53 protein-coding genes and 1 pseudogene (2 of these 54 running past the window's edge) are annotated in these 56,187 nt (G+C 63.1%); 20 read left to right on the forward strand and 34 right to left on the reverse strand.

What is annotated here, in order from left to right; all coding sequences use genetic code 11:
- Window positions 1–403 carry the beginning of an FAD binding domain-containing protein gene (locus tag ACFE72_RS02250; protein WP_375411409.1) on the reverse strand. Its footprint begins 425 nt before the window's first position, so the window shows 403 of its 828 coding nt (coding positions 1–403); it begins with the start codon at window positions 401–403; its stop codon lies off the left edge, out of view.
- A gap of 150 nt (window positions 404–553) precedes the next feature.
- Here ACFE72_RS02250 and ACFE72_RS02255 point away from each other — a divergent pair, with 150 nt between their 5' ends.
- Window positions 554–1,900 (forward strand): 8-oxoguanine deaminase, encoded by a 1,347-nt coding sequence (locus tag ACFE72_RS02255; protein ID WP_375411410.1) that lies wholly within the window; start codon window positions 554–556, stop codon window positions 1,898–1,900.
- Window positions 1,901–2,068: 168 nt separating this feature from the next.
- Here the strand turns inward: ACFE72_RS02255 and ACFE72_RS02260 are convergent, their stop codons facing one another.
- From ACFE72_RS02260 to ACFE72_RS02275, 4 genes are all read right to left on the reverse strand, one after another.
- Complete coding sequence (locus ACFE72_RS02260; RefSeq protein WP_375411411.1) at window positions 2,069–3,148, reverse strand: BMP family ABC transporter substrate-binding protein; 1,080 nt, start codon at window positions 3,146–3,148, stop codon at window positions 2,069–2,071.
- 75 nt (window positions 3,149–3,223) lie between these two features.
- Window positions 3,224–4,141, reverse strand: a complete 918-nt coding sequence (locus ACFE72_RS02265; RefSeq protein WP_375411412.1) for an ABC transporter permease — start codon at window positions 4,139–4,141, stop codon at window positions 3,224–3,226.
- Window positions 4,128–5,219, reverse strand: coding sequence for an ABC transporter permease (locus ACFE72_RS02270; RefSeq protein WP_375411413.1), 1,092 nt, complete (start codon window positions 5,217–5,219; stop codon window positions 4,128–4,130). The genes ACFE72_RS02265 and ACFE72_RS02270 overlap by 14 nt, the downstream gene beginning before the upstream one ends.
- Window positions 5,203–6,771 carry an ABC transporter ATP-binding protein gene (locus tag ACFE72_RS02275; RefSeq protein WP_375411414.1) on the reverse strand — a complete coding sequence of 523 codons (1,569 nt, stop codon included), beginning with the start codon at window positions 6,769–6,771 and terminating at the stop codon, window positions 5,203–5,205. The genes ACFE72_RS02270 and ACFE72_RS02275 overlap by 17 nt, the downstream gene beginning before the upstream one ends.
- Window positions 6,772–7,330: 559 nt before the next feature.
- Between ACFE72_RS02275 and ACFE72_RS02280 the strand changes: the two genes are divergently transcribed.
- The gene (locus ACFE72_RS02280) at window positions 7,331–8,440 is read left to right on the forward strand and encodes a hypothetical protein (RefSeq protein WP_375411415.1); all 1,110 of its coding nucleotides are present in this window, start codon (window positions 7,331–7,333) and stop codon (window positions 8,438–8,440) included.
- 52 nt (window positions 8,441–8,492) lie between these two features.
- On the opposite strand, the gene ACFE72_RS02285 is transcribed toward ACFE72_RS02280, so the two are convergent.
- From ACFE72_RS02285 to ACFE72_RS02310, 6 genes are read right to left on the reverse strand one after another with little or no spacing between them, the layout of a single operon-like run.
- Window positions 8,493–8,993: a nucleoside deaminase gene (locus tag ACFE72_RS02285; protein ID WP_375411416.1), complete on the reverse strand. Its 501-nt coding sequence runs from the start codon at window positions 8,991–8,993 to the stop codon at window positions 8,493–8,495.
- A complete protein-coding gene (locus tag ACFE72_RS02290) occupies window positions 8,993–10,525 on the reverse strand; it encodes an ABC transporter ATP-binding protein (protein WP_375411417.1) in 1,533 nt (510 codons plus the stop codon). Before ACFE72_RS02290 ends, ACFE72_RS02285 begins: the two co-directional genes overlap by 1 nt.
- Entirely contained in the window at window positions 10,522–11,205 is a 684-nt protein-coding gene (locus ACFE72_RS02295) for a cysteine hydrolase family protein (protein WP_375411418.1), read from the reverse strand. The genes ACFE72_RS02290 and ACFE72_RS02295 overlap by 4 nt, the downstream gene beginning before the upstream one ends.
- Before the next feature lie 4 nt (window positions 11,206–11,209).
- A complete protein-coding gene (locus ACFE72_RS02300) occupies window positions 11,210–12,136 on the reverse strand; it encodes an ABC transporter permease (protein ID WP_375411419.1) in 927 nt (308 codons plus the stop codon).
- Window positions 12,137–12,151: 15 nt separating this feature from the next.
- Entirely contained in the window at window positions 12,152–13,261 is a 1,110-nt protein-coding gene (locus ACFE72_RS02305; protein ID WP_375411420.1) for an ABC transporter permease, read from the reverse strand.
- Window positions 13,258–14,367 (reverse strand): BMP family ABC transporter substrate-binding protein, encoded by a 1,110-nt coding sequence (locus ACFE72_RS02310; RefSeq protein ID WP_375411421.1) that lies wholly within the window; start codon window positions 14,365–14,367, stop codon window positions 13,258–13,260. Before ACFE72_RS02310 ends, ACFE72_RS02305 begins: the two co-directional genes overlap by 4 nt.
- 401 nt (window positions 14,368–14,768) lie before the next feature.
- On the opposite strand from ACFE72_RS02310, the gene ACFE72_RS02315 reads away from it, so the two are divergent.
- The gene (locus ACFE72_RS02315; protein WP_375411422.1) at window positions 14,769–16,097 is read left to right on the forward strand and encodes an allantoate amidohydrolase; all 1,329 of its coding nucleotides are present in this window, start codon (window positions 14,769–14,771) and stop codon (window positions 16,095–16,097) included.
- Here the strand turns inward: ACFE72_RS02315 and ACFE72_RS02320 are convergent.
- From ACFE72_RS02320 to ACFE72_RS02350, 7 genes are all read right to left on the reverse strand, one after another.
- Window positions 16,094–17,413 (reverse strand): dicarboxylate/amino acid:cation symporter, encoded by a 1,320-nt coding sequence (locus ACFE72_RS02320; RefSeq protein WP_375411423.1) that lies wholly within the window; start codon window positions 17,411–17,413, stop codon window positions 16,094–16,096. The two genes, ACFE72_RS02315 and ACFE72_RS02320, sit on opposite strands and share 4 nt — an antisense overlap.
- A gap of 85 nt (window positions 17,414–17,498) precedes the next feature.
- On the reverse strand, window positions 17,499–18,515 hold the full coding sequence (locus ACFE72_RS02325) for a formamidase (RefSeq protein WP_375411424.1): 1,017 nt from the start codon (window positions 18,513–18,515) through the stop codon (window positions 17,499–17,501).
- A gap of 92 nt (window positions 18,516–18,607) precedes the next feature.
- Window positions 18,608–19,375: an ABC transporter permease gene (locus tag ACFE72_RS02330; RefSeq protein WP_375411425.1), complete on the reverse strand. Its 768-nt coding sequence runs from the start codon at window positions 19,373–19,375 to the stop codon at window positions 18,608–18,610.
- Window positions 19,372–20,136 carry an ABC transporter permease gene (locus ACFE72_RS02335; RefSeq protein WP_375411426.1) on the reverse strand — a complete coding sequence of 255 codons (765 nt, stop codon included), beginning with the start codon at window positions 20,134–20,136 and terminating at the stop codon, window positions 19,372–19,374. Before ACFE72_RS02335 ends, ACFE72_RS02330 begins: the two co-directional genes overlap by 4 nt.
- Window positions 20,133–20,873, reverse strand: a complete 741-nt coding sequence (locus tag ACFE72_RS02340; RefSeq protein WP_375411486.1) for an ABC transporter ATP-binding protein — start codon at window positions 20,871–20,873, stop codon at window positions 20,133–20,135. The genes ACFE72_RS02335 and ACFE72_RS02340 overlap by 4 nt, the downstream gene beginning before the upstream one ends.
- A 65-nt stretch (window positions 20,874–20,938) precedes the next feature.
- Complete coding sequence (locus ACFE72_RS02345) at window positions 20,939–21,643, reverse strand: GntR family transcriptional regulator (protein WP_375411427.1); 705 nt, start codon at window positions 21,641–21,643, stop codon at window positions 20,939–20,941.
- A 3-nt stretch (window positions 21,644–21,646) separates the two neighbouring features.
- Window positions 21,647–22,582, reverse strand: a complete 936-nt coding sequence (locus tag ACFE72_RS02350; protein WP_375411428.1) for an ABC transporter substrate-binding protein — start codon at window positions 22,580–22,582, stop codon at window positions 21,647–21,649.
- Between the two features lie 91 nt (window positions 22,583–22,673).
- Between ACFE72_RS02350 and ACFE72_RS02355 the strand changes: the two genes are divergently transcribed.
- Together ACFE72_RS02355 and ACFE72_RS02360 are read left to right on the forward strand one after the other, a co-directional pair.
- The gene (locus tag ACFE72_RS02355) at window positions 22,674–23,672 is read left to right on the forward strand and encodes a fumarylacetoacetate hydrolase family protein (RefSeq protein ID WP_375411429.1); all 999 of its coding nucleotides are present in this window, start codon (window positions 22,674–22,676) and stop codon (window positions 23,670–23,672) included.
- A 133-nt stretch (window positions 23,673–23,805) separates the two neighbouring features.
- Window positions 23,806–24,582, forward strand: coding sequence for a cyclase family protein (locus ACFE72_RS02360; protein ID WP_375411430.1), 777 nt, complete (start codon window positions 23,806–23,808; stop codon window positions 24,580–24,582).
- A gap of 260 nt (window positions 24,583–24,842) precedes the next feature.
- Here ACFE72_RS02360 and ACFE72_RS02365 read toward each other — a convergent pair whose 3' ends face one another.
- From ACFE72_RS02365 to ACFE72_RS02410, 10 genes are all read right to left on the reverse strand, one after another.
- Window positions 24,843–25,547 (reverse strand): ABC transporter ATP-binding protein, encoded by a 705-nt coding sequence (locus tag ACFE72_RS02365; RefSeq protein WP_375411431.1) that lies wholly within the window; start codon window positions 25,545–25,547, stop codon window positions 24,843–24,845.
- Window positions 25,547–26,284: an ABC transporter ATP-binding protein gene (locus ACFE72_RS02370; RefSeq protein WP_375411432.1), complete on the reverse strand. Its 738-nt coding sequence runs from the start codon at window positions 26,282–26,284 to the stop codon at window positions 25,547–25,549. The genes ACFE72_RS02365 and ACFE72_RS02370 overlap by 1 nt, the downstream gene beginning before the upstream one ends.
- 11 nt (window positions 26,285–26,295) lie before the next feature.
- Entirely contained in the window at window positions 26,296–27,282 is a 987-nt protein-coding gene (locus tag ACFE72_RS02375; protein ID WP_375411433.1) for a branched-chain amino acid ABC transporter permease, read from the reverse strand.
- Complete coding sequence (locus ACFE72_RS02380; RefSeq protein ID WP_375411434.1) at window positions 27,282–28,148, reverse strand: branched-chain amino acid ABC transporter permease; 867 nt, start codon at window positions 28,146–28,148, stop codon at window positions 27,282–27,284. Before ACFE72_RS02380 ends, ACFE72_RS02375 begins: the two co-directional genes overlap by 1 nt.
- A gap of 12 nt (window positions 28,149–28,160) precedes the next feature.
- Window positions 28,161–29,396 (reverse strand): ABC transporter substrate-binding protein, encoded by a 1,236-nt coding sequence (locus ACFE72_RS02385; protein ID WP_375411435.1) that lies wholly within the window; start codon window positions 29,394–29,396, stop codon window positions 28,161–28,163.
- A 180-nt stretch (window positions 29,397–29,576) separates the two neighbouring features.
- Window positions 29,577–30,284 carry a molybdate ABC transporter substrate-binding protein gene (locus ACFE72_RS02390; RefSeq protein ID WP_375411436.1) on the reverse strand — a complete coding sequence of 236 codons (708 nt, stop codon included), beginning with the start codon at window positions 30,282–30,284 and terminating at the stop codon, window positions 29,577–29,579.
- Window positions 30,281–32,425 carry a molybdopterin cofactor-binding domain-containing protein gene (locus tag ACFE72_RS02395; RefSeq protein ID WP_375411437.1) on the reverse strand — a complete coding sequence of 715 codons (2,145 nt, stop codon included), beginning with the start codon at window positions 32,423–32,425 and terminating at the stop codon, window positions 30,281–30,283. The genes ACFE72_RS02390 and ACFE72_RS02395 overlap by 4 nt, the downstream gene beginning before the upstream one ends.
- Entirely contained in the window at window positions 32,422–32,892 is a 471-nt protein-coding gene (locus ACFE72_RS02400; RefSeq protein WP_375411438.1) for a (2Fe-2S)-binding protein, read from the reverse strand. Before ACFE72_RS02400 ends, ACFE72_RS02395 begins: the two co-directional genes overlap by 4 nt.
- A 13-nt stretch (window positions 32,893–32,905) precedes the next feature.
- A complete protein-coding gene (locus ACFE72_RS02405) occupies window positions 32,906–33,874 on the reverse strand; it encodes a tripartite tricarboxylate transporter substrate binding protein (protein ID WP_375411439.1) in 969 nt (322 codons plus the stop codon).
- Window positions 33,875–33,886: 12 nt separating this feature from the next.
- A complete protein-coding gene (locus tag ACFE72_RS02410) occupies window positions 33,887–34,867 on the reverse strand; it encodes an NAD(P)-dependent oxidoreductase (protein ID WP_375411440.1) in 981 nt (326 codons plus the stop codon).
- 70 nt (window positions 34,868–34,937) lie between these two features.
- Between ACFE72_RS02410 and ACFE72_RS02415 the strand changes: the two genes are divergently transcribed.
- From ACFE72_RS02415 to ACFE72_RS02430, 4 genes are read left to right on the forward strand one after another with little or no spacing between them, the layout of a single operon-like run.
- Window positions 34,938–35,435 carry a VOC family protein gene (locus ACFE72_RS02415; protein ID WP_375411441.1) on the forward strand — a complete coding sequence of 166 codons (498 nt, stop codon included), beginning with the start codon at window positions 34,938–34,940 and terminating at the stop codon, window positions 35,433–35,435.
- A 15-nt stretch (window positions 35,436–35,450) separates the two neighbouring features.
- Window positions 35,451–36,674: an acyl-CoA dehydrogenase family protein gene (locus tag ACFE72_RS02420; RefSeq protein ID WP_375411442.1), complete on the forward strand. Its 1,224-nt coding sequence runs from the start codon at window positions 35,451–35,453 to the stop codon at window positions 36,672–36,674.
- A gap of 8 nt (window positions 36,675–36,682) precedes the next feature.
- Complete coding sequence (locus ACFE72_RS02425; RefSeq protein ID WP_375411443.1) at window positions 36,683–37,219, forward strand: flavin reductase family protein; 537 nt, start codon at window positions 36,683–36,685, stop codon at window positions 37,217–37,219.
- 24 nt (window positions 37,220–37,243) lie between these two features.
- Entirely contained in the window at window positions 37,244–37,939 is a 696-nt protein-coding gene (locus ACFE72_RS02430; RefSeq protein WP_375411444.1) for a TetR/AcrR family transcriptional regulator, read from the forward strand.
- A gap of 126 nt (window positions 37,940–38,065) precedes the next feature.
- Here ACFE72_RS02430 and ACFE72_RS02435 read toward each other — a convergent pair whose 3' ends face one another.
- From ACFE72_RS02435 to ACFE72_RS02445, 3 genes are read right to left on the reverse strand one after another with little or no spacing between them, the layout of a single operon-like run.
- Window positions 38,066–39,055, reverse strand: coding sequence for a Gfo/Idh/MocA family protein (locus ACFE72_RS02435; RefSeq protein WP_375411445.1), 990 nt, complete (start codon window positions 39,053–39,055; stop codon window positions 38,066–38,068).
- Window positions 39,052–39,945, reverse strand: coding sequence for a polysaccharide deacetylase family protein (locus ACFE72_RS02440; protein ID WP_375411446.1), 894 nt, complete (start codon window positions 39,943–39,945; stop codon window positions 39,052–39,054). Before ACFE72_RS02440 ends, ACFE72_RS02435 begins: the two co-directional genes overlap by 4 nt.
- Before the next feature lie 18 nt (window positions 39,946–39,963).
- Window positions 39,964–41,070: an LLM class flavin-dependent oxidoreductase gene (locus tag ACFE72_RS02445; protein ID WP_375411447.1), complete on the reverse strand. Its 1,107-nt coding sequence runs from the start codon at window positions 41,068–41,070 to the stop codon at window positions 39,964–39,966.
- A 168-nt stretch (window positions 41,071–41,238) separates the two neighbouring features.
- Between ACFE72_RS02445 and ACFE72_RS02450 the strand changes: the two genes are divergently transcribed.
- From ACFE72_RS02450 to ACFE72_RS02500, 11 genes and pseudogenes are all read left to right on the forward strand, one after another.
- Complete coding sequence (locus ACFE72_RS02450) at window positions 41,239–42,120, forward strand: FAD binding domain-containing protein (protein WP_375411448.1); 882 nt, start codon at window positions 41,239–41,241, stop codon at window positions 42,118–42,120.
- Complete coding sequence (locus ACFE72_RS02455; protein ID WP_375411449.1) at window positions 42,117–42,602, forward strand: (2Fe-2S)-binding protein; 486 nt, start codon at window positions 42,117–42,119, stop codon at window positions 42,600–42,602. The genes ACFE72_RS02450 and ACFE72_RS02455 overlap by 4 nt, the downstream gene beginning before the upstream one ends.
- Window positions 42,599–44,989, forward strand: a pseudogene (locus tag ACFE72_RS02460) (xanthine dehydrogenase family protein molybdopterin-binding subunit). The gene ACFE72_RS02455 and the pseudogene ACFE72_RS02460 overlap by 4 nt, the downstream one beginning before the upstream one ends.
- A 46-nt stretch (window positions 44,990–45,035) precedes the next feature.
- Window positions 45,036–46,316 (forward strand): amino acid ABC transporter substrate-binding protein, encoded by a 1,281-nt coding sequence (locus tag ACFE72_RS02465; protein ID WP_375411450.1) that lies wholly within the window; start codon window positions 45,036–45,038, stop codon window positions 46,314–46,316.
- A 271-nt stretch (window positions 46,317–46,587) separates the two neighbouring features.
- Window positions 46,588–47,469, forward strand: a complete 882-nt coding sequence (locus tag ACFE72_RS02470; RefSeq protein ID WP_375411451.1) for a branched-chain amino acid ABC transporter permease — start codon at window positions 46,588–46,590, stop codon at window positions 47,467–47,469.
- 11 nt (window positions 47,470–47,480) lie between these two features.
- The gene (locus tag ACFE72_RS02475) at window positions 47,481–48,419 is read left to right on the forward strand and encodes a branched-chain amino acid ABC transporter permease (RefSeq protein WP_375411452.1); all 939 of its coding nucleotides are present in this window, start codon (window positions 47,481–47,483) and stop codon (window positions 48,417–48,419) included.
- Window positions 48,416–49,156: an ABC transporter ATP-binding protein gene (locus ACFE72_RS02480; RefSeq protein WP_375411453.1), complete on the forward strand. Its 741-nt coding sequence runs from the start codon at window positions 48,416–48,418 to the stop codon at window positions 49,154–49,156. Before ACFE72_RS02475 ends, ACFE72_RS02480 begins: the two co-directional genes overlap by 4 nt.
- On the forward strand, window positions 49,146–49,883 hold the full coding sequence (locus ACFE72_RS02485) for an ABC transporter ATP-binding protein (RefSeq protein WP_375411454.1): 738 nt from the start codon (window positions 49,146–49,148) through the stop codon (window positions 49,881–49,883). The genes ACFE72_RS02480 and ACFE72_RS02485 overlap by 11 nt, the downstream gene beginning before the upstream one ends.
- 141 nt (window positions 49,884–50,024) lie before the next feature.
- Window positions 50,025–50,975, forward strand: a complete 951-nt coding sequence (locus tag ACFE72_RS02490) for a cyclase family protein (RefSeq protein WP_375411455.1) — start codon at window positions 50,025–50,027, stop codon at window positions 50,973–50,975.
- A gap of 16 nt (window positions 50,976–50,991) precedes the next feature.
- Entirely contained in the window at window positions 50,992–52,299 is a 1,308-nt protein-coding gene (gene hisD, locus ACFE72_RS02495; RefSeq protein ID WP_375411456.1) for a histidinol dehydrogenase, read from the forward strand.
- Window positions 52,296–53,066, forward strand: a complete 771-nt coding sequence (locus tag ACFE72_RS02500; protein ID WP_375411457.1) for an SDR family NAD(P)-dependent oxidoreductase — start codon at window positions 52,296–52,298, stop codon at window positions 53,064–53,066. The genes hisD and ACFE72_RS02500 overlap by 4 nt, the downstream gene beginning before the upstream one ends.
- Window positions 53,067–53,103: 37 nt before the next feature.
- Here ACFE72_RS02500 and ACFE72_RS02505 read toward each other — a convergent pair whose 3' ends face one another.
- From ACFE72_RS02505 to ACFE72_RS02515, 3 genes are all read right to left on the reverse strand, one after another.
- Window positions 53,104–54,255: a zinc-binding dehydrogenase gene (locus ACFE72_RS02505; protein ID WP_375411458.1), complete on the reverse strand. Its 1,152-nt coding sequence runs from the start codon at window positions 54,253–54,255 to the stop codon at window positions 53,104–53,106.
- 322 nt (window positions 54,256–54,577) lie between these two features.
- Entirely contained in the window at window positions 54,578–55,366 is a 789-nt protein-coding gene (locus ACFE72_RS02510; protein WP_375411459.1) for an ABC transporter ATP-binding protein, read from the reverse strand.
- Window positions 55,354–56,187, reverse strand: the 3' portion of a protein-coding gene (locus ACFE72_RS02515; RefSeq protein WP_375411460.1) for a dihydrodipicolinate synthase family protein. It continues 222 nt past the right edge of the window; 834 of the gene's 1,056 nt are visible here — the last part of the coding sequence; the start codon falls outside the window, past its right edge; the stop codon is at window positions 55,354–55,356. Before ACFE72_RS02515 ends, ACFE72_RS02510 begins: the two co-directional genes overlap by 13 nt.

The raw sequence follows: 56,187 nt of genomic DNA on the forward strand, positions 1-56,187 counted from the left end.
ACAGCGTGCATACGCCATCCAGCGCGGCCGTCAGCGCGATCATCGGGCCGGCCGGCAACGACATGCATAGATTGCCGCCGACGGTGGCGGTCTTCCAGATCTTGAAGGAGGCCAGAAACGCGCGGCAGCACTGGTCGATCAGCGGCGATGCAATCCATTCGGACGGGCAGGGCAATGCATTGAGCTCGGCGATGGTGCACGTTGCGGCGATGGTCAGGCTGGTTTCGTTGATGGTCAGCGCCGGCCATTTGAAATCGGTGATGTCGATCAGCCGCGTGAGATGGACCTGCGGCTCGGAGAACAGCCAGGTCCCGCCGGCAAGCCAGGCATCGCTTGCCGTCCAAACGGGCAGTTGTTCCCGCGTGCGCGGGCGTGCAACGTCGGTGACGGTGTTCAAATCCATGGATACGCTTGCGCTTTCAATGCGATGGCCGTCTCATTACACAGTCCTGCAAGACCGACGCCAACTATCGCAGGATCGGCCTGGTCCTTGAATTGCAGGATAAGCGCTGACGCGTGCTGGTGACCCTAACTTTCGGAGACGACTTTAGCCATGGACCAAACGCGGGCGATCTGGATCAAGGACCCTTTGGCCATCCTGGCCGATGGCGCGGAACGCGGCATCGTGGTTCGGCAGGGAAGGATCGTCGAACTGGTGCCGAAGGGCGGCCAGCCGGCGACCTCCGCTGCGTGCTTTGAGTCCGGCGGCCATGTGGTGCTGCCGGGGCTGATCAACACCCACCACCATTTCTATCAGACGCTGACGCGCGCGCTGCCGGCCGCACTCGATCGCGAATTGTTTCCCTGGCTGCAGGCGCTGTATCCGGTGTGGGCGAGGCTGACGCCGGAAAATCTCGAACTCGGCGTCACCGTCGCAATGTCGGAGCTGCTGCTGTCCGGCTGCACCATGACGACCGATCATCACTATGTCTTTCCCGCCGGGCTGGAGGACGCCGTCGACATCGAGGCGGCGGTGACGAAACGCCTGGGTATGCGCGCCCTGCTGACCCGCGGCTCCATGAACCGTTCGCAGCGGGACGGCGGTCTGCCGCCGGAAAGCGTGGTGCAGGACGAGGACGCGATCCTCACGGACAGCGAGCGCGTGGTCGCAAAATACCACCAGCGCGGCGAGGAGGCCATGGTGCAGATCGCGCTGGCGCCGTGTTCGCCGTTTTCGGTGACGACATCGCTGATGAAGGCAACAGCTGCGCTAGCCGACCAACTCGACGTCCGCCTGCACACTCATCTTGCGGAAACCGAGGATGAGAACGAATTCTGCCAGCAGATACATGGCTGCCGGCCGCTGGACTATATCGAGCACTGCGGCTGGCTCAATGCCCGGTCCTGGCTGGCTCACGGCATCCATTTCAACGCGGCCGAGATGAAGCGGCTTGGCAGGGCGAAGACCACGATCAGCCATTGCGCGTGCAGCAACCAGATCCTGGCGTCCGGCTGCTGTCCGGTCTGCGACATGGAAGAGGCGGGGGTCGGAATAGGCCTTGGCGTCGACGGCTCGGCGTCCAACGACGGATCCAACCTGATGCAGGAAGTCCGCGCCGCGTTCCTGCTGCAGCGCGCCCGCTACGGCGTCGGCCGCGTCAGCCACAAGGATGCGCTGCGCTGGGCAACCAAAGGCTCCGCCGCCTGCGTCGGGCGTGCCGAACTCGGCGAAATCGCGGTCGGAAAGATCGCCGATCTCGCGCTGTTCAAGCTCGACGAATTGCGCTTTTCCGGCCATGGCGATCCGCTGGCAGCACTGGTGCTGTGCGGCGCGCACCGCGCCGACCGGGTGATGGTCGGCGGCAAATGGGTGGTGCTGGACGGCGCGATTCCAGGGCTGGACGTGTCAGACCTGATCCGGCGTCATAGTGCCGCCGCGAGGGCGATGCAGTACGGATGATCAACTCCGTCGTCATGGCCGGGCTCGTCCCGGCCATCCACGTCTTGTGTCTCGAAGAAAGACGTGGATGCCCGGCACAAGGCCAGAGCATGACGAAGGAGGTACGGCTCTCGCCAACCAAAAGTTCGGGCACTACTGTCCGGAACTTGCCTCCTGGAAGCCCGGCTTTTATTTCCCCGGAATCTTGTCGTCGATGCCCTTGACGTAGAAGTTCATGCCCAGGATCTGGCCGTCGGCGAGCTTGTCGCCGCCCTTGCATTCGACGTCCTTGCCATCCTGGCCGACAACCGGACATTTGAACGGAAACAGCTTGCCGTCCTTGATGGCTGCCTCGGTTTCCTCCGCGGCCTTCTTCACGTCATCGGGCATGTTGGTATAGGGCGCCATCACCACCATCTTTTCTTTCAGGCCATCCCAGATGTCTTCCGACTTCCAGGTGCCGTCGAGTTCCGCCTTGACGCGCGCGATATAGTACGGACCCCAGTTATCCATGATCGAGGTGAGTTGCGCCTTCGGCCCGAACTTGATCATTTCGGAATCCTGGCCGAACGCGAGCTTGCCGCGTTCGGAGGCGACCTGCATCGGTGCCGGACTGTCGGTATGCTGCATGATCACGTCGGCGCCCTGGTCGAGCAGCGCCTTGGCGGCGTCCGCTTCCTTGCCCGGATCGAACCATGAGTTCACCCAGATGATCTTGACCTTGATGTTCGGATTGACGGTCTGGGCGCCGATCATGGTGGCGTTGATGCCCGAGATGACTTCCGGGATCGGGAACGAGCCGATGTAGCCGAGCACCCCGCTCTTCGACATCTTGGCGCCGATCTGGCCCTGGATATAGCGGCCTTCGTAGAACCGGCCGGAATAGGTCGACATGTTCTCGGCGCGCTTGTAGCCGGTGGCATGCTCGAAATGTATCTTGGGGTATTTCTTCGCCACCTTCAGCGTCGGCTCCATGTAGCCGAACGAGGTGGTGAAGATCAGCTTGTTGCCCGCGCGCGCAAGCTGTTCGATCGAGCGCTCGGAGTCCGGCCCCTCGCTGACGTTTTCGAGAAACGTCGTCTCGACCTTGTCGCCGAACTCCTTGAGCATGGCGAGGCGCCCGAGGTCATGCTGGTAGGTCCAGCCGAGATCGCCGACCGGGCCAAGATAGATGAAGCCGACCTTGAGCTTGTCGGCGGCTGACGCGCCGAACAGCCCTGCTCCGGTCGTGAGCATTGCTGCTGTCGCCGCGATGAGGATTTTCCGCATTATGTTCTCCTGACACTGACGGGTGGACTGTCTCTCCTGAAGCGCGGCGCCCCGTCGCGCGCGCATCGGGCACATTCATCGATCGGGCACGAACACCGTTCCCAGCGCCGCAGGGGCGGTCGAGCCGCCGGTGCGCGCCCGCGAAATCAGCACAAGAACGATCACCGTTGCCAGATACGGCATGGCCGACATGAGTTGCGAGGGAACGCCGATACCCCAGCCCTGCGCGTGAAGTTGCAGGATGGTCACCGCGCCGAACAGGTAGGCGCCGATCACCAGCCGGCTCGGCAGCCACGACGAAAACACCACCAGCGCCAGCGCGATCCAGCCGCGCCCCGCGGTCATTCCCGGAATGAAGAACGGGGTATAGGCGAGCGGCAGATACGCCCCGGCGAGCCCTGCGCAGGCGCCGCCGAACATCACCGCGAACATGCGGATTTTCAGCACCGGATAGCCGAGCGCATGCGCCGAGACGTGGTTGTCGCCGGTGGCGCGCAGGATCAGCCCGGCGCGGGTGCGGTAGAGGAACATCGAGACGCCGACGATCAGCAATATCGAGAAATAGACGAAGGCGTCTTCGCCGAACAAGATGCGGCCCACGAACGGGATATCGCTCAGGCCGGGAACATAGAGATGCGGCGCCGGCGTGATTCTCTCGCCGACGAAGCCGGAGCCGATCAGGCCGGACAGGCCAATGCCGAGAATGGTGAGCGCAAGGCCCGTGGCCACCTGATTGACCGCGAGGCCGAGCGTCATCACCGCAAAAATCAGCGCCAGCGCCGCCCCCGCGACGATGCCGCAGATGGCGCCGACAAGGACCGAGCCTGACAGAAAAGCCCCGCCGAATCCGCAGGCGGCGCCGACGATCATCATGCCTTCGACGCCGAGATTGAGCACGCCGGCGCGCTCGGCGACCAGTTCACCGGTGGCTGCGATCAGCAGCGGCGTCGATGCCGCAAGCACTGCAAGAATGATCGCCTCAAGCAGTCCCACGGGACACCTTTCGCGCCGAGGGGATCAGGCGGAAGCGATACAGAATCAGCGAATCGCAGGCGAGAACGAAGAACAGCAGAATGCCCTGGAATACCTTGGTCACGTCCAACGGGATTTTCATCGCGATCTGGGCCTGCTCGCCGCCAATAAAGGTCAGTGCAAGGAAAAGGCCTGCAATAAGTATTCCAATCGGGTTCAGGCGGCCGAGAAACGCAACGATGATGGCAGTGAAGCCATAACCCGGGGAGATGCCGGGTTGCAGATGTCCGACCGGGCCCGCGACTTCGATGATTCCAGCAAGGCCTGCCAGCGCTCCGGAAATCACGAACGTCAGGAGGATCAAGTGGTTGGAATTGAACCCGCCGAAACGCGCGGCGCGTGGCGCCGCCCCGACGACGCGGATCTCGAATCCCTTGATCGTCTTGCCCAGCAGCACCGTGGCCGCGGCGACAACCACGAGGGCGATGACGGCGCCAAGATGCAGGCGGCCGCCTTCGATCAGCACCGGCACCGTTGCGACCGGATCGAACTCCGCCGTGGTCGGGAAATTGAACCCCGCCGGATCGCGCCATGGCCCGCGGACGAGATAGTCGAGCAGCAGGTCCGCGACATACACCAGCATCAGGCTGGTGAGAATTTCGCTGGCGCCGAATCGCACCTTGCAGATGGCGGGGATCAGCGCATACAGCGCGCCTGCAATCGCGCCGAGCAGCAGCATGGCGGGCATTACCCAATAGCCGGCTTCGGTACCCTGGGTTTTCACCGCCAGCCAGCTTCCGGCAACGGCACCGATCAGGAACTGGCCTTCGGCGCCGATATTCCAGACATTGGCGAGATAGCAGAGCGACAGTCCGACGGCGATCATCACCAGCGGCGTCGCCTTCACGGCGATTTCCTGCAGCGAATAGGCATCCGTCAGCGGGGCGATGAAATAGACTCCGAGCGCCGAGACCGGATTCTTGCCGAGAATCACGAACAGAATACTCATGGTCGTAATGGTCAGCCCAATCGCGACCAGGGGCGAGATCAGCGCTATGGTCGCCGATCTCTCCGCGCGCTTTTCAAGCACCAACTGCATGAAGCGGCTCCTTCTGTGCTAAGGTGCTTCCGCCCATCAGCAGGCCGAGCTTTTCGCGGCTGGCGTCGGCAGCAGGTAGCGGTTCTGACAGCCGTCCATGAAACATCACCGCGATGCGGTCCGTGATCTCGGCAAGCTCATCCAGATCCTGGCTGGTCACCAGCACTGCGGTTCCGGCTGCGGCAAGATCAAGCAAAGCCTGGCGGATCACCGCGGCGGCACCGGCATCGACACCCCAGGTCGGCTGGCTCACCACCAGCAGGACAGGATCGCGGAGAATCTCGCGGCCGACGATGAATTTCTGCAGATTGCCGCCGGACAAGCTCGCCGCTTCCGGATCGCGCTTGGCTTTGCGGACGTCGAAAGCCTTGGTGGCGCGATCGACCGTGGCGAGCGTGGCGGCCGTATTGACAAAGCCGTGCTGGACCATCCCGCTTGCGGCATGGCCGGTCAGCAGCGCGTTCTCCGACAATTTCATGCGCGGCGCGGTGCCGTGGCCCAATCGCTCTTCCGGCACGAACGCGGCGCCGAGCTTGCGCCGCTGCGTGATGGAAAGGTGCCCCGCCGCGTGTCCGTCGATCACCACCGTACCGGGGTCCTGCGCCAGCCGTTCGCCAGACAGCGCGGCGAACAGTTCATCCTGACCATTGCCGGCGACGCCGGCGATGCCCAGGATTTCACCACCCTTGAGCTCCAGTGAGATCCGTTCAAGCCGCACGCCATGCGGATCGTCCGGCTCCAGGTTGAGATCGTTGACTACCAGGCGCGGCACTGTGGTCCGGCGTCCCGCAGCGGCCACTTCCTTGATGTCGGCGCCGACCATCATGCGCGCGAGCGATGCAGCGGTTTCGAACTGGGGATTGCAGGTCGACACCTTCTTGCCGCCGCGCAGGATGGTGGCAGTGTCACACAATCGCTTCACCTCTTCCAGCTTGTGACTGATGTAGAGGACGGCCCGGCCTTCCGCCTTCAACCGGCCCAGTACGGCGAAGAGCTGATCGGCCTCCTGCGGCGTCAGCACCGCGGTGGGCTCGTCAAGGATCAGGAATTTGGGGTTTTGCATCAGCGCCCGGACGATCTCGATGCGCTGCCGCTCGCCGACCGAGAGCCGCCACACTTCGCGCTTCGGGTCGAGCGGAAGCCCGTAAACCTTGGATACTTCCTCCAGTCGCGCGGACATGTCCCTGAACGGTTCCTTGCCGTCGAGACCCAGCGCCACATTCTCGGCGACGGTGAGATTGTCGAACAGCGAGAAGTGCTGGAACACCATGCCGATGCCCCGCGCGCGCGCTTCCGATGGGCCGGTGAGGATCATTTTATCACCCTGCCAGCGCATTTCACCTTCGCTAGGCTGAATCAAGCCGTAGATGGTCTTGACCAAGGTCGACTTGCCCGCGCCGTTTTCGCCGAGCAGCGCGTGGATCTGCTCGGGCCAGATGTCGAGGTCGATGGAATCGTTAGCGAGAAAAGTGCCGTAACGCTTGGTAAGCCCAATGGTCTGAAGCAATGGCGTTTGGCCGGGACGCGGGCCGGAAGGCGTCGGATCTGACATTCGCTGTCACAGGTGTGAGGAACGGCTGCCTCAATACTGTGCTAAATTGCGGTGCAAGGTAAGTATCGAAAAAGCGCCAGCGGTTGCTCAGCTCTTCAGCAGAGCCGCCGCGTGATTCCCCGCCGGCGAGACCGCATGCTCCACTGCCGCTTCGGTCGTGAGCGGACTGCAAATCATGTTGCATATTTGTAACGGGTTAAACCAAATCGGAACTGCCGTATCGAGCCTGCCACGAAGTTGAGCAGCGTCATTCCGAATGTGAGAACAGCGGCAAACCCCGATTCGAACCAGTCCGCTGGCGCGATCGGGGCTGTGTCAGATCGTCGCAAAATCCCAATCAAAACGGGCGCAACCCGTATTGCGGGCCCGTTTCGGAGCAAGTGCCGAGAACGGCCGAGGCTGCTGCCCGACCGGCTCTAACACGCTGATGCCGAGGCCATTCTTGATGAAACTTGCGGCATGCCTTGGGAAAACTTGAGGCTTCTCACGCTGAGCGAACGGCGCAAGTGTTTGGTCCAAGGGCCTCGATCGGTCGATCGTCAACTTTGGGGGTAATCCAATGTCCTTTCGTCGCAATGCAATAGCAGCAGCCGTGCTGTCACTTGCCGCTCTCGCACCCGCGGGCTTCGCCGGCGCCGCCGACATGGCGGTGAAAGCCGCCAAGCCGATCGCCGATGTGCCGTTCTTCTTCGTGATCGACGACCGGGTGTCGTATTCCTACATTTTCACCGGAGCCCAGCCCGGCATGTTTACGGTCAATCCGAATGGATCGATCAATGCCAAGACCGCCAAGCAGGTCTACTCGTTCACCCACTTCGACGCATGGGCTTACGGCACCAACTTCTTCACCATCTCGCTGTTCAAGTCCGACCACAACGACCCTGCGGCGCCTTGCATCAACGCCGGCATCAGCGCCACCTTCGCTCCGGCAAGCTGCGCGGGTGCGACCGAAATTTACGGTCTGTTCCGCTCGACCTTTGGCTGGAACGAAATCTTCAATACAAAGGCTTTCAGCGTCGGGCCGCTGCACAATGTCTCGTTTGAAGTCGGCATGGACGCCAACACCGAGAACCGGTTCTTTGGCGCCGCCAAGCGCGATGTCGTTGCCGGTCTGCAGTTCGCCTTCGATCTTCCCTACAAGGGTTACTTCAACGTCGCTCCGTTGGTGTATTGGGAGTTCTACAACCACAACTCATTCGCCCAGTGCAACAGCGGCTTTTCCGGCCCGGTTGCGGGTGTAAGCTGCCTGACCGACGGCAACACTTCCTTCAAGCCGACCTGGGCGGTCGAAACCAACTATTACATGGACCTCGGATTTCTGCCGCCCGAGTACCAGTTCTTCTCGATCAGCGGCCGCGCGGCCTGGTACGGCAAAAAAGGTACGGATACCGAACCCTTGCCGTTCAGCGCGGCGAATGGTGTTTTCAACACCGCGGTCGAGTTCAACTCGGAGCCGATCCGCCTGACCTTTGACGCTTCCAAAGCCTTCTGGGGTCCGAAATACACGCACTTCGTCGATGTCTGGGTCGCCTACCGCTACTGGCAGAACAAGTTCGGCCTCGATCATAACCGCGCCGTCGCCTGTACGGCAGTGGTGGGCGGTGCCACCGTGAGCAACGGTTCCTGCACCGAGAGCTCGCTCTATTCAGGCATCACCGTGAAGTTCTGATCGCTTCACCTCTTCCGCTGTTTCCCTCTCCCCGCCGCTTTGCGGGGAGAGATCAAGTATCCCACGCTCCTTCGTGCACCGCCTCCGCCTCGTCCTCCAGCATCGGGCCGATCACCTCGGTCGGACGCTGTCCCCGCGCCAACACCTCGCGGCATGGCAGATCGAGCGTCGGATTTTCCGGATGGTTTCCGGTGACGGCGCGCAGCCGCCGTTCGCTTAAGCCATAGACCAGCCGGCCGATGCCAGCCCAGTAGATCGCGCCTGCGCACATCGCGCACGGCTCGGCAGACGAATATAGCGTGGCATTGCGCAGGATATCCGGACTGAGGGTGGTGCAGGCCTGGGTCGCGAGCAGGCGCTCGGCGTGCGCCGTCCCGTCATGCGCCGGCATGTAGCCATTCTCGGCCTCGATCAGGACGTTGCGGTTCTGGTCGACGAGGACGGCGCCGAACGGATGGTTGCCGCGGGCGACGGCACGGCGGGCGACATCGAATGACCGGCGCAGGAAATGCTCGTCGCGTTCGGACGCGCCCGGATCCGGAACGTCGGCCATCAATGTCCAGCCATGTGCCGTCCGATTTCCGTAAGGTCGGCCTCGCTGGCGCGCGCCTCATAGACGAACTGGCCGTGGAACATGACGACCAGACGATCCGAGAGTTCGAGCAGTTCGTCAAGGTCTTCGCTCACCAGCAGCACCGCCGCGCCGCGGTTGCGTGCGGCCATGATCTCGGCGTGGATTTGCGCCACCGCCGCGAAATCCAGACCAAAACAGGGGTTGGCAGCGATCAGAACTTCCACCTCGCCGCCGAGCTCCCGCGCCAGCACCGCGCGCTGCACGTTGCCCCCCGACAGCGCCGAGATCGGCGTATCCGGCGTGCGGGTCTTGATCTTGTAGAGCCCGATCTTCTTTTCAGCCTGTTCGCGAAACGCGGCGCGATTGAGCCACCAGCCACCGCGCGCGAACGGCGCGCGGTCGAATTCGCGGAATGCGATGTTGTCGGCGACGCTCATGCCGCCGACGCAGGCGTTCTTCAGCGGCTCTTCCGGCAGCAGCGACATCTTGTGCCGGCGCATTTCCTCGCGGCTGGCGTGATAGGCATCGCCGATGACGCGGATTTCGCCGCACTCGGCCTCGCGCTGGCCGGCCAGCACTTCGACCAGCTGCCGCTGGCCGTTGCCGGAAACGCCGGCGATGCCGACGATTTCGCCGCCGCGCACGCTGAGCGATACATCGCGGACCGCGACCGCGCCGGCGTCATCGAGCGCGTTCAATTTGCTCAGCTCAAGCCGCGTCGCGCTGACTTCTCCGACGCGCGCCGGCTGCACCGTCAGCTCTTCCGCGCCGATCATCATGCGCGCCATGCTGTCCGGCGTCAGCTCGGCAACCCGGCCGCAGCCGGCAAGCTTTCCGCGCCGCAGAATGGTCACCTCGTCGGCGAATGCCATCACCTCGCGAAACTTGTGCGTGATCATCAGGATGGTCAACTCGCCATCGACGACCATGCCGCGCAGCATGCCCAGCACCTCGTCGGCCTCGCCGGGCGTCAGCACCGAAGTCGGCTCGTCGAGAATAAGAAAACGCCGCTTCAGATAAAGCTGCTTGAGGATTTCGCATTTTTGGCGTTCGCCGGCGGAAATGTCGGAGACGCGCGCGTTGAGCGGCACCTTGAACGGCATCCGCCCCAGAAATGCTTCCAGCTCTTTCTTTTCCTTGGGCCAGTTCACGATGGCCGGAACGTCGTCGCGCGCCAGCACCAGGTTTTCGGCAACCGTCATCGCCGGCACCAGCGTAAAATGCTGGTACACCATGCCAAGCCCGAGCGCGTGCGCATCCTTCGGATTGGCGATCGCCTGCTCGCGGCCGCCGACCAGCACGCCGCCTTCGGTTGGGTGATAATAGCCCATGATGCATTTTACCAGCGTGCTCTTGCCGGCGCCGTTCTCGCCGAGCAGCGCATGGAACGAGCCGGGCCGCACTTTGAGTTCAACGTTGTCCAGGGCGACGAAATCGCCGAAGCGCATGGTCATGGCGACGGCGTCGACGCCGAGTGCGCCTTCCGGCGCCGGGATTTCGCCGACGATCATGACAGGGCTCCGATCATCGCTCCCGAGGTCGCAACGGCGCCGAACACGCCGCCTTGCATCTTGATCATCTTCAGGGCGTGGTCGTGGTTGCTCCTGTCGGTGGCAGCGCAGCAGTCCTCGATCAGCACGCATTCGAAACCACGGTCGTTGGCCTCGCGCATGGTGGTATGAACGCAAACGTCGGTGGTGATGCCGGTGAGCACGATGTTCTCGATGCCGCGCAGCCGCAGCATCAGCTCCAGATCGGTGGCGCAGAACGATCCCTTGCCGGGCTTGTCGATGATCGGCTCGCCGGACCGCGGCGCCAGGTCCGGAATGATCTCCCAGCCGGGTTCGCCGCGCACCAGCACGCGGCCGCACGGACCGGGGTCGCCGATCCCGGCGCCGATCTGGCGCGAGCGCCAGCGCTTGTTGGCCGGCAGATCGGTCAGGTCGGGGCGATGACCTTCGCGGGTATGGATGATGTGGAAGCCTTGTTCGCGCATCACCGCGAGCAGCCGCCTGATCGGCTCGATCGGCGCCCGCGTCAGCGACAGGTCGTAACCCATTTTATCGACATAACCGCCGACGCCGCAGAAATCGGTCTGCATGTCGATGATGATCAAGGCGGTGTTCGCCGGGCGTAAGTCGCCATTGTACGGCCAGGCATAGGGTTCGGACTTCAGATAGCGCTCGGCCATGGTTTCATCTCGTGATGGACAGTTCGGCGGGCGCGCCGGTCAGCGTGCGTTTCGGCGAGCAGGTGATGATCATGATCGCCAGCGTCAGGATGTAGGGCGCCGCATTGAACAAATGATAACCGGAGGTGACGCCGACCGATTGCAGCGCCGGTCCGAGTGCGGCAGCACCTCCGAACGCCAGCGACGCCCACAGGCACAGCATCGGATCCCATCGCGCGAAGATCACCAGCGCGACCGCGGTGATGCCCTGTCCGCTGGAGAGGCCCTCGTTCCAGCTGCCGGGATAGAACAGCGACAGGAACGAACCGCCGATTCCGGCAAGGAAACCGCCGACCATCGTGGCGCGCAAGCGGATCGCAAGCACGGAATATCCCATGGCGCGCGCGGCGTCCGAACTCTCGCCGGCGGTGCGGATCAAGAGGCCCCAGCGCGTGGTTCGAAATGCCCAGAACAACATCGGCGCAAGAGCGACGCCGATCAGGAACAGCACGTTGATCCGCAACGCCGCTCGAACCTGCGCGACGTCGCTCCACGCGCCGAAATCGATCGCCGGCAGCCGCGGCGCCGTCGGCTCGATCAGCGGCTTGCCCAGATAAAAGGCGAGGCCGGTTCCGAACAGCATCAGCGCGATGCCGACGGCGACGTCGTTGACCCGCGGCAGCGAGCAGATGCCGGCATGAAGCGCGCCCAGCAGCGCGCCGGCCACACCGGCGGCGAGAACGCCGAGCCAGGGCGAGCCTGAAAGGTACGAGATACCGTAGGCGCTCATCGCGCCCATCACCAGCGTGCCTTCGAGGCCGAGATTGATGCGGCCGCTGCGCTCGGTGATGCATTCGCCGAGGCTGACGAACAGAAACGGCGTCGAGACGCGGATGGCGCCGCCGAACACTGCGAGCGGGACGGTCCAAAGTCCGATCGTTCCGTCTGCCATCAGATTCGGGCCATCTCAGGATTTGCCTTTCAGAAAGCCGATCCGCCCGTACAACGCGTCGCTTGCGAGCACGGCAACGAAGATGATTCCCTGCAGCACCAGAACGGAGGCATCGGGCAGGCCGAGCCGGCGCTGCAATAACCCGCCGCTGGCGCTGATTCCACCAAGCAGGATCGCAACCGGAATGACCGCCAGCGGATTCTGCCGCGCCAGGAATGCGACGAGAATGCCGGTGAAGCCGTAGCCGGCGGCGAGATTGGCGTTGGTGCGGCCCTGCACTGCGGCGACCTCGACCATTCCCGCAAGCCCGGCTGCGGCGCCCGCTATAAAGCAGATCGTCAAAATGAGCTTGCCGACACTCAGGCCCACGATTTTGGCGGCGCGGATATTGCCCCCGGCCACCCGCGCGGCGAAGCCGAATACGGTATGATGGATCAGAATGTAGGACGCGACGGCGGCGATCACGCCGAACGCCAGACCCCAGTGCACGTCGGTGCCGGGAATCGACCCGATCATGTTCACGGCGCCGATTTCGCGCGTCGACGGCTTGTTGAGACTGGCGGGATCGCGCATGACGCCCTCGACCAGATGATTGAGGATCGCCAGCGCGATATAGACCAGCAGCAGGCTGGAAATCGTTTCATTGACGCCGCGGTAATGGCGAAGCCCGCCGGCCAGCATGATCCAGAGCCCACCGCCGATCATCCCGGCGCAAACCATTGCGAGCTGCACGACGAATGGCGGCGCCGATTGCAGCGTCAGCGCCGTGCCGGTCGCCGCCAGAGCGCCGATCAGCAGCGCGCCTTCGCCCCCGATGATCACCATGCCGAGCTGCGCCGGCAGCGCCGTGCATAGCGCCGTAAGGATCAACGGCGCCGCGCGCGTCAGCGTGTTCTGCCACGAAAACCACGTGCCGAAGGCGCCCTGGTACATATAGAAATACAGATCGAGCGGGCTTTTGCCGAACAGGGCGACGAATAGGCCGAACACCCCCAGTGCAGCGATGAGCGCCGCGCCGGGAATGAGGCCGTATTCGATGGTGCCGCCATAACGCTGCAACAAACCGGGGTCGGCGGCTGGAGCGATGGCAGTGGCCTCGACGGAATCCGCGACCTCTGAAGTCAAGAAGTCGCTCCGATCACGCCGTCAACCAGATAGTCCATCTTCTCGAGCTCGGGGTCCTTCTGCCCACGATCGGTGCCGGCGGTGATCATGGTCTTGCCTTTGTTGTCCGTGATCGGACCCTTGAAGATGACGTAATCGCCGGCGATCAACCGGGCCTTGACGTCGTCGGCATGTTTGCGCGCTTCCGCCGACACGGCTTCGCCATAGGGCGAGCACTTGACGATTTCTTCCTTCAGGCCGCCGCGATAAAAATTCGGAATGGATTCCCCCGCCGCGATCATCTTGACGAATTTCGGGTAGAGCGCTTCCCAGTTCCATTCGGCGCCGGTCAGATACGCCTTCGGGGCCAGCGGCGACTGGTTGACGTGATAGCCGCATACCATCGCGCCGCGGCGGGCCGCGTTCTCCACCATGGTCTTCGGTCCGTCGACATGGCAGGTCAGGACATCGACGCCCTGGTCGATCAGACTGTTGGTAGCTTCGGCTTCCTTGACCGGCATCGACCAGTCGCCGGTGAAGATCACCTGCGTGGTGGCTTTCGGGTTGGCGAGTTTGGCGCCGAGCGTGAACGCATTGATGTTGCGCAGCACCTGCGGGATCGGCTTGGCGGCGACGAAACCCAGCTTACCGGTCTTGGTGGAATAGCCGGCCACGATGCCGGAGATATACTGCGCCTCGTCGATGTAGCCGAAATAACTGCCGGCGTTTTTCGGGTCCTTGTCGCTCCACAATCCACCGCAATGTTCGAAGCGAAGTTTTGGGAATTTGTTGGCCATCTTGATCATATGCGGGCTGTAGTAGCCGAACGAGGTCGGAAACAGCAGCGTCGCGCCGTCCAGGTTGATCATCGATTCCATGGTTTTTTCGCAGGCGTCGGTTTCCGCGACTTTCTCTTCCTCGACGACCTTGAGCCCGGAGATTTTCTTGAGTGCGGCGGCCCCCTGCGCGTGGGCCTGGTTGTATCCGTAGTCGTCGCGCGATCCGACATAAATGAAGCCGATCGTGGTGTCGGCTGCGCGCGCGCTACGTGCGCCGAACGCCGTGCCCAGCGTCATCGCGGCGCTGCCCTGCAGCAGGCGCCGTCGTGAAATCTTGCCAAAATCCATCGGTTGCTCCCTTTGGCGGACGGACCGCCGCTGATTTCGCGGCCGCGCCGATCCGGCGAAGCCCCGGACCGGATGTCGCAAGCTTCGTGCCAAAGCTTATTTCGCAGGCATACCTTATTAAGATATTGAAATAAAACGCATTTATACACGATATATAGGAGGTTCAAAACTTGTGCACCGGTCGTTTAGATTAAAATTTAATCGACATTTTGTTATTGTATGCAAGGGAGTTGAGCAGACCGCAGCTTCTCCCTGGTCCGGCGATCCTCGGATGTGCCGACTGGTCAAGGTCGCCTTGGCTGGATACGAGTGGGATAGCTTGCGCTCGCATCCAGCCCGATCCGCTGGCATTGAACTTGTATCGAATTTTAGAGCGCGGTCCGCATCACCACTGGACAGACATGAGCGAAACGGAAGCGGGCATCGCCGGGCTAAAAGCTGCATCGCTGGGCGAGGAGATCGTCGCCCGCATCAACGAACTCGGGAAAATATCCGAAACACCCGAGCATCTGGCGCGCATCTTTCTCACCGAACAGCACCGCGCCGCCGCCGATCTGCTGCTCGGCTGGATGCGGGCAGGCGGAATGCGCGCGCATCTCGATGCGATCGGAAACGTCTGTGGCCGTTATGAAGGCGAGCGGTCCGGAATGCCATGCCTGATGCTGGGCTCGCATTACGATACGGTCCGCGATGCCGGCAAATGGGATGGCCCGCTCGGACTGATCACCGCGATTTCCTGCGTAGCCGACCTGAACAGGCGGGGACGACGATTGCCCTTCGCCGTCGAAGTGACAGGTTTCGCCGACGAGGAAGGCATCCGCTTCGCGTCCACGCTGCTGGGCAGCCGGGCGGTCGCCGGCAGTTTCAATGAGAGCGTGCTGAATGCCAAAGACCGCGCGGGAATTTCGATGCGCGCGGCGCTGTTGCAATTCGGCCTCGACCCCGAGCATATCGGCGCGGCCGCGCGGGTGCGCAGCGAACTGCTCGCATACGTCGAACTCCACATCGAGCAGGGACCGGTGCTGGAAGCCGAACATCTGCCGGTCGGCGTTGTTACCGCGATATCGGGCGCGACTCGGCTCGCCGTCGCGCTTGCAGGCATGGCCGGACATGCCGGCACCGTGCCGATGGCACTTCGCCGCGATGCGCTGGCGGGAGCCGCGGAATGCATCGTCGCGATCGAGCAGTTCTGCCGGACCGACCAGGGATTGGTCGGGACCGTCGGCACCATCAACGCGATGCCGGGCGCCACCAATGTGATTCCGGGGCGGGCTTTCTTCACCATCGACATGCGCGCGGCTTCCGACGCGCACCGCAAAATGGCGGTCGCCGATGTCGTCCGGCAAATCGAAAGGATCGCCAAGCGCCGCGAGCTTGCGCTTCAGATCGACGTCACCCATGAAAACCGCACGGTGCCCTGCGCGCTTTGGCTCAAGCGGCAGGTGGCGGATGCGATCGCGGACGAGGGTTTTCGCGTGTTCGAATTGCCGAGCGGGGCAGGCCATGATGGCATGGCGATGATCGATATCGCGGATGTCGCAATGGTGTTCGTACGCTGCCGCGGCGGCATAAGCCATCACCCGGACGAGCATGTCGAGCCGGACGATGTCGACGCCGCCGCCCGCGTGTTGCTGCGGCTGATCGAGAATTTCCGGGCGCGGGATGCCTCAGTCGCAGCGCCGTCTTCACCTTTCCCGCTTGCGGGAGAGGCGAACGGCGGCGCTTCCTAACCCGCCGTCACATCCACCAGTTCGTGGCCGTCGAGCACACGGCGTGCTTTGGCGCGGTCGAGATCGCCTTCCCATGCCGCCACGACGACGGTGGCGACGCAGTTGCCGATCAGGTTGCCGAGCGCGCGGGCCATGCCGATGAACCAGTCGACCGACAGCACCAGCACCAGCCCGATCGCGGGAATGCTGGGAACGGCGTTCAGCGTGGCCGCCAGGATCACGATGGCGGAGCCGGGAACGCCGTGCGCGCCCTTGGACGTGACCAGCGACACGCCGAGGACCAATAGCAGATCGCCGAACGACAGCGGCGTGTTGGTCGCCTGCGCGATGAACACGACGGCAAGGGTCAGGTAGATCGAGAATGCATCGAGGTTGAACGAGTAGCCGGTGGGAATTACCAGCCCCACCACCGAATCCTTCACCCCGAGCCGCTCCAGCTTGCGCATGATCTGCGGAAGCACCGCATCCGAAGAAGCGGTGGCGAGCACGATGGTCAGTTCCTCGCGCAAATAGCTTAGGAATTTCAAGATGTTCAGTCCGGCAAGTGCCATCACGCCGCCGAGTACGCCGAGCACGAAAATCGTCACGGAGACATAGAACAGGGCGACCAGCGAGATCAGCTGCTTGAGCGAGCCGACGCCGTATTTGCCGACCGTATAGGCCACCGCTCCCAGCACGCCGAGCGGCGCGAGCCGCACGATCAGCCCCATCGCCCGGAACAGCACGGTCGATACCGCATCGATCAGCGCGCCGATGCGCTCGCCTTTTTCGCCGCCGACCAGGGCGAGGCTGATGCCGAAGATGATGGCGAAGAACAATACCTGCAGCACGTCGTTGCGCGCCAGCGCATCGAACGAGGTGGTCGGAATGATGTTCAGCAGGAAGCTGCCGATGCCGCCGCCCTGCAGTTTGTGCGCGTTGTCGGCGTAGGCGTTGAGCGCTTTGGAATCGAGCGTGGATGGATCGATGTTCATGCCGTGGCCCGGGCCGAACAGGTAGGCGAGCAGCAGGCCGACCACCAGCGCGACCGTGGTCATCACCTCGAAATATACCAGCGCCTTGACGCCGACCCGCCCGACCTTCTTGAGGTCGCCGGCGCCGGCGATGCCGTGCACGACGACGCAGAACACGATCGGCGCCACGATCATCGAAATCAACTTCAGGAACGCGTCACTGAAAATCTTCAGGCCGACGGCGAAGTCGGGAACGGCCATGCCGAGCACGATTCCGAGCAGCAGCGCCGCCAGAACCTGGACAAACAGCGACGTGTACAGCGGTTTTCGCGCGGTCGGTGCCGTGGCGGTGATGGTCGACATCGGGCGCTTTCCTTTGCTCGGGCATCAGTCGGCGAACAGGAGCAACAAGCATGCCAGCCGATCGGCCGTCGGTCGAATCAGCGGGTTATTCCGCCGCCTTTGCCGCCCCCGACCCGAACATTCGCGTGGGGGCGGCAAAGCCGCAGGAGGTGCCGTCGGTCATCTTGACGTGATCCTCCCATGGCAGCCGGTAGGTGCCGGCGACCATGTCGTGCATGAAAGTATAGGGACAGTCCATCGCGCCGCCTTTCACAGCAACATAGCCGCGGTGCCAGAGCTGGTAGATGTTGTTCTCGACGCCCCAGTGAATCCGCGCCTCGCGCACCAGGTCGGGCCGCACTTCGGCGGTGATGATCTCATCGGCGCGCCCGGTCGTGCCGTGGGCGATGATGCTGCCGTCGAAATTGACGATCATGCCTTCGCCCATCGAATCGAACGAACCGTCGGAACCGGACATGCAGACATTGGCGGTCACCATCAGGTTCTGGAATGCATTGGCCTGATTGGTGAAGCGCCAGCTTTCGCGGATCGGCGCGGTGTAGCCGGCGGTGCGGATCATGATCTCGGCGCCCTTGTAGGCGCACTCGCGCGCCATCTCCGGAAACATGCCGTCGTGGCAGATGATCAGCGCGAGTCTTGCGCCCTTCGGTCCGTCGATCACGGGAATCCCGATATCGCCGGGCTCCCATGGCTCGACCGGAATCCAGGGGTGGAATTTCCGGTAGTACAGTTTTATGTCGCCGTGGTCGTCGATGATCAGGCCCGAATTATAGGGATTGCCGTCGGGGTTGAACTCCATGATGGAGAAGCAGCCCCAGATCCTGTTGTCGATGCAGGCCTGCTTGAACGCCACGACCTCCGGTCCGTCAAGACGGCACATGATTGCGGGATTGGTGTCCATCGACAGGCCGTGCAGCGAGTATTCGGGGAACACGACAAGGTCCATGGTGCCCAGATTGCGGCGCGCCTTGCCGACCATGGAGACGATCTTGTCGGTCTGGCGCGCCAAATCCTGTTGTGTCGCCACATTGGGTAATTGCAGTTGAACAAGCCCGATGACGACGCCTTCCGGCGACTTGTTGAGACCGCCAAGTCCGTTCATGATTCCACTCCATCAGTTGTGATGAAATGGGGGCAAGTAACGTGCCAGCCGGACGTCTGTCTGGCCGAACGTCTGCCCGCGAAGCGTTGCAGTCAGTGCCCGGCGTTGCGCCATTTCAGCAGGCGCTGCTCGGCAAACGACATTGCCACAGCCGTCGAATACCCGATCACGCCGAGCAACATGACGCCGGCGAACAGGTCGGCCGACCGGAAGGATCGTGCCGACAGCAGGATCCAGTGTCCCAATCCGTCGAGGCCGGCCAAAATCTCGCAGACCACCGATAGAATCAGCGCCACGGTCAGGCTCAAGCGCATGCCTGACAGAATGTCGGGACATGCCGAAGGCAGCGCGATCTTGAAGATCACCGCCGGCCGTGACATGTGCAGCGAACGGGCCACCTCGTAGAGCCGAGGTTCGACCGCCGCAAATCCGTGAATCGTCGCCAGCAGCATCGGCCAGATGGCGCCGAACGCGATCACGAACAGCGCCATGCCCTGGGTTAAGCCGAGCATCGCAATGGCGACGGGAATGACCGCGGACACCGGCAGCGGTCTTAAGAATTCGAGCGACGGCGCGACATAAGTGCGCATGGTCCGCGACGATCCGATCGCCGCGCCCAGCGCGATGCCGGCAACCGACGCAGCGAACCAGCCATAGGCCATGTGCTCCAGCGTACCCAGCACTTTGCTCCAGAGATCTCCGCCGCTGAAGCCGCGCACCAGCGACGCCCATGCGCGGTCGGGTCCCGGCAGAAAAACCGGCGATACCAGGCGCGCGTCGGCGATCATCTGCCACAATGCGATGAAACCCGCGGCAACGAGGAAACTGGCGGCGCGCCAGATCGGCACGAAGCGGTTCATGCCGCATCTCCTGCCAACGCCGCACGTCCGAACAGGTGACGTTGCGCCGCCACCAGGCTGAAGTTCAGCACATATCCCACCGCGCCGATCCAGGCCAGATAGGCCAGCATTAGGTCGGGCCGCAGCGCCTGCTGTGCCGTCATGATCGCGGCGCCAAGTCCGATCGGATTGATCGCGATCTCGACCGTGACGGCTACGATAAGCGCGATGCCGGCGGCGAGCCGAAACGCGAGAAAAATCCGTGGCAGCGCGGCCGGAACGATGATCTTGCGGACCCGGTCGGCCGAAGAAAGACCCAGCGCGCGCGATACTTCGATCAGGCGCGGCTCGATACCGCCGATCGCAGCGCGGCTGAGGATCAGGATCGGCCAGAGACAGGCAAATGCGACAATCACAATCTCCATCCGGTATCCGAAACCCAATGCAATCAGCGCGATCGGCAGCAGCGCGATGGAAGGGATCGGACGGATCGCTTCGATGGTGACTTCCATCAGCCGGTCGACGATACGAAAAATTCCCAAGGCGATGCCGAGAACAAGGCCGACGCCGCCGCCGACCGCCAATCCTGCAAACGCCGAGATCAGCGTGTCGCGTGTCGCAACCAGGACCGAGCCGTCCCTGAGGGCTTCGACGAGTGCGGTCGCAACGGCGCTTGGTGGTGCGAGGGAATCGCTGTGCAGGTCGATCGCGCGAGCCCAGATTTCAAGCACCACGAGCGCGGCAATCGGAAGCACGAACGCCTTGGTCCGCTCCGGGATCATGTTTCCGAGGCCTTGATGAAATCGAACAGTTCGCGCCGCAACGCCAGGAATTCCGGATTCTCCCGGGTGATCAGTTGATCGCGCGGCCGTGGCAGATCGATCCTGAGTTCGATGCCGATACGGCCAGGATGAGGCAACAGACCGATGACACGGTCGCCCAGATAGATCGCCTCCTCAAGATCATGCGTGACGAATATGACCGTCGCCTTGCTGGCTTCGACAAGCGACAGCACTTCGTCCTGCAATCCTTGGCGCGTCATCGCATCCAGCGCGCCGAACGGCTCGTCCATCAGCAGCGCTTTGGGTTCCTGCGCCAGGCAGCGCGCAATCTGCAATCGCTGTTGCATGCCGCCCGACATCTCCGCCGGATATTTCCCGGCATGGCCGGGCAGTCCTACTTTTTTCAGCAATTCGTCGATGCGGGCGGCGCGCAGGGAAGCGGCGATGCCGCACGCTTCCAGCGCCAGCGAGACATTGCCGGCGGCGGTTCGCCATGGCAGCAGCGCCTTGCCGTAATCCTGAAACACGATGGCGATGTCGCGCCGCGGCGCCAGCATCGCGTTTCCGTCGAAGATCACGGTGCCGCTGGTCGGCTGATACAATCCTGCCGCGAGGCGCAGCGCGGTGGTCTTGCCGCAGCCCGATGCGCCGATAATGCAGAGGAATTCGCCCGACTTTACCTCGAAGCTGACATTTTCAATAATGGTCTTGCCGCCGAGATCGAGCGTGACATCCATGAACGCGATTTGCGGACGCGCCGGGGCAGGTAATGCCGCGGTCTGACCGGCTGCAGCCGTCCTGCTCACGATCGCTCCCCCTTGCCTGGCGGATAGACATAATCCAGCGTCGAATGCAGGTGGGAGGCGAGCGTCGCCGGCGCGCCGTCGAGATCGCGCGCGAGAACACGATCGGCTAGACGCTGATGCACCGCGATGAATTCATCGCCGCTGCCCAGCGCGCCCATCATCACCCGGCGATAGCGGTAAGCCTGATCGTAAAGATCGGAATGGGCCGCAAGCAGCCGTTTCGATCCGCATGCCGCCAGTAGCGAGGTATGGAATTCCTTGTGCAGCCGGTCGAAATCGGGCGTGCCCTCGTGAAACGCGTCGCCGGTTCGCTGGATATGCCGGCGCATCTGATGCAGCGCGCTGATAATTCCCGCTTCCCAGGCGTCGTCGCCCTGCGTCATGGCGAGCCGAAGCGCTTCGATCTCGATCACCGTGCGTATCCGGGTAATATCCTCCAGGTCCTCGCGGCTGATGTCGGCTACGCGAAAACCGCGCTGGCCGATCCCGACGATCAATCCCCTGGAAATCAATCGGGACAAGCCCTCCCGCAACGGCGTGGCGCCGATGTCGTAGCGCCGGACCAGATTAACGATTCCGAGCCGCGCGCCCGGCGCGAGTGCACCGGCGATAATGTCCTGCTGCACAAGGTTGGCGGCGCGTTCGCTCAAGGTGTCCGGACCCGAGACGTCTCCTGCACCGCCGTGAGCCGCTGATGCCATGGCCTATTTCTGATGGTTCAGGATCAGTCTGCTCAAATCGAGTTTCGTCTGCAGCATTTTCTGTGTCGACATGATTTCGATCCACCAGCCCAGTTGTTCGGATTTCAAGTCCGGCTCGGACTTGTTGGGCGGCGTGGCCTTTACCAGTTCGATCGGCTGCTTGGTGAACTTCGAGATCGATGCGGAGGTCTTTTCGCGGTCATTGTTGACGATCACCGCGCCTTCGGCAATCGCGGCACGAAACCTCCTGATGGTGTCGGGATTTTTCTCGGCCCAGTCGCGCGCGGCTGCATAGAAGATGATCGGCTCGGAGCGCGCGAGGTCAACCGCATAACGAGCGCCGACCGACCCCAATCCCGCATTGGTCATTCGGGTGACGAACGGCTCCGCAGTCAGCACGGCATCGACGCCGCCCGACTTGATAATGTCGGACATGGTTGGGAACGTCACCTCCACGAAATTCACAGCCTTCGGATCGACGCCCTTCTCGACTAGCCATTTCACGAACAACACATGCAGAAACGCGCCAAGCCCCGGTGCGCCGACTTTCTTGCCGACGAAATCCTTTGGGGCGTTGATCGTGATGCCGTTTCGGACGAACGCGGTGATGTTGGCGTTCGACGCCGGGCTCATGATCGACGCGCCCGCCACGGCAACCAAGTCCAGGCCGCCATCCGCCGCCTGCAAGAACACGGTCGAGGTCGGGCCGCCGATCTGGATCGAATTGGAGAGGATCGCGGCCGGGATATTCGAATTGATCCTGATCAGAACCATCTCTCCGTCGAGGCCGTGCTTTTTGAAGAGGCCCTCATCGACCGCCACCATGGCGGAGGCGCAATCGCTGGTCGCGGTGCAGCCGATCTGGATTTTGTTCTGCGCCTGAAGCGGCCCGGCGGCCAGAACCGCCGCCACACTCGCCGCGGTTAAGATTTTGGTCATTGATCGTCTCCAACTGCACCGCTTGACAGTCCATTTTTTATCGATATTTCTTTTGATCATATATTTTATTGATGAACAAGGGGGAGAGATAATGAAGCTTGCGACTTTTCGCTGCGACGGCCGAGAGAAGATCGGTCTGGTGCATAGCAACGACTCGCGGCTGTTCGATCTGGCGGCCGCTGCGGATCGCGATGGCAAAGGCAATCCGGCTTTCGGATCGATGTTGTCGTTGATCGACGCCGGTCCTGCCGCGTTGGATCAAGCGAGGACGACATTCGACAGGAGCGGCAAGGACGAAATCTTGTCGGTTGATATCGCCACCGCTGAAATCCTTGCCCCGGTCCCGGAGCCGCGGCAGATGCGCGACGGCATGTCGTTTCCGCTGCACATCCTGCAGGCACCGCGTGGCCAGCTCAAGCTCGCGGCGCGCGAAAAGAACGACATGGCCGAACTGGCGCGGCTCAATGCGGAGCCGCTCGGTGAACTGCCGGAAATCTATCGCAAGCAGCCGATCTACTACATCACCAACCGTTTCAGCGTGCGCGGCACCAATACCACGGTAAAGTGGCCGCGTTACAGCCGAGTGATGGATTACGAACTCGAATTCGGAATCATCACCAAGAACAAGGGCGCGAACATTTCGGCCGCAAAGGCCAGGGATCACATCTTCGGCTTCACCATCTTCAATGATTTCTCTGCGCGTGACGCCCAGCGAATCGAGATGGAAGGACGCCTCGGCCCCGCCAAGGGCAAGAGTTTTGACGGAGGCAACGTCATGGGTCCATGGATCGTAACGCCGGACGAGATCGGAGATCCCTATCATTTGACGATGGAAGTGCGGGTGAACGGCAAGATGCGCTCGCAGGGGGTCTCCGAAGGCATGCTGTTCTCGTTCGAGGAAATCATCGCCCACGTGACTCAGGATGAAACCCTGATGCCGGGCGAATTCATTGGATCAGGCACGGTCGGCAGCGGCTGCGGCCTTGAACTCGGCTGGTATCTCGAGCACGGCGACACCGTCGAACTTGAAGTCGAGAACATCGGTGTTCTGAGAAACAAGGTCGAGCGCCAGGACGCCATCACGACCTAGCACGTAGCCCGGGGCGAGCGTAGCAACCCCGGGGGAAGGCTCGTGTGAGCGCAGGCCGGCGTGAAGGAAGACCCCGGGCTGGCTTCGCTCGCTCGGACTACGATCGCCTAATCCAAAAAAGAGAGGAAATGCCATGGCCAGAAGACTGATCGATATTTCGGTGCCGCTGCAAAACGACGTGCCGGCCGATCCGCCCGGCGGACATCCGACCATCCAGTACATCGACCACCAGCAGGGTCTGCCGCGCATGCTGCAATTCTTCGAAGGCCTCAAGGCCGAGGAACTGCCGGACGGTCACGGGTGGGCGGTCGAGCAGGTGCAGCTCTCGACCCACAACGGCACCCACCTCGACGCGCCCTGGCATTTCCATCCCACCATGAACCGCGGCGAACGGTCATGGACCATCGACGAGGTGCCGCTGGAATGGTGCCTGCAGCCGGGTGTGAAGCTGGACTTCCGGCACTTGCCGGACGGCTATGTGGCGACCGCGAAAGACGTCGAGGCCGAACTCAAGCGCATCGGGCATACGTTGTCGCCGCTGGAAATCGTCGTGGTCAACACGTCGGCCGGCGCCAAATACGGAGCCGGGGACTACGTCACCTCCGGCTGCGGCATGGGCTACGAGGCGACGATGTACCTGCTCGAGCGCGGCGTACGTCTGACCGGGATCGACGGCTGGAGCTGGGATGCGCCCTTCGTCCATACCGCGAAGAAATATGCCGAAACCAAGGACGCCAGCCTGATCTGGGAAGGCCACAAGGCCGGCCGCCATATCGGCTACTGTCACATCGAGAAGCTGCACAATCTGGAGCAACTGCCGTCCACCGGGTTCACGGTGTCCTGCTTTCCGGTCAAGATCGAGCGCGCCTCGGCGGGCTGGACCAGGGCCGTGGCCATCATCGAGGGGTGAGGGCGCAACTCCGCCGTCATCCTGAGAGGATGTGAGCCTTCCCGAACACGCTCGTTCAACACGAGCGCAACCACATCTCCGCGAGTCGTCCCCGCGAAGGCGGGGACCCATACGCCGTGCCGCCTCCTTGTGGCGCTGGGGCAGACGCATTGTGTAATCACAAACGCCGGTGGTTATGGGTCCCCGCCTTCGCGGGGACGACGGCTGATTTTTCGCACCCTCACACGCGAACGTCATCCTGAGAGAGCGGTTTCGGCGAACTAAATCCCGAGATACGCCGCCTGCACCTGCTTGTTGCCGGCCAGCTCCGCGCTTGAGCCGTGCATGATCACATTGCCGCTTTCCAGCACATAGGCGCGCTGCACCAGCATCAGCGCGCGGCTGACGTTTTGCTCCACCAGCAGGATGGCGGTGCCCATCTTGTGAATCTCCGCGATTTTCTCGAAGGTGACGTCGGTCATGACCGGCGCCAGGCCGAGCGAGGGCTCGTCGAGCATCAACAGCCGCGGCTTCAGCATCAACCCGCGGCCGACCGCGAGCATCTGCTGCTCGCCGCCGCTCATGGTCCCCGCCAGTTGTTTCTTGCGATCGGCTAGTCTGGGAAAGATGCTGTAAACGAGGTCGAGCGAACTGCTGCGCTCGGCCTTTGCCTTCGGCACGTAGGCGCCGATCTCGAGATTCTCCTGCACCGTCATTTCGGGGAACACCTGACGGCCCTCCGGTACATGGGCAATGCCCAATTCCGGAATTTTATGCGGGGCTAAGGACGCAAGGTCGGCGCCTGCAAAGGTGATGGTCCCCGAGGTCAGCCGTACCAAGCCCGAGATTGCACGCAGCGTGGTACTTTTCCCGGCGCCGTTCGCGCCCAAAAGGCCGACGGCTTCGCCCTCGCCGATCTCGATGCTGACGGCGTGGATCGCCGGTACCGACCCGTAACTGGCGCTTATGCCGGCTAATTTGAGCACTAGCTTTCTCCCGGCGGGTGCACGTAGGAGCCGAGATAGGCGCGGATCACTTCCGGATTTTCCACGATCTCTTTCGGGCTGCCTTCGGCGATCTTCCAGCCATGGTCGAGCACCACGATGTGGCGCGCCACAGCCATGATGGCGCGCATCACGTGTTCGACGATGACGATGGTGAGACCGCGCCCGGAGAGTTTTTCGACCAGCGCCACCGCCTGGTCGATCTCCGACGGGTTCAGCCCGGCCATCACCTCGTCGAGCAGCAAAATTCGCGGTTGCGTCGCCAGCGCGCGCGCCATTTCCAACCGGCGCTGGTCGATGGTGGTAAGGTCGCGCGCCGGCGTCTGCTCCCGCGCCGACAACCCGACAAATTCGATCGCCTCGCGGGCTTTTTCGCCTGCGGCGTCGACGTGTCTGTCGCGCAAAAACGCGCCGGTCATGACGTTGGCGAGCACCGTCATGGCGCCGAAGGGCTTTGCGACCTGAAAGGTGCGCGCCAGTCCCAGCGCGCAGATATCATGCGGCCGCAAGCCGACGATCTCGCGGCCGAATGCCGACACCGACCCGGAATCCGGCCGGTGAAACCCTGTGATCAGGTTGAAGCTCGTGGTCTTGCCGGCGCCGTTGGGTCCGATCAGCGCGACCGTTTCGTTCTCCTGCACCGAAAAGCTGACGTCCTGCACGGCGCGCAAGCCCCCGAACCGCTTGTTGAGGCCGCGAATGACCAGCGCTTCTGCCATCGCCGCGATCCCTACGCCCGCACCGCGCGGCGGCGGATATGGCGCTGATACGCCTCGGTCGCCACGCCCATCAGTCCGGTCGGCCGCCACAGGATCACCGCCATCAGGATCAGGCTGTAGACGGTGAGCTGAATGCCGCCCACCGAACTGCCGAGCCAGCTCTGCAGCAGCGCGGAGGTGGTCTCCAGCAGCACGGTGCCGATCACCGGCCCCCACAGCGTTCCAATTCCACCGACGATCGATACCAGCGCCGCTTCGATCGAGACGTTGAAGTTGAACGCGGTCGCAGGATCGATGAAGTAAATGTACTGCGTATAAAACGTGCCGGCCAGCGCGGTGAGAAACGAACTGATCAGATAGATGTCGCGCTTGATCTTTGGGGCGTTGACGCCGATCGCTTCGGCCGCGTCCTCGTCCTCGCCGATGGCGACGAGATAATATCCCATCCACGATTTTTCGATCTTGTAGGTGATCGCAAGCCCGAGCGCGAGCAGGCCGAGCGCGACATAATAATAGGATGACTTGGCTTCGAACTGCATCATCAGCGGCGCGTTGCCGAGGTTAGGAATGGTGGTGCCCTCGGCGCCCCAGGCGAGGTCGCGAAATTTCAAGAAGATCAGCATCAGCGCCTGGGCGGTTGCGATGGTGGCGATGGTGAAATACGGCCCGCGCAGCCGGAAGCACAGCCAGCCGATCGGCAGGCTGGCCAGCATCGCCACCACGCCGCCGGCGATCATCCCGATCCACGGCGAGACGCCGAAATCGATCTGGAGAATGGTCGAGGTGTAGGCGCCGAGCCCGAAATAAGCGGCGTGTCCAAGCGACAACTGCTTGGCGTATCCGCCCATCAGGTTCCAGGCGACCCCGATAAAGGCGAACAGCAGGATCCGGATGAAGATGTCGATGGCGAACGAACTCTTCACCAGCAAGGGCAGCGCGATAAGCACCGTGATGCCTGCTGCCAGCCAGAGCCAACCCCGCGTTTGCCGTCCTCCCATCATCGTGCCTTCCCGCCAAGCCCGGTCGGCCTGAACGCCAGCGTCAGCAGCAGCATCCCGAACACCACGATCAATCCGGAGTCGGCGCCGACGAACTGAATTCCGAGCGACTCGGCGACGCCCATCATCAGGCTCGCGACCAATGCGCCGATCACGTTTCCGAGCGATCCCAGCACCACCGCGACAAACGCCATCAGCACGAACACCTGTCCGACAAACGGATAGGCCGAATAGAACGGCATCAGCAGCGAGCCGGCGGCGCCCGCCAGCGCCAGCGCCACGCCCAGCGCCACGCAGAACACGCGGTTGGTGTTGATGCCCATCAATTGCGCGACGTCCGGCTTCTGCGAGGCCGCGCGCATTGCCTTGCCGAGGTCGGTGGCGTGCAGGAACACCCAGAGCGCCGCGCTCAGCATCATGGCGACGGCGAAGGCGATCAGTTTCGCCACCGGGATATAAAGCCCGCCGATATGGAACGCTTCGTCGGAATACGATGTGTGAACAGTGCGATAGTTCGCGGTGAACAGCATCAGCGCCAGGTTCAACAACAGCAGGGACAAGGCGAATGTCAGGAAAATCTGGGGCATGTCGTTCGGCCCCAGCACGCGGCGGATCAGAAAATGCTGGATCAAAACGCCGGCGACGAACAGCACCGGCATCGAGACGATGAGCGACAGCAGCGGATCGATCCCGAACTGGTTGGCGAGGAAAAAGCTGATGTACATCCCGATCATCACGAATTCGCCTTGCGCGAAATTGACGATCTTGACGACCCCGAAGATCAGCGTCACGCCGATCGAGACCAGCGCGTAGATGCCGCCGATGAGCAGGCCGTTTATGACGGCCTGGGCCACTGTCTCCAACATCGTCGTTGACGCTTAGGTTTTCATCAGCGGTGCGCGCGCGTCGTCCTTGGGAAAGACGCTGGCGAGATCGCCGTTCTGCCACTGCACGCCGACCGGACGGCCATGGACGTTCTTGCCGTCGGGCCCGAATTTTACCCTGCCGCCCGGCGCCATGGCCGCAAAACCCTTGGAGACGTCGAGCGCCGACAGCGCCTCGCGGACCTTTTGCGGATCGGCGGAGGCCGCCCGTTCCAAGGCGTCGGCCAGCATGAAGGTCTGCGCGACCAGCCCGCCGGCATATTCGAACAGGAATTCGCCGGTCCGCTTTCTGTATTCGGCGTTAACTTTCTGGGCGTCGTCGTTCATGTCGTGGTTCCAGTGCGCCACGCCCTGCAGGCCTTCGGCGAGCTTGCCGACGTTCTTATAGAAGTCCGGAATGACAAACCCGCCGGAGCCGCCATTGATCGCGATATTGAGACCGACCTGCTTGACGGTGCGCACGATCAGAATCAGGTCGTTCAGGTAGGATACCGAGAACAGCGCGTTGGCGCCGGATGATTTGACCTTGTTGATCAGCGGGCTGGCATCGGTAAACCCCGCCGAATAGGGTTCGAACATCACGATCTCGACGCCTTCGCCGGGGGCCTGCTCCTTCAGCCCGTTCGAGGTCGAGGTGCCGAACGCGGTGTTCTCGAAGATGACGGCGACCTTCGGCTTGTCGCCGACCAGCCGCGACATCTGCAACTGCGCCTGGGCGAACTGCGAGGCGCGCGCGAAAGGCGTGAAGGTATAGGTGCGGTTCTTGTTGAGCTGGTCGGAGCTGGAGCCGGTGATAATAGGCACTTTGGCGCGTTCGCAGACTTCGCTGGCGATCAGCGTGAGCGCGCTGGCGAAGCAGCCATGAACCGCCGACAGCTTGTTGCCGGTGATCAGGCGGTCGGTTTCGGTCCGCGTCACCGTGGTGTCGCTCTGCACGTCGGAGATGATGAGATTGAGTTTGGCGCCGCCGAGCGACTTGATGCCGCCGGCCTCGTTGACCATCTCAACCGCCAGCTTTGCAGCGGTAACGCAGGCGACGCCGATCTGCGCCATGCTCCCGGTGGTCGGATAGAGCGCGCCGATGTTGACGGGATCGGCCGCCCAGCCGCGCAGCGGCACCGCGCCGAAGGCGCCGGCGGCGAGCGCGGTCTTGATGAGAAACTCGCGGCGGCCCTGCCGTTTTGATAGAACGTCGACGCCGGCGGCCGGTCCCTTGCGATCTTTCTTCATGTCGTTTCTCCCTGCGTGGGCGCAGTTTCCGCGCCCTTGCCGGATATCCTATACACGATTGGTGTTCGGGTGCACCCGTCGCTTCGCAAAAAGCAGGCTCCTCCGCATATAATCCGCTTGCCGGTCGTTGCTACTTCTGCATTCCCGCTCTTCCTTCGCACAATTCCGGAGCGAGGGGGGCTACTTCCGCACTTCCAAAAAGCCGGCGCGCATCCGCAATTCGGCCGCATCCGCCGCCGTCAGCAGATCGATCAGGACCTGAGCCCGGTCAGGATCGAGCGCCTGCGCCGCGACGGCAGCCGTATAGACCGTGGACAGTCCGCATTCCCGCGGCAGCGATCCCGACAGCGCCACGCCGGCGGTGTTGATGATCTCGGTCGACTGCGTGCAGCCGATCGGTCTTGCGGCGGTGGATTGCGCGAGATTGCGCATGGCGGTCGCGCCGTTCGGGAATACCTTGAGCCGGGATGCGGCCTGATCTGCGATCCCAAGCTGCTTCAGGATCCTTGCAACGTGAATGCCGGCGGTCGACGCCTTGGTGTCCGGAACGAAGATCGCGTCGGCGGCGAGGAATGCGGCGCGTAGGGCGTCGGCATCGTGCACCGGCACGGGCCGATCGCCGGCGCGGATCGCGATCGCGGTCTCGACAACGCCGATATCGGCAACCGAGGCGGCGGCGACAAGGTTTTCGCGCACCAGATCGGCGATCATGGCTGCCGTCAGGACCACGATGTCCGCGGCCGCGCCGTCGCGCAATTTGCCGGCCATGGCGCCGACCGCGCCGAACTCTCCGCTGATGGCGAGGCCGGTCAGCGCTGTGAATTTTGCGGCCAGACTTGCGACCAGGCCCTGCACCGCGCCCCCACTCAGGATTTTCAGTGAATTCATGGCGAGACTTCCATCGCCGCGATCAGGCTGTCGCGCGTGATCGGCAGGTTGCGCACCCGCACGCCCAGCGCATCGGCTACGGCATTGGCAATTGCAGCCGTAGTCGGGCCGTGGGCCGCCTCGCCCGCGCCGACCGGATCGATCTCAGGCCGCGCGATTACCTCGACCTGTACGTCCGGCGCCTCGCTGAAACGGAGGATCGGATACGCCGACCAGGTGTTGCTGGTGATGCGCTCGCGGTCGAAGCGGACCCGTTCCTTCAGCACCCAACTGGTGGCCTGGATGGCGCCGCCCTCGATCTGGTTGACCACGCCGTCGGGATTGACGGCCTCGCCGACATCGACCGATATGCTGAGGCGCCGGACGCGGAGTTCTTCGGCGCATTCGACCTCCGCGATAACCGCGCAATAGGCGCCGGTATTCTTGTATCGCGAAAAACCGATGCCGTGACCGACGCCGGCCTGTCTGCGCGGCTTCCAGTTCGCGCGGCTGGCGACCGACCGGATCACGTCGCGGGCCCTTGGATCGGACAAATGGCGCAGCCGGAAGGCGACGGGGTCTTCGCCGCGCTCGGCAGCCAGTTCGTCGAGAAAGGATTCGATCGCGAACACGTTGCCCTGCGCGCCCAGCGTCCGCAGCGCGGAGGTGCGTATCGGCATGGCGAGCAGGCGGTGGCAGTCGATCTGCCACGACGGAAAATCGTAGAGCGGAATCGAATTGCGGTCGGCGCCGCCGCCATTGGCCTGCGGCGGATTGGTGGAGATCATGCGCGCGAACGGGGCCGCCAATTCGGTTGCGGCGAGCAAAGCCGGCAGGGCGGCGCGTCCTGGCCGCGCGGTGTGGCCGTTGCCCCAGATCGTGTGGCGCCAGCCGATAATTTCGCTTTGCGCGTCGAGATCGGCTTCGATTTCGATCGCCATTGCCGCGCCGAACGGCGCATGGGTCATCTCGTCCTGGCGCGACCATTGCACGCGGACCGGCCGGCCGGAGGCCTGCCTGGCGAGCAGGACGGCATCGAGCGCGACGTCGTCGGCGCCGTTGTGTCCATAGCAGCCGGCGCCTTCCATGTGTTCGACGACGATATTCTCCACTGGCAGTGCCAGAACCAGCGCGAGATCGGCACGCAGCAGATAGACGCCCTGGCTGTGGGTCCAGACACGGATCCGGTCTTCGCTCCATTGCGCGATGGCGCAGCATGGCGCAATCGACGCATGCGCGATGTAGGGACGGGTATATTGCCGCTTGACCGTGCGTTTCCTCTCGCCGCCATGCGCTGCGGTTTTCCTGTCGATGACGGTCGACTCCGCCGGCTGGCTTTTCAACCATTCCGCCAGCCCGTTTTCATCGGGCAGCGTTTCGCGCGGCGACCACGCCGCGCCCTTGCGCAGCGCCTTCAGCGCGGCTTCGGCTGCGGCTTCGGTTTCGCTCACGACCCCGGCGAAATCTCCGTTGCGAACGACGGCGACAAGGCCAGCAATGGCGTGCGCGCCGTCCTGTCGCAGGTCTTCAAGCTTCGCCGACGGGATGTCCGAGCGCAGCACCCGGCCATGCAGCATTCCCGGCAGCGTGGAATCGTGAATGAAACGCGGATGCGCGAAAACCTTGTCGGGAATATCCAGCCGCGGTACGGAATTTCCCGCAAGCGTCCGCTGTGCCGACGATTTCGCCGTTGCGCCGGATGTCGCCTGCCGATCCAGCGAAATCTCGCCGGCCAGCTCCCAGTAGCTGGTTCGTACATTGCCCGGTCCGGAGATCTCGCCATCGCTGATACCGAGCGCATCGATGCCGACGCCGAGACGATCGGAGGCGGCGGAAAGAAAGATGTGCCGGACCTCGGCGCAAACCTGCCTGATGGCGCGGCCGGACTGCTGCACCGACAGGCTGCCGGACGTCACGCCTTCATTGGGGCTGCCCGCCGTGGTCGCGCGAATCATGCGGACACGGCCAAGCTCGATATCGAGTTCGTCCGCAGCGATCTGGGCCAACGCCGTGACGATGCCCTGGCCGATCTCCACCTTGCCCGGCGAAATCACCACGTGTCCGTCCGCCGAAACCTGCACCCAGGATGACAGGGCAGGATTCGCGGCGAGGCTTGGCGGCAGTTGTTGTCGCGGGGCGGAGGAGGGCGCGGGCTTTGTCATCTGGTTTTCATTTCCGCCGCCGCGCGCAGCACCGCTTTTACGATCCGGTTATGCGAACCGCAGCGGCAGAGATTGCGATCCAGCGCGGTCCTGACATCTCCGTCGGACGGATCAGGATTTTTCTTCAGCAGCGCGGCTGCGCTGATCAAAATGCCGGGAATGCAGTAGCCGCATTGCAAGGCCTGTTCGGCGATGAAAGCGGTTTGCAACGGATGCGGTTGTTGTGCAGTGCCAAGGCCCTCGATCGTGGTGACGTCCTTGTCGGCGACCGCCCATAGCGGTGTGTCGCAGGAGGCGACCGCCCGGTCGCCGACCATGACATTGCAGGCGCCGCACGCATCGGCGCCGCAGCCGAAATGCGGCCCGGTCATCTGCAGCGGCCCGCGCAGGAGTTCGAGCAGCGGTCGATCGGGATCGGCATCGACCGCGGTTTCGACGCCGTTGAGGCGGAATCGGATGCTGGGCATTAAGGCTAAGCCCTCATTGCGGTTTGGCGCCGAACGTCTTGACGACTTCCACCCATTTGACGATGTCGCCACGCAGATATGTGTCGAACTGCTCCGGCGTCATCGACATCGGAACCGCGCCCTGGCCGGTCCAGAGTTTTACGACATCCGGGCGTCGGATCGCGGCGTTCACGGCGGCATTCAATTTATCGATAATCGGCTTCGGGGTAGCCGCGGGCGCCATCAGGCCGAGCCAGATGGTTGCCTCGTATCCGGCGATGCCGGCTTCGATGGCCGTCGGTACCTCGCGCAGCACGGTCGATCGCGTCTTGCCGGTCGTAGCCAGCGCTCTCACCTGGCCCTCGCTGACATTGGGGGCCATCGCCGTGACCGCATCGATCATCATCTGGACCTGGCCGCCGATGACGCCGCTGCGCGCTTCGCCGCTGTTGCGGTAGGGAACGTGCACGAGGTCGATGCCGGCCATGGTCTTGAACAGTTCGCCGGCCATGTGATAGGGCGTGCCCTGTCCCGACGACGCATAGTTCAGTTTGCCCGGCTGCGCTTTTGCCAGCGCGATGAATTCGGCGAGCGTCTTCGCCGGCACCGACGGATGCACCACGATGACAAGGTCGGAATAATTGACCGGCGCGATCGGCGCCAGATCCTTCATCAGCTCGTATTTTCGCTGAGATGCCGCTACCAGCGATTCATTCGCTGTCTGGGTATTCGACATCATCAACAGCGTATAGCCGTCGGGCGCGGATTTAGAAACTTCAAAAGTGCCGATCACGCCGCCGGCGCCGGTGCGGTTCTCGATCACAAACGGCTGGCTGAAATACTCCTGCAGCATGCTGCCGATCTGGCGGGCGGTCACATCGGCCGGGCCGCCGGCCCCGAACGGCACGATGATCTTGACCGGCCGGGTCGGATAATCCTGCGCGAGGCATGGAATTGCAACAAGAGCCGCCAGTAGGGCGAGGGCGAACCTTGGGCCGGTCATCCCGGTCTCCCCTTATTTATTTGTTGCGGGCTTGATACCGGGTACGATGGTTCTCTTCAACACCTCGAATACTGCCGCGGTATCCTGATCACCCAATCCCATCGCCATCGCCTGCGCATAAACAGGTTGCGTCAGCGTAAACAGCGGGGTTGCGCAGCCGACATCGTCGGCAAACTCGGCAATGATCGCCATGTCCTTTTTCCAGGTCGAGACCTTCATGGTCGCCGGCTCATAGACGCCTTCGACCATCATCGGCGCCCGCATCTGGAACATGCGCGAGCCGCCGGCCCCGGGTCCGACCATGTCGACGACCAATTTCGGATCGAGGCCGGCGCGCTGCGCCAGCACCATCGCCTCGGCTGTGGCGACGTTGTGGATCGCGACCAGGTGATTGGCGACGAATTTCATCCGGCTTCCATTGCCGAACACGCCCAGATCGGCGCTTTGCTTGGCGAAGTCGGAGAAAAGCCCGGCGCATCGCGAAATGGCGTCGCTGTCCCCGCTGGCATAAACCACGAGATCGCGCGTCTTTGCCTGCGCGCCGGTCCCGCTCAAGGGACAGTCGAGCGCGATGTGGCCGGCTTTTTTCAGGATCCCTTCGAACCGCAGCTTGTCGGCGATGGTAAGCGTGCTGAGTTCGACCACAATCCGCGGCGGCTGACCGGAAGCGGCGATTTCACGCGCAACGTCGCCGGCCGCCGCCGCGCTGGGAAGGCTGGTCATGATGATTTCCGCGGCATGCGCGACCTGCGTCGTGTTCGCGGCAATGGCAACGCCGGCCAGCGCGAGCTCGGCCCGCCGCGCGGCGTCGATGTCGGTGCCGACGACCTTCCATCCGCGCTCGACAAGATTGCGGGCGATTGCGCTTCCCATGATGCCGAGCCCGGCAATTCCGACGGTCTTGTTCATGAAAATCCATTCCTGCCGATTGCTTGCGGTCCCGGCACACCAGCGGCGGCTTGAATAGTTGTTGATCAGGCGATAAACAATCATCAAGCAGCCGCAATCGGTCAAGCGGGTTTGGTCGCTTTCCGGCACATTATGCTTTCCAGGGAGGCGCGTGATGAAGGTTACCGGCTTCAATCATTTGTCGATCGGCACCCGGAATCTCGCGGAGTCGGTGAAGTTCTACGAAACCGTGTTGGGCATGCAGACCATTCCCAGCTACAATTTCGGTTTCAAGACGAAATACCTGCGCTGCGGCGATCTGCAGTTGCACATCTTCGAACTGGAAGACAACATCCCGTTCTATCAGCACTTTGCCGTCGATGTGGATGATTTCCACGCCGCCTATGATGCCGCCAAGGCAATGGGTGCGCTGGATTCGACGGCGTTTCGCAACCCGGTCAACGAGCTTCCGGACGGCTGCGTCCAGATGTATCTGCGCGATCCCGCAGGCAATCTGATCGAGATCGACTGGCCCGACGTCGCCACGCTGGACCGATCGCGGATTCCCGAAATGAAATTGCTGACCGAATTCGCCGAACAAAACGAAGAGGGGCTCGCGGCCTCGCTCTATCTGGACCGGCCGCACCTCAAGCCGGTGCGGCGCGCCGGATAGCGGGAGCGACAGAGAATGCCGGACGTTGTTCGGAAGCCGCAGGCGGGCGTGCGCTCAGAGCGCGACGACGCCTATGCCGCCATGATGGTTCGTGCCAAAGCCCTGGTTCCGCAATTGCGGGATCGCTCGTCCCGGACCGAGGAGTTGCGGCGCCTGCCATCGGAAACCGAGCGCGATCTGCATGACGCCGGCCTGTTCAGGATCGTGCAGCCGAAACGGGCGGGAGGCTCCGAGCTGGATTATGTCGCCCTGGTCGATTTCGCCGACACCATCGCGCTGGCCGACGCATCCGTGGCGTGGAACCTTGCCAACCTGTCAAGTCATCACTGGATGCTCGGCATGTTCGACCGTCGCGCGCAGGACCTCGTCTGGAACCAGGACGCCGATGCACTGATTGCATCATCGTTCGTGTTTCCGGCCGGCCGCGCCAACAAAGTCGATGGCGGATATGTGCTGCGGGGCCGCTGGCCTTTTTCGTCGGGAGTTGATTCCAGCGCATGGAATATGCTGGCCGGCGTTGTCTCGTCCGACGACGAGGCCGACGGCATCGAATACCGGATTTTTCTGCTCAACCGGAGCGATTACAGGATTATCGATACCTGGAACGCGGCGGGCTTGAGGGGCACCGGATCCAACGACGTCGAGGTCGACGGCGTGTTCGTCGCCGAGGCCATGACGCTGGCGGTAGCGGCTCTCGCCGGTGGGCCGACGCCGGGCAGCGCGGTCAATCCGAATGCGCTTTATGCGCTGCCGGTGTTCTCGCTGTTTCCCTATGTGCTGTCGGGCGTGGCGCTGGGAAACGCGCAGGCCTGCCTGGATGATTACATCGACGTGGCGCGTCACCGTGCATCGACCTACAATCGCGCCAAGCTCGGCGACCTGCAGAGCACGCAGATCAAGATTGCCGAAGCCTCCGCCAAGATCGACGCGGCGCGGCTTATCATGCGTTCGACCTGCATCCAGGCGATGGCCGATGCGAGGGCCGGCCGCATTCCGGATATGGCCACCAAGACCAGATTGCGCCGCGACGGGGCTTTCGCCGTCAATCTCTGCACCGAGGCCGTTTCGCTGCTGTTCTCGGCGAGCGGCGCGCGCGGATTGTCCACCACCGGTGCGCTGCAGCGGCAGTTCCGCGACGCCCAGGCCATCAATTCCCACATTGCGTTTAATTTCGATGCGCAAGGCACCAATTACGGCCGTGTCGCGCTTGGCCTGCCTTCCGAAAACCTGACGCTTTGAGGTCGGCGATGACCGACGCGCCAAAGCATGCAATCGATCCGGCGGCCGAACTGGCCAGCGACAGCTCGCCGATTGATCCGAGGGATTTCCGCAACGCGCTCGGCACCTATGCCACGGGCGTCACCGTCATCACCGCCGCCGGCACGGACGGAAAGCCCACCGGACTGACCTGCAATTCGTTCACGTCGGTGTCGCTCAATCCGCCGCTCGTGCTCTGGAGTCTGGTGATCTTTTCGCAAAGCATGAGCGTTTTCCAGAACGCCAGCCATTTCGCGGTCAACGTGCTCGGCGCATCGCAGCAGGCGTTGGCGACAAAATTCGCGATTTCCTCGGCCGACAAATTCGCCGGGGTTGAATGGACGGCGGGCCTCGGCAACGCTCCAATTCTCACCAACAGCGTGGCAAATTTTCAGTGCCGCACCGCCGACCGGTACTATGGCGGCGATCACGTCATTTTCCTCGGCGCCGTCGAGGCCTATGCGTACACCCGGCAGGAGCCGCTGCTGTTTGCGCGCGGCGGCTATGGCCGATTCATCGAAGCCTGACCAATTCAGCGGCGGAAGGTCTTCATGACAAAGAAAACGTCGTCCACGCCTAGCCGCGGAAAACAGAAACGGCTGTCTCCGGACGATCGTCGTCAGGAGTTCGTCGCGAAAGCCACCGAATTCTTCTCTGAACAGGGATTCGGCGGCGGCACCCGCGACCTGGCGCGCCGGCTCGGCGTCACTCAGCCGCTGCTGTATCGCTACTTTCCAAGCAAAGACGATCTGATCAAGGAGGTCTATCGCACGGTCTATCTGGAGCCGCTCGACACCGGATGGGAAAAGCTGCTCGCCGACCGGTCCCGGCCGGTTCGCGATCGGCTGCAGGAATTCTACCAGGCCTATACCAATGTGATCTTCACCCGCAAATGGCTTCGCATCTATCTGTATTCGGGCCTGAAGGGATTGGACATCAACCGCTGGTATGTCGGCGTGGTGCGGGACAAGATCCTGACGCGGATCATCAAGGAATGCCGTCATGAAGCGGGGTTGCCGGCGCAGGGCAAGCCCACCGCCTCGGAGCTTGAGATGGCATGGGTGTTTCACAGCGGAATCTTCTATTATGGCGTTCGCAAATACATTTACGAGTCCCCCGTGCTCGAGGACAAGGAACAGATGATCAGCGACGCGCTGGACGCTTATCTGGCGGGCTTTGAACGGGTGTTTGGATCTTCTGCTGCACGACGCGAACCAGTGCACCGCCGTCATCCTGGGAGGATGTGAATGTTTGCGTCATTGCAGGCGAAGCGAAGTAATCCAGAGGCCACCAAGGAAGAGCGGATTGTTCGCCGCGTCCTTCGAGACGCCGCATAAGCGCGAGGCTCAGGATGACGGCCAAGGACCGCGTTTCTAGATGTTCTCGATCCCGCCGCTCTTCACCGATCGCTGGATCGCCTCGAAACTTCGGACATTCAGCAGCATCTCATCCAGCGTGACCGGATAGCGCGCGTCCCCAAGTGCGGCGCGGCCAAAAGCCTCGATATTGTCGCACATTGTCGGGTGCGGGGGATAGAACACCGTCGCCGGCTCCTCATTGCGGTGGACGCTGGTGACGTCCCATCCGGTAATATGCTCCGGATGGCTGCGGTCGCGGATTTCCACCCAGCCTTTGGAGCCTTGCAGCGCAAGGCGTCCCATGAACGGCGTCGCCAGCACGGCGCCCAGCAGCGCGGTGGCGCCGCTCTCGAATCCGATCGTGACCGACAACGTATCGCCGTTGGCAAAATCACTGCCCAGGGTTGCCAGCCTCGCCCAGACCAGCGTCGGGCGGCCGAGCAGCGCGATGGACAGGTCCACCAGATGGATGCCGGTGGCCGATAGCGGGCCAACTGGATTGACCGAATTCGACAGCCGCCAGTTATCGCGTGGCATGTTCAGGAACTTGTCCTGGCTGAAGTTACCTTCCAGCAGCAGCGGCGTGCCGAACTCGCCGGCTGCAAATCGCTGCCGCATCTCGATCACCGCGGGCTCGAAACGGCGTTCATGCCCGATGCCCAGTTGCACGCCGGCCTTTCTCACCGCAGCGATGGCGGCTTCGGCATCCGCCGCCGTGGTGCACAGCGGCTTCTCGCAAAACACGTGACGTCCCGACTGCGCCGCCGCCACGATCTGCTTGGCATGATGCTCCTGCGGCGTGCAGAGGATGACCGCCTTGATTTCGAGATCCGCCAGCGCGTCCTCGAAGCGCGTCGCCGTTTTTACGCCAAGCGCCGATGCGGCGGCGCGCGCGGGCTCACTCGGATCGACGCCGAGCACCGGGTTGACGACCGGGCTGTTCAACAGGGCCTTGAGGATGATCGATCCCCACCAGCCGAGACCGATGATCGCGGCCTTGATCATGTCTTGGCCCGGGCCGCCGCCGCGGCAAGCTCGGCGCCATACCAGTCGCCGATCTCGCTCGCGGTCATCAACGCGACTCCGTCATGCCCGATGACATAATCGAGCAATGCTTCCAGGTATTTGATGCGATGCGGAACGCCGGTGATGTAGGGGTGGATCGAGATCGCCATCACGCGTGCGTTGGTCGCGCCTTCGAGATACAGCCGGTCGAACTGGTCGGTGCAGCGTTTCAGGAACTGCTCGGACGGAAGGTGTTGCAGCGCGTGGATGACGATGTCGTTGGTTTCCACCGAATATGGAATCGTGGTGATGGTGCCGTGAGGCGTCCCCAGTTCCTGCGGCAGATCATCGATCACCCAGTCTGCGACGTATTCGATGCCGTTGAGGCGCAACAGATCGAGCGTCTCGTCGGTTTCCGTGAGGCCCGGGCTTTCCCAGGATCGCGGCGCCTTGCCGGTAAATTTGGCGATAGTATCGACGCTGCGCTTGATCGCATCGGCCTGATCGTCCAGCCTGTGCATCGGACCCTGAACGAATCCATGCCCCATGAACTCGAAGCCGGCCTCGCGCGCGGCCGACGCGACCCGGGGATAGGACATGCATACGTTCGCATTCAACGCCAGCGTCACCGGCATGTCGCGATCGGTCAGCGCCTTGAACTGTCGCCAGAAGCCCGCGCGCATTCCATATTCGTGCCACGACCAGTTCGGCACGTCGGGCAGCAGCGGTTGTCCCATCGGCGGGCTCAGCACGGTGCGCGGCATCGCGTTTTCGATCCGCCATTCCTCGACATTGAGGATGATCCACACCGCAAGCTTCTTGTCGCCCGGCAGCTTCAGTCTCGGCCGGTCGACCAGCGCCTGATAGGGAATGCGATCGGTGAGGGCCACGGCCTGCTTCCCTGACGGTTATTCTGCTGCGTTGCTTTGCTTCGGAGCGTCCGCGTTGACCCGCGACATCACCTTTTCCGCCATCAGGATCATGGATTCGCGCCCAAGCTCGCGGTCCTTCCAGTCCTTGCCTGCGTAGAGCAGGGTGCCGAAGGCGCCGACCTCGCTCTGAAAGGCAAGCAGCTGATCCGCGACGCTGTCCGGCGTTCCGTAAATGATAAGCCTCTCGCAGATCGATTCCAGCGTCACTTCGTCATCGGGCTGGTCGCGGCGGGTCTTGAACAGCTCGATACGGCCGTTCTTCTTCAGCTTGGTGAACAGCGACCGATAGTAGTTGACGTAAGGACCGTCCGGGTCGGTGGCATAGGCCTTGGCCTTTGCCGCGTCCTTGGCGACAAACACGCTCTTGGCCACGCGCCAGTTGCCGGCATCGGCTGGGCGGCCGCCGCGCTCGCAGCCCTCGACATATTTCGGCCAATGGCTCCTGACCCAGGCCGGCATCAGGAAGTTGGCCGAAATCGGATCCCATCCCCGGGCGGCCGCCTCAGTGACGCCCTTCGAGAACGGTGCGACCGCGGTCACCACGATCGGCGGATGCGGACGCTGCAGCGGCCGCGCAATGATGCCCTGGCCGATATCCTCGATCAGGTGCCGCTCGGTGGAAATGTTCCAGTATTTTCCCTTGATATTGTAGGGAGCTTCGCCCTCCCAGATCTCCAGCACCTGATTGATGGCTTCGAGAAACATCTCGTTGCGGTCGGCGTCGAGATTGCCGAACGCCTCGGCATCCGACAGCAGTCCGCCTGGGCTGATGCCGAAAATAAGCCGCCCGTCGAGCATGTGGTCGAGCATCGACAGGCTGGCGGCCAGCGCCGCCGGATGGGTATTCGGCATGTTGATCGTGCCGGTGCCGAGCTTGATCTGCTTCGTTGCGGCCGCGATCCAGGCCATGAACGCGATGCAGGACGTGATGTTCTCGGCCCGGTCGGTGACGTGCTCGCCGACATAGGCTTCGCTAAATCCCAACTCATCGGCCAGCAGGAAGGCTTCACGGTCTTCCTTGAGCGACAGCCGCCAGTCCTTGCCGAGAGGATGCATCGGCATGGTGAAGAATCCGAGCTTCATTATCCGCGCCTCCCTGAGACCGAAAGCTGTTTCGTTAACGCCATCATAACAAGTCCGAAAGTCGAACGACATGGAAATAATCGCTCGATAAACAAACTTGACCTTTCAGGGTCGCCGCCGTCTAATCCGGAAAAAATCGCCAGACCAAGGCCGGGGAGGTCAGTTCTGATGAAAGCCTCGGCTTTCAATTACGCGCGCGCAACCAGCGTTTCCGACGCCCTGGAACTGTTGCGAACGCACGGCGACCGGGCGAAAGTGCTTTCGGGCGGCCAGAGCCTGATGCCCGCGATGAACCTGCGGCTGGTCGCTCCGGAACTCATCGTCGATATCGGCGGACTTGCCGAACTGCGCGGCGTCGCGGTGACGGACGAATGCGTCAGGATCGGCGCGCTGACGCGTCATGCCGATCTGGCGCGATCCGCCGAGATTGCCGTACGCGCGCCGCTGCTTTCCGAGGCGGTTTCCCATGTCGCACATCCGGCGATTCGCAATCGGGGTACGCTGGGCGGCAGCCTTGCCCAGGCCGACCCGGCATCGGAACTGCCGGCCTGCATGGTGGCGCTGGATGCGACCATCGTCATTCGCGGCCAGGCCGGCCAACGGCGCGTCGCCGCCGTCGATTTCTTCACCGGAATTTATGAGACGGCGTTGTCGCCGGATGAATTGCTGGTGGCCGTCGAACTGCCCGTCGCGAACAAGAACTGCTCGCATTTCTTCTGCGAATTCGCGCGGCGGCTCGGCGACTACGCCATCGTCGGGTTGGCCGCGCAGGCGATCGTCGAAGCCGGCGGCTTCGCCGATCTTCGCCTGGCCTACTTTGCCGTCGGCAACCGTCCCGTGCTTGCTACGGCGGCGGCGAAGCTGGTCGGCACCGCGCCGACGCCGGCGGTGCTGGCGGATGCATGCATCACCTTAAGCGGAGAACTCGATCCGCATAACGACCAGCAGGCCTCCTCATCGATGCGCCGGCACCTTGCCAAGGTTTTGCTGGTGCGCTGCGTGCGGACGCTTCTGGATCGTCCCGATCTCGATGCCGGAGGATCGGTGTGACGGCCCGGGTGTCAATCTCGCTCGATGTCAACGGTGAGCGCGTCGACGCGCAGGTGATGCCCCGCCTCAATCTTGCAGACTTCCTGCGCGAACATTTGCATCTGACCGGAACGCATGTCGGTTGCGAGCACGGGGTTTGCGGCGCATGTACCGTGCGCGTCAACGGAGATATCGTTCGCTCCTGCCTGATGCTGGCGGTGCAGACGCAGAACGCGTGCGTTCAAACCATCGAGGGGTTGTCCGACAGCGGCGAGATTGCCGATCTGCAGGCCGCGTTTCGTGATCGCAACGCGCTGCAGTGCGGATTCTGTACGCCGGGCATGCTGATGGCCGCGCAGGACCTGTTGCGGCAACAAGCCGAACCGGATCGGGAGCAAATCCGCGCGCATCTCGCCGGCAACTACTGCCGATGCACCGGCTATCAGGCCATCATCGACGCCGTGGAGGCCACCGCGCGGGCGCGGATGGGGCGCAGGCCATGACCGCATCCGCAACTTCCGATGGCTTGTCGGTGCTGGACCGGCCGAACTCCTACATCGGCAAGACGGTGCCGCGGCCGAATCTCGAGCGGCTGATGCAGGGGCGCGGGCTTTATGTCAGCGACATCGAGCTGCCGCGCATGGCGCATGTCGTGTTCCTGCGCTCGCCGCATGCGCATGCGAAAATCATCGGGCTCGATGCCGATGCGGCAAAGCGCTTGCCCGGCGTGATCGCGGTCGTGACCGGCCGGGAGCTTGCGGCCGTCGTCACGCCATGGGTCGGCGTGCTCTCGCATCTGAAGGGCCTGAAATCCGCGCCGCAGCACGCCATCGCGATCGATCGGGTCTGCTGGCAGGGGGAGGCGGTGGCCGCCATCGTGGCGGTCAGCCGCGCCGTGGCGGAAGATGCGTCGGAGATTGTCTCCGTCACATATGAAGAACTCGGCGCGGTGACCGACATGCGCACCGCGCTCGATCCCGCCACGCCGGTCATCCATCCCGCACTCGGCGACAACCTGGCCTTCGAGCGCAATTTCGACGCCGGCGCCGTCGATGCGGCGTTTGCGGATTCCGACGCGGTGGTGGAGGCGGATTTTGTGTTCGGCCGTCACACCGGCGTGACGCTGGAACCGCGCGCGGTGGTTGCGGACTGGAATGCCGCCGAGGCAAGGCTGACGATCTATCAGGGCACCCAGGCGCCGCATATGGTGCAGAACCTCGCGGCGCTGCATCTCGGTCTTGAAGAAGCGCAGGTGCGCGTGGTCTGCAAGGACGTCGGCGGCTCGTTCGGCATCAAGGTCCACATCTACGCCGACGAGATGGCGACCTATGCGCTGGCGAAACTGCTGCGCCGGCCGGTCAAATTCGTCGCCGACCGGGTCGAGAGCTTCAATACCGACATCCATGCCCGTGATCATCGCTGCAAGGGCAGGATCGGGGTCAAGGCCGACGGTACCATCACCGCGTTCGAGATCGACGACCTGACCGGGATCGGGCCTTATTCGATGTATCCGCGAACCAGCGCGATCGAGGCCAACCAGGTCGTCAATCTCATCGGCGGGCCGTATATCGCGAAGAACTACCGCGCCCGCGCCCGCGTCGTGTTCCAGAACAAGAACGTGATGTGCCAGTATCGCGCCGTCGGCCATCCCATCGCCTGCTCGGTGACCGAAGGGCTGGTCGATCTCGCGGCGATGAAGATCGGCATGGATCCGGTCGAGATTCGCCGCCGCAATCTCATTCCCGATGATGGCTACCCCTGCGCCGCGCCGTCCGGATTGCGGTTTGAGCTGCTGTCGCATCATGCTTCATTGAACAAGCTGATGGCGATGATGAATTACGACGCATTGCGCGCCGAGCAGGCGGCGCTGCGCAAGAAAGGCATTCATCGCGGCATCGGCATCGCCAGTTTCATCGAGGTCACCAATCCGAGCGCGGCGTTTTACGGCGTCGGCGGCGCGAAAATCTCCTCGCAGGACGGCGTTGCGGTGCGAATGGATGCCAGCGGCTCGATCATCTGCCAGACTTTTTTTTTTTATGATTGGGAGTGTTCGGATTTCTTGACGTAAGTTTTCGTCGGCAGCGTGCTCGGCGTCTCGATGGAGCGCGTGCGCGTCATCCTCGGCGATACCGACAACACGCCCTATGGCGGCGGCACCTGGGCCTCGCGCGGCGCGGGCATCGGCGGCGAGGCCGCGCTTCAGGCCGCAAAGATTCTGCGCCGGAATATCCTGGACGTCGCCGCGGTCATCCTGCAGGCCTCACCGGCCGAACTCGACATAGCGGACAACGCGATCGTGAACGCCGGTGACCGCACGGTGCGCATCGAACTGAAGGAACTGGCGCGGATCGTATATTTCCGCCCCGACACGCTGCCGCCGGGCATCCAGCCCGAATTGATGGCGACCCGGCACTTCGTGCCGCGCGAATATCCGTTCGCCTTCACCAACGGCGTCCAGGCCTCGTGGCTCGAGCTCGACACCGACACCGGCATGATAAAACTGCTCGGGCATTGGGTGGTCGAGGACTGCGGCACCATCATCAATCCGCAACTGGTCGACGAACAGATTCGCGGCGGGGTGGTGCAGGGGCTGGGCGCTGCGCTGTTCGAAAAATGCATCTACGATGAGCGCGGCCAGCTCACCAACGCCAATATGGCCGACTACCTCGTCCCGATGTCCGGCGAAATGCCCGATATCGATGTCGGCCATGTGGTCTCGCCGACCTCCGAGACTGAACTCGGCGCCAAGGGCGCGGGAGAGGCCGGAACGGCGGGGGCCGCCGCGGCGGTGGCAAACGCGGTCAACGATGCGTTGCGCCCGTTCGGCGCGATCATCACGGAAATCCCGCTGACGCCACAAGTCGTACTGACAGCGCTCGGGCGGATTTGATAAGAAGGCATAAAAGCCAGAATAAGATCATCCAGCGGAGGGAGCCATGACCACCAAAAAACAAGACATCAAGGGAGGATCGATGAAACGCAGGACACTTCTCGGCGGAACCATCGCCGTCGCCACGCTTGGGCTGATCCTAAGCGCCGCCGCTCAACAGCCGCCGATCAAGATCGGCATGAGCATGCCGCAAACCGGCGGCCTGGCGGGGGGCGGCAAGGCCTCGCTGCTGGGCATCGAGATCTGGCGCGACGACGTCAACGCCAAGGGCGGCCTGCTCGGCCGCAAGGTCGAACTTGTCGTCTATGACGACAAATCCAGCGCTTCGGAAACGCCGGCGATCTACTCGAAGCTCCTGGACGTCGACAAGGTCGACCTGCTGTTCGCTCCTTACGCCACCGTGCCGACCGCGCCGATCATGCCGCTGGTCAAGCAGCGCGGCCTGTTGCTGATGGGGAACTTCTCGTTCCAGGTCAACAGCAAGGTCCAGCACGACATGTGGTTCAACAATGCGCCGTGGGGGCCGCCCGACAGTTGGGCGGACTCGTTCCTCGAGATCGCCCAGAAGGCCGGCGGCAAGACCATTGCGCTGTTGTCAGCCGACCAGGAGTTCGCCCAGAATCTCGCGGTGACGACGCGCGAGGTCGCCAAGCGCCGCAACATGCCGATCGTGTTCGACCAAGCCTACCCACCCAACACGGTGGAATTCTCCAGCATCATTCGCGCCTTGAAGGCCGCCAAGCCTGATATCGTCTATGTCGCGTCCTATCCGCCGGACTCGGCTGGAATCCTGCGCGCGGTCAATGAGATCGGGATCGGCGACAACGTCAAGATTTTCGGCGGCGGCATGGTCGGCCTGCAATTCGGCGCGGTGATGGAGAATATGGGCTCGCTGCTCAACGGCGTCGTAAACTACAACTCATGGCTGCCGGAAAAGAGCATGTATTTCGACGGCACCAAGGAGTTCTTCGACAAATACACAAAGCGCGCGGTCGAAGCCAAGGTGGATCCGCTCGGCTACTATCTCGCCCCGTTCGGCTACGCCAGCGGTCAACTGATCGAGACCGCGATCAAGGCGGTTGGATCGCTCGACCAGAAGGCGATCGCAAAATACCTGCACGAGAACGAGATCAAGACCATCGTCGGGCCGATGTCGTTCGCCGCGGACGGCGAACGCAAGGAAAACGCGGTGCTGCAGGCCCAGTTCCGCGGCGTCGTGGACAAGAACATGGAACAGTTCCGCTCGTCGGGCAAGCAGGTCATCCTGTTTCCGGAGAAGCTGAAATCCGGCGATCTGGTCGTTCCCTTCGAGGCCGCCCGGAAGTAGGCGTGCCAGCCGTTTAAAGCAGCGTCATGGCCGGGCCGGTCCCTACTGGATTCACCCATCTCGTCATACGCGGGCTTGACCCCGCGTATCCATCCATCTTCGGAAGAGCCGTTTCGAGCGGATGGATTGCCGGATCAAGCCCGGCAATGACGGGCGGGATGTGTGCATATGGCAGGATCAAGCCCGGCAATGACGATGAGATGCGTGCATCAAGTCCCGGGCATGACGAACTAAAACGGCGGCCGGATTTCATTTCCAAGGGGGACCTCACTTGTTTTCATTTGACCTGCTGCTCGATGCGGTGACGATCGGAGTGCTGCTCGGCTGCTTCTATGCGGCGGTCAGCCTCGGATTATCGGTCTCGTTCGGCCTGCTCGACGTCCCCCACGTCGCGCATCCGGCCTTTCTGGTGCTGGCGTCCTACGCGGTGTTCTTCCTCAACGAGCATTATGGGATCGACCCGTTGCTGGCGGGGCTGCTGATCACCCCGTTATTCTTTCTGTTCGGACTTGCGGCCTACCGGCTGTATTACGAAACATTCGAGCGGCGCGGCAGCGACGCCGGCGTGCGCGGCATCGCGTTCTTCTTCGGCATCGCATTCATCATCGAAGTTCTCATCATCCTGCAATTCGGCGTGGATCAGCGCTCGGTCACCGCCACCTATATCGGCAAGGCCTGGCGGCTCGGCGACATGCGGATTCCGTTCCGGCTGGTGGTCGCGTTCGGGGTCGCGGCGGCGCTGACCATCCTGCTGACACTTTATCTGTCGCGCACGTTCATGGGACGCGCGATCCGCGCGGTCGCGCAGGACCAGGAGGCGCTGCGGTTGATGGGCGCCAACCCGGTGCGGATCAAGCAGTGGGCGTTCGGCATCGCCACCGCCGTGCTCGGGATCGCCGGCGCCTTGCTCGTGATCGTCGCTCCCGTCGATCCGACGCTCGACCGCACCTATATCGGGCGGACCTTCTGCGTCGTGGTCATGGCGGGGCTCGGAAGCATGACCGGCACGCTGGTCGCGGGCATCATCCTCGGCGTCGCCGAAACCATCGTCCTGACCCTGTTCGGCGCCTCCTGGGCGCCGGCCATCTCGTTCGGGATGCTGCTCGGCGTTCTCGCCGTCCGCCCGCAGGGCCTGTTCGGCAGGCGGTCATGAAGCGGAGCGGCATGCTTTTCTGGGTCGGGGCGGCGCTGTTTCTGGCGGGCGCCCTGCTGATGACGCAACTGATCGGCAACCAGTATCCGTTCTTTGCCTGCTATGTGATCCTGCAGTTCATCGTACTTGCCGTCGCATGGAGCATCCTCGGCGGCTACGCCGGCTATGTGAATTTCGGCACCAGCGCATTTTTCGGCATGGGGGTCTACACCGCGGTATTCCTGTTCAAGGCGTTCGGCGCGCCGCTCGCCGTACAGATCGCAGCCGCGGCCGCCATCGGCGCCCTGATGGGATTCGCGCTCGGCTTGCTGACCCTGCGCATGCAGGGCATCTTCTTTTCGATCGCGACCATTGCGCTGACGATCGTCATCGAGACCGCGATAACGAACTGGCGCTACGTCGGCGGCGCCGCCGGCATCCAGATGCAGCGGCCGCTGGTGACGGCGCCGTTCCATAACTATGTGGAGATGCTGTTTTTCGTCCAGGCGCTTCTCGTGGTGCTGGCGGTTGCGATCTCGCGCTATATTCAGAATTCATGGATCGGCCGCGGCTTGCAGGCCATCAGGGACGACGAACTCGCCGCGGAATGCACGGGCGTGCCGACTTTGCGGCTGAAGCTCACGGCCTGCGTCATCTCCGGCGCGCTGATGTGCGCGGCCGGAGCGCCCGCCGCGATGTACCTGCAATACGCCGACCCGTCATCCGCGTTCAATCTCAATTACTCGGTGTCGGTGCTGGCGATGTCGCTGATCGGCGGCACCACCCATTGGGCGGGTCCGGTGGTCGGCGCTATCCTGCTCGGCGCGACACAACAATTGCTGACCGTCACCATTTCCTCGGAGGTGAACGTGCTGGTGCTGGGCGTCATGCTGGTGGTGTTCGTGGTGGGGGCACCGGAGGGCATCATCGGCCTGGTGCGCAAGGTTCGCCGCAGGGGGGACGAAGCATGACGTCTCTGGAAATCCAGCCGCCCTTGCTGCGTATCGCCGCGCTGACAAAGCGTTTCGGCGGCTTCACCGCGCTCGACAATGTCAATGTCGACATCCGTCCGGGCGAACGTTTCGGCCTGATCGGCCCGAACGGCTCGGGCAAGACCACGCTGATCAACTGCATTTCCGGCGCGTTCCGTACCGAGCCGGGCACCGTGGTGTTCCGCGGCCAGGACATCACGCGGCTGCAGCCGCATATGCGCACGCGCCGCGGCATCGCGCGCAGCTTCCAGATCCCGCGGCCGTTCAGAAGCATGACCGTTGCCGAAAACCTCATGGTCGCGCTCGACTTTGCGGCGGACGAACTGGCGTCGGCCGCGCATCGGCGCGATACGATGATGTCCATTCTGACGCGGATGGGCCTGGCGTCGAAGGCGAACGTGCCGGCGACCAAACTCAGCCAGGTGGAATTGCGCAAGATGGAACTCGCGCGTGCGATGGCGACGCACCCAAAACTGCTGATTTCCGACGAGGCCATGGCCGGCCTTTCCTCATCGGAGGTCGACGAGGTGCTGGACCTGCTGATGAGTCTCGCCAGCCAGGACATCACCATCATCATGATCGAGCACATCATGCAGGCGGTGATGCGTTTTTCGGACCGCGTGATGTGTCTCGATGCCGGCAAGATCATCGCGATCGGGGCGCCGACCGAAGTCATGGCCAACCAGCGCGTGCAGGAGGCGTATCTTGGCACTTAGCCTTGCCATCGACGGCCTTGATGCGGGGTACGGCGCCGTGAAGGCGCTGCGCGGCGTCTCGCTCCATGTCGAGGCCGGCGAGACCGTGGCGTTGCTCGGCACCAACGGCAACGGCAAAAGCACGCTGATGAAATGCGTCGCCGGCCTGGTCCGGCCAACGCGCGGGAGCCTGTCGCTGACGATCGACGGGGTGGCACACGACCTGACAAAACTTTCCGCCGAGGCCATCGTCGATCTCGGCGTCGCCATGGTGCCCGAGGGGCGGCGGTTGTTTCCGCGGCTGACCGTAAAGGAGAACCTGATGCTGGGTGCCTTCCGCAAGGCGGCGCGGGAGAACATCGATCACAACCTTGCGCTTGCGTTCGAGACTTTTCCGGCGCTGAAAGGGCTGCAGGGTCAGCTCGCCGGCACCATGTCGGGTGGGCAGCAACAGATGCTGGCGATCGCCCGCGCGCTGATGTCGTCGCCGCGCCTGCTGCTGATCGACGAGCCGTCGGTGGGCCTGTCGCCGCTGCTGGTCTCGCAGACCATCACCAAGATCGGCGAACTCAACCGGCATCTCGGCCTGACCGTGCTGATGGCCGAGCAGAACTTCAACCAGGCGATCCGCATCGCCGATCGCGGCTACATCATCGTGCACGGCGAAATCGTGGTGGCGGCGAAATCGGTGGACGAGTTGCGGGGCAACGACATCGTCAAGCGGCTGTATCTCGGCGGGGTGGCATGATGGGTCCGTCATTGCGAGGAGCGCTGCGACGAAGCAATCCAGTCTGTGCCGGGTTGCGCTGGATTGCTTTGGGCCTGTCATCGGGCGGCGCTGGCTCGCAATGAGGGTAAAAGGTTCAGTGCGTCAAGAAACGAGGAAGCCATGAAAGTCGACAGGGCAGCGATCGACGAAGCCGCGAAGAAGCTATCGAACTGGGGACGCTGGGGCGCGGACGATCAGATCGGCACGCTCAACAACGTGACGCCGCAGGACGTGATCGATGCCGGCCGGCTGATCAAGCGCGGCAGGATATTTTCGCTGGGGCTGTCGCTGAAGGAGCCGATTCAGTCCGGGCTGTTCGGCGGGCGCTGGAATCCGATCCACACCATGCTGGCGACCGGGACCGACGCGGCGGCGGGCAATCAGGACAAGCCGTTTCCGTATCTGCGCTATGCCGACGACGCCATCAACATGCCGTGCCAGGCCTCGACGCAATGGGACGCGCTCTGCCACATCTTTCTCGACGACAAGATGTACAATGGCCATGATGCGTCCCTGGTCGACGCACGCGGCGCCAGGAAGAACGGCATCGAACACGTCCGCGACAAGATGGTCGGCCGCGGCGTGCTGCTGGATATGGCCCGGTTCAGGGGCGTCGACTCGCTTGACGACGGCTATGCCATCACCAATGCCGATCTCGACGCGTGCGCGGCCAGGCAGGGCGTCGAGGTCAGGAAGGGCGATTTCGTGATCGTGCGCACCGGCCATCAGGAGCGCTGCCTGAAAAGCGGAGACTGGCGCGGCTATGCGGGCGGCGATGCGCCGGGCTTTGCGTTCGAAACCTGCTACTGGATCCGAGAAAAGGACATCGCGGCCATCTGCACCGATACCTGGGGATGCGAGGTGCGCCCCAACGAGACCAAGGACGCCAACCAGCCATGGCATTGGGTGGTCATCCCCGCGATCGGCATTTCCATGGGCGAGATCTTTTACCTCAAGGAACTGGCCGAGGACTGCGCCAACGATCATGTCTACGAATTCTTCTTTACCGCACCGCCGCTGCATCTGCCCGGCGGCGCCGGTTCGCCGATCAATCCGCAGGCCATCAAATAATCGCAAGGAGACGCCGATGGCGCGAGTTTTAAAGCGCGGCCGCGACGCCGCCCAGCGTGCCGAGGATGATTCGAAAGTCCGCGCCACGGTGGAGGGGATTCTGGCCGATATCGAAAAGCGCGGCGACGCGGCGATCCGCGAGCTTTCCATCAAGTTCGATCAGTGGGACCGCCGCGATTTCCGGCTTACCGACGCCGAGATCGAGGGCTGCCTGTCGCAATTGTCGCAACGCAATCTCGATGACATCAAATTTGCGCAAGCCCAGGTGCGCAATTTTGCGCAAGCCCAACGCCAGTCGATGCTCGATATCGAAGTCGAGACGCTGCCCGGCGTCGTGCTCGGCCACAAGCATATCCCGGTCAGTTCGGTCGGCTGCTATGTGCCGGGCGGGAAATATCCGCTGCTGGCCTCGGCGCATATGTCGGTGATTACCGCCAAAGTGGCTGGCGTGAACCGCATCGTCACCTGCGCGCCGCCCTATCAGGGCAAGCCGGCGCCTGCCATCGTCGCGGCGCAGCATCTGGCGGGCGCCGACGCGATCTACTGTCTCGGCGGCATCCAGGCGGTGGGCGCCATGGCGCTCGGCACGGAAAGCTTCGAGAAGGTCGATATGCTGGTCGGACCCGGCAATGCTTTCGTGGCGGAGGCGAAGCGGCAGTTGTTCGGGCGCGTCGGCATCGACCTTTTCGCAGGTCCCACCGAAACCCTGGTGATCGCCGATGAATCGGTCGACGGCGAGATGTGCGCCACCGATCTGCTGGGACAGGCCGAGCACGGGCCGAATTCGCCGGCAATCCTGCTGACGAATTCAGAGCGGCTGGCGCGCGAAACCATGGCCGAAATCGAGCGCCTGCTCAAAATTCTGCCCACGGCGACGATCGCGGCAAAGGCCTGGGAAGATTACGGCGAGGTGATCGTGTGCGACGATGAAGCCGAGATGATCCGGGAAGCTGACAGGATCGCGTCCGAGCACGTCCAGGTGATGACGCGCGATCCCGATGTTTTTCTTCATAAGATGACCAACTACGGCGCGTTGTTTCTCGGACCGCGAACCAATGTCGCCTATGGCGACAAGGTGATCGGCACCAATCACACGCTGCCGACCATGAAGGCGGCGCGCTATACCGGCGGTCTGTGGGTCGGAAAATTTCTCAAGACCGTCACCTATCAGCGTGTGCTGACCGACCAGGCGTCCGCCATGATCGGCGAATATTGTTCACGGTTGTGCATGCTGGAGGGATTTGCCGGGCACGCCGAGCAGGCCAACGTCCGGGTTCGCCGCTATGGCGGGCGCAATATTCCTTACGCAAGTGCGGCAGAATGACCGCCTCGATCCCGACGACCCCGTCGTTCCGCCTCGACGGACGCCGCGCGCTGGTCACCGGCGCGGGACGCGGCATCGGCGCGGCGATGGCGGCGGCGCTGGCCGAAGCCGGCGCCCATGTCACGCTGTGCGCCCGCACCACCGGCGAAATCGAGCAGGGCGCCGAGGCGCTGCGGCAGGCCGGCCATGCCGCGGACTGGCTGGCGCTCGATGTCACCGATATTCCGACGTTTGCGGCGGCGATCGCCGCCGCGGAGCCGTACGGCGTCTTTGTCAACAATGCCGGCACCAACAGGCCGAAGCCCTTCACCGAAGTCCCGCTCGAGGATTTCGATCACGTGATGGGCCTGAATGTGCGGGCGGCGTTCTTCGCCGCGCAGGCGGTGACGCGGCGCATGATCGCCGCCGGCACATCCGGCTCCATCGTCAACATCTCATCGCAGATGGGCCATGTCGGCAGCGCCAACCGTTCGCTGTATTGCGCCTCGAAATGGGCGATGGAGGGGTTTTCCAAAGCCATGGCGATCGAACTGGCGCCGCACCGCATCCGGGTCAACACGCTTTGCCCGACCTTCATCGAGACTCCGCTGACGCGACCGTTTTTTCAGAACGCCGCGTTCCGGGACAGCGTGCTGTCCAAAATAAAACTCGGCCGGCTCGGCACCGTCGAGGACCTGATGGGCGCCGTGGTGTTTCTGGCCAGCGATGCGTCGGCGCTGATGACCGGCTCGTCGCTGATCGTCGACGGAGGGTGGACGGCCGAATGATCCCTTCTCCCTCGCCCCGCTTGCGGGGAGAGGTGATTCACTCCGCAGCGCTGCTGAGCGCGGCGGCATCCCGCGTCGTGACCACCACCTTGATGGCGTCGTCCACCCGGTCGCGGGCGTAGCGCAGGGCGGTCGGCAGATCGGCCAGCGCGAAGGTGTGGGTGTGAATCCTGGCGGCATCGAACCGCTTCTCCGCCATCAGCGTCATGGCGCGGCGGGTGGCGCTGCGGCCTTCGCCGCGGATGCCGTAGACGTAGATGTTGTTCTTCACCAGGTGCGCCAGATCCATCGTCACCGGATCGTGCGGAAACGCCGCCAGGCAGATTTTCCCGCCGCGGTTGGTCATGTGGATGGCGTCATTGACGGTGCCTTCGGTGCCTGCGCATTCGATCACGTAATCGGCGCCGATGCCGCCGGTAAGCTGTTTGACGATCTCGACCGCGTTTTCCTTTGCAACGTTGATGACGCGGTCCGCGCCGAGCTCCTTTCCGATGGCGAGACGGGAGTCGCGCGTCCCGGTCAGGATCACCGGGCTTGCGCCGAGCGCCTTTGCAACAGCGACGGCGAGCAGTCCGATCGGACCCGGGCCGATGACGACGACGCTTTCGCCGGCGACCAGCCCGCCGAGTTCGGTCAGGCCGTACATCGATGTTCCCGCGGTGACGACCAGCGTCGCTTCCGCGTCGCTCATGGTGTCCGGCACCCGCGCCAGCGTGTTGATATGATTGACGGCGTATTCGGCAAAACCGCCGTCGGTAGTGAAACCGTTGGCGCGATGGCCCTTGCCGGGTTCGCCGTAATTGAGGCAGGACGTGTACATGCCCTGCCGGCATCGCTTGCACTGGCCGCAGCCGGCGTGAATCTCGACGCTGATGCGCTCGCCGATCGCAAACTCGTCGACGCCCGGTCCAAGCGCGACCACCGTTCCCATGTATTCATGGCCCGGCGTGAAATTCTTGTTGAAGGGCAGTCCGCCCAGGATTTTTGCCGGCGATCCCGAGTGGATGATCTCGAGGTCGGTGGCGCAGATGGCGACGGCATCGATGCGGACCAGAACTTCGGCGCGCTGCGGCACCGGCACCGGTTTTTCGCGCAAGTGAAGCTGGTCGGGAGTGCCGAGGACCCAGGCTTTCATCTGGTCGGGAACGGGGTAGTCGGGCGATGTCGTGACGTCGGCGGGCTTGTACATCGGTGCGGTCCTTTAGGTGCGCGAAACCTTATCCGAAATCGGTCGTTCGCCAAAGCTCTCGTCATGGCCGGGCTCGTCCCGGCCATCCACGTTTTTCCTTGCTGCGATGCCGTCAAGACGTGGATGCCCGGGACAAGCCCGGGCATGACGAAGGGTAGAGCGGCGGGTGCCGCAGAACGCATGACGAAGGAAAGCGCGGCGGATATTGCAGAATCCGTCACGGCCGGGCTTGTTTCGGCCATCCACGTCTTGATCCACGCGCGGCCGTAAAGACGTGCCCGGGCATGCCGACGCTGCAAAAATCCCGCTTCCCCCTTGAGCTTCAGACGCCCGCCCCAAGTCCCAGACTCGCATAAATCCGCCTCGCATAGGCGCCGAATTCTTCCGTGGTCTTCAGCGGCAGGGTGCGCGGATATGGCAGCAGAATCGGAAAATACTCGGCCATCCGCGCCGGACCCGCGGTCAGCACCGCGCAATGCGAGCCGAGGAACACCGCCTCCTGGATCGAGTGCGTCACAAAGATGATGGTCTTGCCGCTTTCGCGCCAGATCCGCAGCATTTCGAGGTTCATCTGCTCCCGCGTCAGCGCGTCCAGCGCGCCGAACGGCTCATCCATCAGGATCAGCCTGGGATCGTGGATAAAGGCGCGCGCGATCGCGGTGCGCTGCTGCATGCCGCCGGAGAGCTGCTGCGGATACTTGTTTTCATGGCCGGCAAGTCCGACCAGGTGGAGAAGGTCGCGCGCCCGGGTCCGCGCCGCCTTGATCGGCAGGCCGACGATTTCCGCCGGCAACAGCACGTTGTCGAGGATGGTCCGCCATTTCAGCAGCAGCGCCTGCTGGAACACCATGCCGATGTCGCGCGCCGGATCGAAGGGGGTGCGCGCATTGCCGATCCGGATACTGCCGCCGTCTGCTTGATGGAGACCGGCGAGAATTTTCAGGACCGTGGTCTTGCCGCAGCCGGAGGGCCCGACCAGCGAGATCAACTCGCCTTCGCCGACGTCCATGGTGACGTCGGACACCGCCAGAACTTCCCCGCCTTGCGCGCGATACACCTTGCGGACGTTGCGCAGGCGGATGAAGGGATCTTCCGCCGTCATGCCAGCCATTTCTGCAGATGGGCGGCGACAAAGGCATCATCGGCGAGGTCTGCATGCTCACGGCAGACGCGGTCGATCTCGTCGATCTGGCCGCGGCTCAGGCCTTCAGACGGATCGAGGCACCAGATGCCCTGCATCAGGCCCTGCCGCTGCAGAATCTCGTGACAGCCGGCGATGCAGCCGTGGAAATTATTGGCCGCATCGAAGAAGGCGCTGTTGCAATCGGTGACCCTGGCGTCGAGCGCGAGCAGGTGGGCCGGCAGGCTGTCGGCGCCGCGCGCGGCGCGGCAGCTCTCGAATTGCAGAACCGCGCTCGCGGTCCATACCGACCAGTGCCCGAGCAACCCGCCGCGAATATGGACGCGGGTGGCGACCCCCTTGTCGCGCAGATCGAACGGCAAGGTGAGGTCGAGCAGGATATGATCGTCATTGCCGGTATAGAAGGCCACGCGTTCCAGCGCGCCCGCCGCGGCGACGCCGCGCAGTACGTCGAGGGTGCGATAGCGGTTGAACGGCGCGATCTTGATGGCGATGACATTGTCGATGGCCGCAAAACGCCGCCAGAAATCGGCGCTCAGGATCACCCCGCCCACGGCCGGCTGCAGATAGAAGCCGACCAGCGGAATCTCGCGCGCCACCGCTTCGCAATGGAGAACGATCTCGTGCTCGGAAGCGGATTTCATGGCGGCGAGGCTGAGCAGCCCGGCGTGATAGCCGATTGCACGCGCGGTCTTTGCTTCGGCGATCGCCTGTCGGGTCGGGCCGACCAGGCCTGCGACCATCGCCAGCGGCCGGCTGGTCCAGGCCGCAGCCGTTTCGGCGGCGAGTTC

The sequence above is a fragment of the uncultured Bradyrhizobium sp. genome (assembly GCF_964252615.1).
Taxonomy (GTDB): Bacteria; Pseudomonadota; Alphaproteobacteria; order Rhizobiales; family Xanthobacteraceae; genus Bradyrhizobium.

Coding starts and splice junctions, on each gene's coding strand:
- ACFE72_RS02425 (WP_375411443.1), top strand. CDS start 36,683: ATGACCGACGCGCCAAAGCATGCAATCGATCCGGCGGCCGAACTGGCC.
- ACFE72_RS02450 (WP_375411448.1), top strand. CDS start 41,239: ATGAAAGCCTCGGCTTTCAATTACGCGCGCGCAACCAGCGTTTCCGAC.
- ACFE72_RS02290 (WP_375411417.1), bottom strand. CDS start 10,525: ATGATCGTCGGCGAAATCCCGGCGCCGGAAGGCGCACTCGGCGTCGAC.
- ACFE72_RS02435 (WP_375411445.1), bottom strand. CDS start 39,055: ATGATCAAGGCCGCGATCATCGGTCTCGGCTGGTGGGGATCGATCATC.
- ACFE72_RS02375 (WP_375411433.1), bottom strand. CDS start 27,282: ATGGGAGGACGGCAAACGCGGGGTTGGCTCTGGCTGGCAGCAGGCATC.
- ACFE72_RS02465 (WP_375411450.1), top strand. CDS start 45,036: ATGACCACCAAAAAACAAGACATCAAGGGAGGATCGATGAAACGCAGG.
- ACFE72_RS02490 (WP_375411455.1), top strand. CDS start 50,025: ATGAAAGTCGACAGGGCAGCGATCGACGAAGCCGCGAAGAAGCTATCG.
- ACFE72_RS02320 (WP_375411423.1), bottom strand. CDS start 17,413: ATGTCGACCATCACCGCCACGGCACCGACCGCGCGAAAACCGCTGTAC.
- ACFE72_RS02390 (WP_375411436.1), bottom strand. CDS start 30,284: ATGAATTCACTGAAAATCCTGAGTGGGGGCGCGGTGCAGGGCCTGGTC.
- ACFE72_RS02315 (WP_375411422.1), top strand. CDS start 14,769: ATGAGCGAAACGGAAGCGGGCATCGCCGGGCTAAAAGCTGCATCGCTG.
- ACFE72_RS02480 (WP_375411453.1), top strand. CDS start 48,416: ATGACGTCTCTGGAAATCCAGCCGCCCTTGCTGCGTATCGCCGCGCTG.
- ACFE72_RS02330 (WP_375411425.1), bottom strand. CDS start 19,375: ATGAACCGCTTCGTGCCGATCTGGCGCGCCGCCAGTTTCCTCGTTGCC.
- ACFE72_RS02500 (WP_375411457.1), top strand. CDS start 52,296: ATGACCGCCTCGATCCCGACGACCCCGTCGTTCCGCCTCGACGGACGC.
- ACFE72_RS02430 (WP_375411444.1), top strand. CDS start 37,244: ATGACAAAGAAAACGTCGTCCACGCCTAGCCGCGGAAAACAGAAACGG.
- ACFE72_RS02385 (WP_375411435.1), bottom strand. CDS start 29,396: ATGAAGAAAGATCGCAAGGGACCGGCCGCCGGCGTCGACGTTCTATCA.
- ACFE72_RS02355 (WP_375411429.1), top strand. CDS start 22,674: ATGAAGCTTGCGACTTTTCGCTGCGACGGCCGAGAGAAGATCGGTCTG.
- ACFE72_RS02510 (WP_375411459.1), bottom strand. CDS start 55,366: ATGGCTGGCATGACGGCGGAAGATCCCTTCATCCGCCTGCGCAACGTC.
- ACFE72_RS02340 (WP_375411486.1), bottom strand. CDS start 20,873: ATGGATGTCACGCTCGATCTCGGCGGCAAGACCATTATTGAAAATGTC.
- ACFE72_RS02395 (WP_375411437.1), bottom strand. CDS start 32,425: ATGACAAAGCCCGCGCCCTCCTCCGCCCCGCGACAACAACTGCCGCCA.
- ACFE72_RS02400 (WP_375411438.1), bottom strand. CDS start 32,892: ATGCCCAGCATCCGATTCCGCCTCAACGGCGTCGAAACCGCGGTCGAT.
- ACFE72_RS02335 (WP_375411426.1), bottom strand. CDS start 20,136: ATGATCCCGGAGCGGACCAAGGCGTTCGTGCTTCCGATTGCCGCGCTC.
- ACFE72_RS02415 (WP_375411441.1), top strand. CDS start 34,938: ATGAAGGTTACCGGCTTCAATCATTTGTCGATCGGCACCCGGAATCTC.
- ACFE72_RS02410 (WP_375411440.1), bottom strand. CDS start 34,867: ATGATTGTTTATCGCCTGATCAACAACTATTCAAGCCGCCGCTGGTGT.
- ACFE72_RS02325 (WP_375411424.1), bottom strand. CDS start 18,515: ATGAACGGACTTGGCGGTCTCAACAAGTCGCCGGAAGGCGTCGTCATC.
- ACFE72_RS02360 (WP_375411430.1), top strand. CDS start 23,806: ATGGCCAGAAGACTGATCGATATTTCGGTGCCGCTGCAAAACGACGTG.
- ACFE72_RS02445 (WP_375411447.1), bottom strand. CDS start 41,070: ATGAAGCTCGGATTCTTCACCATGCCGATGCATCCTCTCGGCAAGGAC.
- ACFE72_RS02295 (WP_375411418.1), bottom strand. CDS start 11,205: ATGGCCGAGCGCTATCTGAAGTCCGAACCCTATGCCTGGCCGTACAAT.
- ACFE72_RS02285 (WP_375411416.1), bottom strand. CDS start 8,993: ATGGCCGACGTTCCGGATCCGGGCGCGTCCGAACGCGACGAGCATTTC.
- ACFE72_RS02380 (WP_375411434.1), bottom strand. CDS start 28,148: ATGTTGGAGACAGTGGCCCAGGCCGTCATAAACGGCCTGCTCATCGGC.
- ACFE72_RS02310 (WP_375411421.1), bottom strand. CDS start 14,367: ATGGATTTTGGCAAGATTTCACGACGGCGCCTGCTGCAGGGCAGCGCC.
- ACFE72_RS02270 (WP_375411413.1), bottom strand. CDS start 5,219: ATGCAGTTGGTGCTTGAAAAGCGCGCGGAGAGATCGGCGACCATAGCG.
- ACFE72_RS02275 (WP_375411414.1), bottom strand. CDS start 6,771: ATGTCAGATCCGACGCCTTCCGGCCCGCGTCCCGGCCAAACGCCATTG.
- ACFE72_RS02260 (WP_375411411.1), bottom strand. CDS start 3,148: ATGCGGAAAATCCTCATCGCGGCGACAGCAGCAATGCTCACGACCGGA.
- ACFE72_RS02475 (WP_375411452.1), top strand. CDS start 47,481: ATGCTTTTCTGGGTCGGGGCGGCGCTGTTTCTGGCGGGCGCCCTGCTG.
- ACFE72_RS02345 (WP_375411427.1), bottom strand. CDS start 21,643: ATGGCATCAGCGGCTCACGGCGGTGCAGGAGACGTCTCGGGTCCGGAC.
- hisD (WP_375411456.1), top strand. CDS start 50,992: ATGGCGCGAGTTTTAAAGCGCGGCCGCGACGCCGCCCAGCGTGCCGAG.
- ACFE72_RS02255 (WP_375411410.1), top strand. CDS start 554: ATGGACCAAACGCGGGCGATCTGGATCAAGGACCCTTTGGCCATCCTG.
- ACFE72_RS02300 (WP_375411419.1), bottom strand. CDS start 12,136: ATGGCAGACGGAACGATCGGACTTTGGACCGTCCCGCTCGCAGTGTTC.
- ACFE72_RS02350 (WP_375411428.1), bottom strand. CDS start 22,582: ATGACCAAAATCTTAACCGCGGCGAGTGTGGCGGCGGTTCTGGCCGCC.
- ACFE72_RS02280 (WP_375411415.1), top strand. CDS start 7,331: ATGTCCTTTCGTCGCAATGCAATAGCAGCAGCCGTGCTGTCACTTGCC.
- ACFE72_RS02405 (WP_375411439.1), bottom strand. CDS start 33,874: ATGACCGGCCCAAGGTTCGCCCTCGCCCTACTGGCGGCTCTTGTTGCA.
- ACFE72_RS02505 (WP_375411458.1), bottom strand. CDS start 54,255: ATGTACAAGCCCGCCGACGTCACGACATCGCCCGACTACCCCGTTCCC.
- ACFE72_RS02420 (WP_375411442.1), top strand. CDS start 35,451: ATGCCGGACGTTGTTCGGAAGCCGCAGGCGGGCGTGCGCTCAGAGCGC.
- ACFE72_RS02370 (WP_375411432.1), bottom strand. CDS start 26,284: ATGGCAGAAGCGCTGGTCATTCGCGGCCTCAACAAGCGGTTCGGGGGC.